This is a genomic window from Sphingomonadaceae bacterium OTU29LAMAA1, assembly GCA_024072375.1.
GTDB lineage: Bacteria > Pseudomonadota > Alphaproteobacteria > Sphingomonadales > Sphingomonadaceae > Sphingomonas.
Window position 1 is genome coordinate 1 of record CP099617.1, and the last position, 56,918, is coordinate 56,918.

The window sequence follows — 56,918 nt, forward strand, 5'->3', positions numbered from 1 at the left end:
TTGAACCATCAGCAGGCCATGGCGGTGACGGAGAGCGAGGCGCAGCGCGCCTGGGCCCGCGTCCGCAGCAACCTGCGTGAATCGGCCGGCGCGCGACTGTTCGAGCAATGGCTGAAGCCGATGGAACTGATCGAGGACGGCGATGCCGACACGATCCGCCTCGGCCTGCCGTCCGCGTTCATGACCAACTGGGTCCGCAATCACTACGCCGACCGGCTGATGCTGGAATTCCGGGCGCTGCTGCCGAACGTGCGCGGCGTGTCGATCGAGACGCGGGTCGCGGCACCGGTCGCGGTCAAGCTGGTGGCTGAGACGTCTGCTCCCGTGGCGCCTGCGCCGCCGCCATCGTTCCAGGCGGCACTGCCGCTCTCCGTCAGCGTTGCCGCCAAGCCCGCCGCCGAACGGCCCACCCTCGATGCGCGCTTCATCTTCGACCGGTTCGTCGTCGATGCCGCCAACCGCGTTGCGTTCAATGCCGCCCGGGCGCTCGCCGAACCCGGTGTGCCGCGGTTCAGCCCGCTGTTTCTCCATTCGGGAACGGGGCAGGGCAAGACGCATCTGATGCACGCGATCGGCCATGCCTTTCTGGCGCAGCACCCCGACGCCACCGTCATCTGCATGTCGGCGGAGCGCTTCATGTTCGATTTCGTCGCGGCGATGCGGGCACGCGACACGCACAGCTTCAAGCAGCGGCTGCGGGGTGCCGACCTGTTGCTGATCGATGACCTGCAATTCATCGCCGGCAAGGACGCGACGCAGGAAGAGTTCTTCCACACCGTCAACGAGATCATGAGCGCGGGCAAGCGGCTGGTGATCTCCGCCGATCGCTGCCCGCAGGCGCTGGACGGTGTCGAGGCACGGATCGTCAGCCGCATGTCGGTAGGGCTGGTGGCGGACATCAAGGCGCCCGACCTCACGTTGCGGCGCACGATACTGGACAGGAAGCTCGCAGACCTGCCGGAGGCGAAGGTCCCGGTGGAGGTGCTGGACCTGCTGGCGGCGCGTATCCACGCCAACATCCGCGAACTGGAAGGCGCGCTGAACCGGGTGGTCGCCTATGCGCAGTTGACCGGGGACAGCATCGATATGGATTTCGCGGTGGCGACACTGGGCGACGTCCTGCGCGGCGCTCAGCGGCGGGTGACGATCGACGAGATCCAGAAGCTGGTCAGCCAGCACTTCGAGCTGAAGCCGCTCGATCTGGTGTCTGCGCGACGGAGCCGTGCGGTGGCACGGCCGCGCCAGATCGCGATGTATCTGGCCAAGCGCCTGACGACGCGGTCGCTGCCCGAGATCGGGCGCAAGTTCGGCGGGCGGGATCATTCGACCGTAATTCACGCGGTGCGCAAGATCGAGGAATTGCGCGATCAGGATCGCGATATCGATGCGGCGGTGCGGACGTTGATGCGGGAGCTGGAGGCCTGACCTTCTAGCTCCCCTCCCTGAAAGGGAGGGGTTGGGGGTGGGTCGCCGCATGCGAGACGGCGTCAATGATCTCCCGATAGACGCCATCGAGATTCGCCATCACGTCGCTGTTCCAGAAGCGCAGGATCGTCCAGCCTTGCCATGCTAGATATGCGGTGCGGTCGGCATCCTTTTCCATCATGTCGCCGTGATGGCCGCCGTCGAGTTCTATGCCGATATTGAGCGAGCGGCAGGCGATATCCAGAATGTAATGGCTGACGACCAGTTGCCTCGTGAAGCGGGGCCTATGGTCGCGGAGGACGCTCCACAGGCGGCGTTCGGCTGGGGTTGCTTCATTGCGGAGGCGTCTTGCCGCTGACGTCAGTTCCGGGGGCGTGCGCTGCATGTCGTCACGCTACGCGGCGGTTTCCGCGGGGCTACCCACCCCCGGCCCCTCCCTTGCAGGGAGGGGAGCAGTTAGAGAACCAGTCCCATCGCTTGCTGTGCCTGACGCAAGACCGGAGCCGCCAAGTCGCGGGCCTTTTCCGCGCCCTTGTTCAGGATGGCGTCGATCGCGGCGCGATCGTCGAGCAGGCGAGTCATTTCGTTGCGGATCGGGCCGAGCTTCGTCACGGCGAGGTCGGCGAGATCGGGTTTGAACGCGCCGAAGCCCTTGCCGGCATAGTCCGCCAGCACGTCCGTCGGCGTGCGATCCGCCAGTGCGGCAAAGATCGTCAGCAGGTTCTTCGCTTCGGGGCGGTCGGCCAGCTCGTCGATCGAGTCGGGCAGCATGCCGGGGTCGGTCTTCGCCTTCTTGAACTTCTCGGCGATCGTTTCGTCCGAATCGATCAGCTTGACCACGGATTGTTCGGACGGGTTCGACTTGGACATCTTGGCCGAGGCATCGCGCAGGCTCATGATCCGCGGGGCGGCGGCGCTGACCAAAGGCTCTGGCAGGGTGAACAGCTCCGTCGCGTAATCGCCGTTGAACTTGGTCGCGATGTCGCGGGCGAGTTCGAGGTGCTGTTTCTGGTCGTCACCGACCGGTACGTGCGTCGCATTGTAGAGCAGGACGTCGGCCGCCATCAGGACGGGGTAGTCGTACAGGCCGACGCTGGCGCCTTCGCGGTTCTTGCCTGCCTTGTCCTTGAACTGCGTCATGCGGTTGAGCCATCCGACGCGGGCGACGTTGTTGAGCAGCCATGATAGCTCGCTGTGCGCCGGCACGCGCGCCTGGTTGAACAGGATCGAACTGTCGGGATCGATGCCGGCCGCGACCAGCGTCGCGGTCATCTCGATCGTCTGCGCGCGCAGGTCGGCGGGGGGGATGAATTCGGTCAGCCCGTGCAGGTCGGCGATGAAGTACAGCGTCTCGCCGCCCTCCGCCTGGATCGCGTCCTGCATCGCGACCCATTGCTTCACCGCGCCGAGGTAATTGCCGAGGTGGAGGTTACCGGTCGGTTTGATACCGGAGACGACGCGTTTAGCGGGCATGGACGGGCCTTCAGGACTTGGAACGGAGAAGCTGGCGGATGTCCGCCGGGCGTAATGCCCCGGTCACGAACACCGCAGCGGCATAGACGAGCATGCCGGTGCCGACCAGCACGACCATCGCGCCCCAGCGGGCGAGGTTCGCGCCGGTGGTGTAGGGCTGGAACAGGTCGTTGAGGAAGAACATGACGCCGCCCATCAGCAGTGCGGCGACCAACAGGCGCGGCGCGCGGCGCTTCAGTTGGGCGTCGGGGACGAACTGGCCGCGCTTGGCGAGCGTGCGGTAGAGGAGGGCGACGTTGACCGTGCTGGCGATCGCGGTGGCGAGTGGTGGCCCCATGTGCTTCAGGGGTACGATCAGCGCGAGGTTGAGCGCGAGGTTCACGCCCATCGATATGGTGGCGTAGCGGACCGGCGTCTTGGTGTCCGAGCGGGCATAATAGCCCGGCGTCAGCACCTTCACGAGGATGTACGACGGCAGGCCGATCGAGAAGGCGGCGAGCGCTTGGGCGGTGAACAACGTGTCGGTGGCGTCGAACTTGCCATGCTGGAACAGCGCGGCTGCGATCGGGGTGCCGCAGATCACCAGCGCGACCGTGGCGGGCAGGGTGAGCAGCAGTGCCAGCTCCATACCGCGGTTCTGTGTCGCCATGGCGGCGGCTTCCTCGCCGCGGCCGAGCAGGCGCGAGATGGTCGGCAGCAGGACGGTGCCGAGGCCGATGCCGATCAGCCCGAGCGGCAGCTGGTTGAGGCGATCGGCGGCGTAGATGTACGACACGGAGCCGGACGGCAGCAGGCGCGCAGCGAGCGCGGTCGATACGACGAGGTTGATCTGCACGGCACCCGCGCCCGCTGCGGCGGGGCCGATCAGTGCCAGTAGCCGCTTCACGTCCGGCCCGAGCCGCGGCAGCTTGAGCCGCAGCGTTACCCCGGCGCGGCGGCAGGCGTACCAGAGCCACAGCAACTGGAGCGCGCCCGAGACGGTGACGGCGATCGCCTGGTTGCGCGCGGTGAGCAGCGGCACGTCGTCGTGGAAGAACAGCAATGCCGCGATCAGCGTGGCGTTCAGCAGGATCGGCGCAGCTGCGTTGACCCAGAACTTGTGCAGCGAATTGAGGATGCCGCCGAGCAGCGAGACGAGGCTGATGAACAGCAGGTAGGGAAAGGTCAGCCGTGCAAGCTGGACCGCAAAGTCGAACTGCTTCGGATCGACGCCGTTGAACCCGCCCGACAAAGCGTAGGTGACGGGCCATGCGGCAAGTTCCATCACCGCGGTCATCACGATCAGGATCGGCAGCAGGATCGACAGCGCGTCTTCGGCAAAGGCGATGCCGTTCGCGATGCCGGTCCCTTCCGCCGCCTTGTCACCCTCTGCCACCTTGCGGTTGAACATCGGGATGAAGGCGGCGGAGAAGGCGCCCTCCGCGAACAAGGCGCGAAACAGGTTGGGCAGGCGGAACGCGATCATGAACGCGTCCGAGGCGAAGCCCGCTCCGACGAAGCGGAAGAACAGCGAATCGCGCAGTAAGCCCAGTATCCGGCTGGCGAGCGTCAGCCCGCCGACCGAGCCGAGCGCCTTCGTCAGGTTCACGCGTGTTCGCCCCCCGCCTTATGGATCAGGCGTGACCGATGTCGCCGACCTGAAACGCGCCACCGCCGCCGTTCTGGTCGGCCTGCTGCAGGTAGAGCTGCGCGAAGTCGATCGGCTCGAGCAGCAGCGGCGGGAAGCCGCCGTCGCGAACGCAATCGGCGAGGACACGGCGTGCGAAGGGGAACAGCAGGCGCGGCGCTTCGCCGAGCAGGAACGGCTGGATCGCGTCGGCGGGCACGTTGCGCAGGCCGAACAGACCCGCATAGGTCAGGTCAACGATGAAGGCGGTCTGGCCATCGGCCTCTGCCTTGACATCGATCTTCAGCAGGACCTCGTGCACCTCCTCGCCGACCTGCGCAGTGCCGATGTTGAACTGCACGTCGATCGCGGGCGGGTTCGGGTTCTGGAAGATCGCCGGTGCGTTCGGGTTCTCGAATGACAGGTCCTTGACGTATTGGGAGATCAGGCCGGCCGCCGGCGCGGTGTCTTCGCCGTTGGTCATCGGCTGCGTGTCGATCGTGGTGCCGTTGTCCTGGTCGGCCATGGTATGATCCTTGAGATGAAGCGGAAAGGTGGGGGAATGAAACGGAAAGATGGGGACCGAAGCAGCCCGTCGGGCGTTCGATGCCGATGGCGCCCGCGCCTAGCAGCGCCTGCCCGGAGTTTCAACGGCGGGTGAAACAGGTGTGGTTTGAATAAAAGGGGCATTCGGCCTATGTATCGGTCAGGATCGGAGGCACGGTGTTCTACGTAGTTCTTCTTGCGATGGTGGCGGCCTTTCTGGCGCTGCGTCTTTACAGCGTGCTCGGCAAGCGTACCGGCCACGAACAACAGCCGTTGCCGCGCGCGGCGGAGGATCGCCCCTCGGCCGTTCCGGTCGCCCCGCGTCCGATCGATGCGGCGCCCGAGGCACGCGATCCGGTCAGCCGCAACATCGAACCGCGCGCCGAAGCCGGCCTGCGCGCGATCATCGCGGGCGAGCAGGGCTTCGACGTCAGCCAGTTCATCGGCGGCGCACAGGCTGCATATCGCATGACTCTCGAGGCCTTCTGGGCAGGCGACGAGGCGGCGCTGGCCGATCTTGCCGAACCGGATGTCGTGCAGGCGTTCGGCGAAGCCATCGCGGCGCGCCGCGAGGCGGGCGAGACGCTCGAGAACCGGCTGGTGTCGATCGAGCGCGCGGTGATATCGGATGCTTCGCTCGACGGACGCGAGGCCCGGATCACGATGCGGTTCGACGCCGACATCGCTGCGGTGACGCGGGACGCCGAGGGGAACGTGATCGCCGGGTCGCTGACCGATGCGGTCGAGACGCACGACGTATGGACGTTCGCCCGGACGCTGAAGAGTCGCGATCCGAACTGGAAGCTGGCAGACACCGACGAGGAGTAGGCTGAGGTCGTTCCTCCTTCGCGTTAGCGCAGGAGGGGCACCTTGCCGAAGGGGCGGTTCAGACGGCGTCTTCCCAGGCGACCAATTTTAAAGCTTACCTTTTCCCGGTTGCCGCATTGCGGTGCCGCTCTGCCCGCGAGGGGAGACGAGTGGCAAACAAGTCCTTGTCCCCACGGGCATGCTTGGGCAGAGCCTTGTACGAGGCCATCCGCCGTTCGGTGGACACACGGGGACTTCGATGACCGGTAATCGCATATTCGCCAGCATCGCGCTGGCCCTTGTCCTCAGCGCTTGCGGCGGGCGCGTCGTGCCACTCGCCACCGGCAACGCATCCATCGGGCAGCCGTCTCGCGATGCTGCCACTCCGCCGGGCCGTCCGGCCCCTCGCCCCAGCGCCCCCGGTCAGCAGATTGCCAGCGGGCGCGGGTTCGATGGGCGGATCCAAGCTGCGGTGCCGATGCTGGCGGCGCCCGTGATCGCACATGCAGGTGCGACCACCGCAGCGAGTGCCGGCATCGTTCCCGGCCCGTCGGTCGATGCGCTGCCGATCACCGATGCGCAGGCGGAATCGGCACGACTGGCGTTCCTGTCGAGCTGCCCCGGCCTGATGCGACGCACCGATGCCTCCGGCCTGACGCGCGGTGCCGACTGGCAGCAAGCCTGCGCCGCGGCGGCGAGCGTGCCGCGCGGCAGTGCGCGCGACTTCTTCATCCGCTATTTCGAGGCGGTGCAGGTCGGCGATGGCAAGGCCTTCGCCACCGGCTATTACGAACCCGAAATCGCCGCCTCGCGGGAGCGTCGTGCAGGATACGAGGTGCCGATCTACGCACGACCCAACGATCTGGTCGACGTCGATCTCGGCCAGTTCAGCGACGCGCTGAAAGGCAAGAAGATCCGCGGACGCGTATCGGGCACCAACCTCGTCCCTTATTACGATCGCGCGGCGATCGACACCGGTGTGCTGGATGGCAAGGCACCTGTGCTTGCCTGGGGCGCGGACGAGGCGGCGGTGTTCTTCCTCCAGATCCAGGGATCGGGGCGCCTGCGGCTGCCGAACGGCGAGATCATGCGCGTCGGTTACGACACGCAGAACGGCCGCGATTATACCGGGATCGGTGCGCTGATGAAGGCGCGCGGACTGTTGCAGCCCGGCCAGACGTCGATGCAGGGGATCGTCGCCTGGCTGCATGCGCATCCGGCCGAGGGGCGGGCGATCATGCAGGAGAACAAGAGCTTCGTGTTCTTCCGCGAGCTGAACACGCCCCCGGTGGGTGCGATGGGCTATGTCGTCAACGGCGGGGTGAGCGCGGCCGCGGACGTGAAATACGTGCCGCTCGGTGCGCCGGTGTTCCTGTCGATGGACCGGCAGGACGCCAGCGGATTGTGGGTGGCGCAGGATACCGGCGGTGCGATCAAGGGCAGCAACCGGTTCGATACCTTCTGGGGCGCCGGCGCCACCGCGGAGGCCACGGCAGGCGGCATGGCGGCGCGGGGCACGGCATTCCTGCTGCTGCCGACGGGAACGCTCGCCCGCACGCAGGGCGTTCAATATGGCGCGGGGCAATATGGAGCGGGGGCCGGTGCGCCAGCTCAACGCTGACGAGGCCGACCTGTGGGCGCGGGTGATGGCGACGGTGAAGCCGTTGCGACCGGTGCCGGTCGTGCGGCCCAAGCCCGTTGCCGCTCCGACCGTGCCGGTAAAAGCGACCAAACCATCGAAGGCGCTTACTCGCGCAATCGCGGCGGCGCGACCGGTCCCATCGAAGCCGGTCGCGGCCGTGCCCTCAGCGCGACAGAATACGCTCGATGGCAGTTGGGACAAGAAGCTGACACGCGGGATCGTCAGCCCGGATAGCTCGATCGATCTGCACGGGCATAACCTGTCATCGGCGCATGCCTTGCTGGACGAGGGATTGTCACGGGCGATCGCGCGAGGGGATCGCGTGTTGCTGCTGGTGACGGGCAAGCCGCCGCGGCCGGAGAGCGAACGGCCGCACGCGCGTGGTGCGATCCGCGCTGCAATCGCCGACTGGCTGGCAGCGTCACGGCATGCCGATGCGATCGCCGCGGTGCGCGGTGCGCATCCGCGGCATGGCGGGCAGGGAGCCTTGTACATCGTGCTGCGGCGCGGGCGGTGACCCTCCCCGATCTCCGCGAGAGGAGGAAGACCGCTCGGTGCGGCCGAATGGTGGAGGGGGAGGAATGCCCTGATAACGAGGTTCGAAGCCAACCTCCCCGTCCGTCGCGCGTTCGACGTGCCTCCTCCGGGCGGTGGAGGGCCGTTCAGGTCGTCAGTCGCGCGATGACATCGGCGTAGATCGCCGTCAGCGTTTCCAGATCGGCGACGGCGACCGCCTCGTCCACCTGATGCATCGTCGCGTTGATCAGGCCGAATTCCACCGTCGGGCAGAGCTTCGACAGGAACCGCGCATCGGAGGTGCCGCCCGAGGTGGACAGTTCGGGCACCAGCCCGGTCTGCGCCTCGATCGCTGCGCTCATCAGCGCGGTGAATGCGCCGGGTTCGGTCAGGAACGCCTCACCCGAAACCTTACCCTCGACGACTGCGGCGGGGGCGTGTTCGTGGACGATCGCACGGACCCGGTCGATCAGGTCCGCGCCGCGCTGTTCGTCGTTGAAGCGGATGTTGAGGCGGGCGCTGGCACGTGCCGGAATAACGTTGTGCGCGGGATTGCCGACGGTGATGTCGGTAATCTCCAGGTTCGAAGGCTGGAACCACGCATTGCCGTGATCGAGACCCATAGCCTGCAATGCCGCCAGCGCCTGCGCCAGCTTGCCCGCCGGATTGTCGGCGAGGTGCGGGTAGGCGACATGACCTTGCCGGCCGGGTACGTCGATCCAGACGTTCACCGATCCGCGCCGGCCGATCTTCGCCATGTCGCCGAGACGTGCCACCGACGTGGGTTCGCCGACGAGGCACAGGTCGGGCGCGATGCCGCGCGCCGCCATCCGTTCGATCAATACCGGCGTGCCATAGGTCGCCGGACCCTCTTCGTCGCCGGTGATGAGCATACTGAGCGTCGGGCCCGTCGCACGCGAGGCGGCTGCGGCAAAAGCGGCGACGGCGCCTTTCATATCGACCGCGCCGCGCCCGTGGAGCAGGCCGCCGTGCACGTCGCCGGACCAGGGCGAACCGGTCCAGCCATCGCCGGGGGGCACGACGTCGACATGACCGGCAAAGGCCAGATGCCGGTCCCCGCCCGGGCGCAGCGCGATCATGTTCTCGACAGGGCCATCGGGCGCTTCGCCGACGACGAAGCGATCCACCGTAAAGCCGATCGGCACCAGTGCGGATTCGAGCACGTCGAATACGCGCCCGCGGGCCGGTGTCACACTGTCCGCCCGCAGCAGGGCCTGCGTCAGCGCGAGAACGTCGATCAACGGGACGACCTCATGCCGACGGCGGCTCGTATTGCTGGATCACCCAATCCTCCTCCTGCGCGCCGGCGACCCAGTCCTGCATCCACGGGTGCTGGATGACGGCGTCGATATAGGCCGCAGCGAAGCGGGCGATCGGCAATTGATAGGAGATGATGCGGGTGCACACCGGCGCGAACATGATGTCCGCCGCGCCGAACTGGCCGAACAGGAATGCTCCGTCTCCACCCCAGCGCGCGCGCGCCTGTGCCCAGAGCTCCATGATCCGGCCGAGGTCGGCGAGCACATCGTCGTCGGGGCGGCTGGCCGGAAACACCTGCCGGATGTTCATGGCGTGCTTTCGACGGAGCGCCGTGAAGCTGGAGTGCATTTCCGCTGCCATCGATCGCGCCATCGCACGTGCGGGTTCGTCCTTCGGCCAGAAGCGGTCGCGCCCGACCTTGTCGGCAAGGTAGTCGACGATCGCGAGACTGTCCCACACCACTGCCTCGCCGTCCCACAGGATCGGCACCTTGCCCGACGAGGGTGCGAATTCCGCGCCCTCGCGACGGCGATCCCATTCGGCATCGTAGAGCGGAACGACGACCTCGTCGAACGGCAGGCCGGATTGCTTGCAGGCCAGCCAGCCACGCAGCGACCAGGAGGAATAGGCCTTGTTACCGATGATCAGCTTCATGCCGCGGGTCTAGTGGATCGTCCCGCGGCACGTAAGTCATCTTCGTAACGATCAGCCTTGCCGCTGCCCGAATTCAGCCCAGCGCAGCGCCGATTCCGCAAGGTAGGCCCGTACGAAGCTGGTGCCTGCGGTCGGCGGAAACGCTCCGGACGTCGAACAGCCGGGTGCGGAGGCGACAAGCGTCTTCACCGCCTGCCGCTCGGCCGTCGATCCGTGATCGCTGAGCAGGACGGAGCGGGCGGCGCCGGGGGCCCGTACGACGAGGCAGTTCGCGATCGCGGTATAGGCACGGTCGTCGGGCAGGCGTGCCTTGCTTCGCGCCCATTCCGATGCCTGAAACGCGTCCAGGTCCGACTGGGTGGTGCCGGCGCTGTGCAACGCCCGGCCGACCGGCTGTCGCTTGTACATCGCCTCCGCCAGGCTACCCCGCAGGAACACGACCGGCGGACGATAGGCGTAGGGCAGGCATCCCTTCGAAACACCGACGAGCTGGCGCAATTCGGTCAGCTCGGTCCGGGTGTTGGGCGATGTTTGCAACAGCGAACGGACCCGCGTCGGACTGACGTTCGTCGCGCATCGGCCATATTGCTGCGCGAGTTCGTAGGTCTGCTGGTAATATTTGCTTTGCGCGAACGTACCCGAGCCGGGAAAGCCGTTCAGCGGCAGGAACGTGCGCGGCACGATCGGCGAACGCATCGGTACCGTGCCGGGGAAGATGTTCGGGGTCGCAGGAACGGCGGATGGCGGCGCGGTCGGTGCCGTCTGCGCAAGGGCTACAGGTATGCCGGCGGCCAATGCCCCGACAGAGGCGAGACAGAGCAATGCCGTGTTCATCGACGTTCTCCCGGTATCCGCCGCCCGTACGCGGCGAGATGATCATCCACGCAGCGGATGTACGATGACTGAACCGGAAGGTTGCGCGGGTTAGCCGATCGCTTCGAGCACCGCTGCGCGGAGTTCCGGAATGCCCATGCCGCCTTCGCTCGACGTCGCGAGGATGTCGGGGTGGGCGGCGGGGCGCTTGCGCGCCTCGGCAGCGACGCTTTCCATGACGTCGGCGAGTTCGGTCGCCTTCACCTTGTCCGCCTTGGTCAGGACGAGGCGATAGCTGACCGCTGCCTTGTCGAGCATTTCGAGGATATCGCGATCGACCTCCTTGATGCCGTGGCGTGAATCGATCAGCACCAGCGCGCGCTTCAGCGTGTCGCGACCGCGCAGGAAGTCGTTGACTAGGAACCGCCACTTCTTGACGACGTCCTTGGGGGCCTTGGCGAAGCCGTAGCCGGGCATGTCGACCAGCCGGAACGACAGCGGCAGGCCGACGTCGAAGAAGTTCAGCTCCTGCGTCCGGCCTGGCGTGTTCGACGTGCGCGCCAGCCCGTTGCGCCCGGTCAGCGCGTTGAGCAGCGACGATTTGCCGACGTTGGAACGCCCGGCGAACGCAACCTCCGGCACGATCGGCGCGGGCAGATGCTCCAGCGCCGGTGCCGACTTCAGGAAGCTGATCGGCCCAGCGAACGTCTTGCGCGCGTGTTCGATCAACTCCGGCGTGAAGCCTTCGTCATCCGGGGTGACGATGTCCTCGCTCACTTCGCGGGCGCCGTCTTGAGGTCGGGGTGGCGGGCGTACAGCACCCGCTGTTGCAGGATCGCGAGGAAGTTCGACGCGATCCAGTAGACCTGCAGGCCGACCGGGTAGCTCGCCATGACGAACATCAGCACCCACGGGATGATCGCGAACACCTGCTTCTGGGTGTCGTCCATCGGCGCCGGGTTCATCTTGAACTGGAAGTACATCGAGATGCCGAGGATGATCGGCACGACGCCGATCGCGATCATGTGCGGCGGGGTGAAGTGCAGATAGCCGAACAGGTTGAGCGGCGTCAGCGGATCGGGCGCGGACAGATCCTTGATCCACGCGACGAACGGCTGGTGCCGCATTTCGATCGTCAGCATCAGCACCTTGTACAGCGCATAGAAGATCGGGATCTGAAGCAGGGTGGGCAGACAGCCGGCGACGGGATTGACCTTTTCGGTCTTGTAGAGGCCCATCACCTCCTGCTGCATGCGCGGCTTGTCGTCCTTGAAGCGCTCCTGGATCGCCTTCATCTTCGGCTGGATCGCCCGCATCTTGGCCATGCTGGCGAACTGGCGCTGTGCGATCGGGAACATGAGGCCTCGGATCGTCACCGTCAGCAGGATGATCGCGACGCCGAAGTTGCCGACCATGCGGAACAGCCAGTCGAGATAGGTGAAGATCGGCTTTTCGACGATTTCGAACCAGCCCCAGTCGATCGCCTTGTCGAGCTTGGCGACGCCGGCGTCGTTCTCATAATGCTGAAGCGCCTTCACTTCCTTCGCGCCCGCGAAGAAGCGACTGGTCTGGGTCAATGCCCGACCGGCCGGCAGCAGCTTTGGAGCGAAGGCATAATCGGCCTGATACGCCTTGTTGGCGCCGCTGCGGAACTGGCCGTCGAACTGCGCCGACTGGTCGGGGACGAGTGCGGTCAGCCAGTATTTGTCGGTGAAGCCGAGCCAGCCTGCCGTCGTCGTGAACTTGACGGGCGCCTCGTCCAGCTCGTCGAACTTGACGCCGTAATCGGCACCGCCGCCATGGACCGACATCGGGCCGGTGTGGATCTGCCACGTGCCGGGGTCCTTCGACACGCCGACGCGATTGACGTAGCCATAGGGTGCGACCGGCACCGGTGCGCCGCCGCCGTTCTGCACCGTCTGCTTGACGGTGAACATATACTGGTCGTCGACCGTCAGTTCGATCGCGAACCGCTGTCCGGTCGCGTTGGCGGCGGTCAGCGTCATCGGGCGACCGGGGGCGAGCAGCTGCGACGAGGCGGTCCAGACGGCATCGGCGGCGGGCGGCTTCAGGCCGTCGTCGCGCCAGCCGAACCCCGCGAAATACGCCTCGGGCGCGCCGGCCGGCGACAGCAGGCGTATCGGCGGCGAATCCTTGGCGATCGTTTCCTTGTACTTGACCAGCACGAGGTCGTCGATGCGCGCGCCCTTGAGGTTGATCGAGCCTTGCAGCGTCGGCGTGCTGATGCGGACACGTGGCGATTCACCGAGCACGACCTGACGGTTGCGTACCGCACCCGGCGCGTCGGCGGTCGGATCGGCGGAAGTCCGCGCCGGAATCGGCTGCGACTTGCCGTTGACGATCTTCGTCACCGGCGGGTTCGCGACGGGGAAGAACTTGCCCTGGATCAGCGGCCACGCGAACAGGATCAGCGCGGCGATGACCGCGAACAGGACGAAATTCTGGCGTTCTTTGTTCAAGGTCTTGCCCCGTCGTAGCTCAAGGGACGGGATCGGGTCCGTACCCGCCCCAGGGATGACAGCGCGCAATCCGCTTCGCCGCCAACCATCCGCCCTTTGCCGCGCCATAGCGGCGAAGGGCGGTGATTGCATAGGCGGAACAGGATGGCTGATAGCGGCAGGTGGGCGGCATCACCGCCGATGGCCCCAATTGCCAGCCGCGCGCGATCAGGATCAGCAGCTTCGCGATCACCGTTTCGGCTTTCGCGGTGGACGCGGACGGGCGGGAGCGCTTTCGCCGCGGGTGATCTTGGCCAACGCCTTGCCGAGTTCGGCCTTCAGCGCCGCATGATCGCGCTCGATGCCACCGTCGCGGCCGATCAGCACGTGATCCGCACCGCGAATGCCGCCGACCGGCAACAGCTCACGCGCCAACGCCCGCAACCGCCGTTTCATGCGGTTCCGGACGACGGCGTTGCCCACTTTCTTGGTGACGGTGAAACCGACGCGCATCGCGGGGTCACCATCGTCGCGGTCGCGCACCAGCAGGACGAATCCCGGCATCGGCGCCCGCTTGCCCGCATTCGCCGCGAGGAAATCGCGACGAAGCGAGAGCGTCGAGACGGTTACGCCGACAGCTTCTTGCGGCCGCGGGCGCGACGAGCGCGGATCACCGCACGGCCGCCGACCGTCGCCATCCGCGAGCGGAAGCCGTGGCGACGTGCACGCACCAGGTTGCTCGGCTGAAAGGTCCGCTTCATGATTCATTCCCTGATCGTCTAAATAGCAAATGGCCGCCACGCAGGACGGCCTTGATGGGGCGCGCATACCGGGAGGCGGCACGCAAGTCAACGCGAGCCGATCCGTTCTGCAGGGGGACCAGATCGGCCATGTCCTGACGTGCTGTCCATCATGATGGCTGTTTGCATCATCCCGTGGAAGTGGGACGGGTGTATTACATCTGCAAGACGGTTGCAGAAAGATGTTTTGGTCCATTCCAGACCTACGTAAAGCCGCTATGGGTCGTGCCAGCGGAGGAAAGACATGGCGGCGATCGTCCAGACGGTGGCGTATCTGGGACTGGAGGCGCGGGGTGTCGAGGTGCAGGTGCAGCTCATCCCCGGTCTGCCGGCATTTCACGTCGTCGGCCTCGGCGACAAGGCGGTTGCGGAAAGTCGCGAACGCGTTCGCAGCGCCGTGTCCGCGATGGGACTGGCGCTGCCACCCAAGCGAATCGTTGTCAATCTGTCGCCCGCCGACCTGCCCAAGGAGGGATCGCATTTCGACCTGCCGATCGCGCTGGCCTTGCTGGGCGCGATGGGCGTGATCGATGTCGAGGCGCTGGCGGACTATGTCGTTGTCGGTGAACTGGGGCTCGATGGCCGGATCGCATCGTCACCCGGCGTGTTGCTTGCCGCCTTGCACGCAGGCGCGGGGGGCAGGGGGTTGATCTGTCCTGCGGCGCAAGGGTCGGAAGCGGCCTGGGCGGGGTCGGTAGAAGTGCTTGCCGCGCCGGACCTCCTCGCGCTCATCAACCATTTCAAGGGGCATGGCCTGCTCTCCGCGCCGATCGCGGGCAAGGTCGAGAATGTCGTGCAGGGCCCGGACCTGCGTCAGGTGAAAGGACAGGAGGTCGCCAAGCGTGCCCTCGAGATTGCGGCGGCGGGCGGTCACAACCTGCTGATGATCGGCCCGCCCGGCGCGGGTAAATCGCTGATGGCGTCGTGCCTGCCGGGCATCCTGCCGCCGCTCGATCCGGCCGAGGCGCTGGAGGTCTCGATGGTCCAGTCGGTCGCAGGCACGCTGGCGAACGGCCGCATGACACGCAGCCGTCCATTCCGCAGCCCGCATCACAGCGCGTCGATGGCGGCGCTGACGGGTGGCGGTGTGAAGGGTGAGCGTTTAATTGCATCGGGGATCGTTGCATTGCACCGGCGGTGAGGGCTGCGCGATGAGCCAGTCTGTCGATCACCACCGTTGCGACAAGGTGCGTCATTCTTCCTCTGGAGCAATCCGATCCCTGGGGGCTCTACCCAAGCGGTGGTCCATTATGACGCGATAGATCGTTGGTTGGCTAGTTCCAAACCGCTGACTGATCTCGGCCACTGGGGTACCATTTTCCAGATATAGCTCTGCGGCTTCCTGCGCTTGTTGAACAGTTAAAGCCCGTTTGCGACCTTTCCGAAATGTGCGAAAGTCTTGCTTACGTCGACGACTCTCGATCAGCAGATCCTCCTCTTCACCAGACTCTTTTTCAAGGTCGGTTTCCAAGTTATCGTATATAGTAGAAGCTATCCTTAGTAGAGATAGATTATGACCGTTTGACAATAAAATATCTTCTTTTGAAAACTCTAAGTGTATATCACGAGAAAGGCATCTTTCAAAAAGATCTGATAAATCATTTGCTGAGTAAGCGAGCGTAGAAAGATCGTAAAATACAAAAGTTGTTCCAGGTTCTGCACGAAATATCTCAGCTCGAGCTAGTTCGCGCTGAATGTTATTGTATTTTCTTGGCTTGGGCGGACGCAGGATTACGCGCTCGCATTCATCTAGGTTGATCGATTCTAGCATCAAAGATATTTTGCGATGAGAAGTCCCCCATACGTACCCCACCCGTACTCTCTTGGGTCCGCCTACAGCATTTGATTGATCAGATCGCTGCGAGTCGCCGAGCTGTTCGAGTGCTTGCATTGAAAGACCGGTCAGAGTTGAAAGACGCCGAAGTAAATCCGGGGGGCATGAGAAATCTAGTATCAAAGAGCTTACGGGCGTAAGGCCGAATGCACGTAGCAATGATTGCGCGCTAGGTAGCCCGAACTCAAATGCGATCTGGCGAAGCCAGCCGGAAAGCTTTTCATCAGGCCGGGGCTTGGATATATATGGCAAGCGCATCATGGCTTATTTACATTCCGCTGAAGAGCGAATGGTAGTCTTCACCCGTTAGTGAAAATGCACATCTCTCGCTCGCTTCGACTGATTTCAAGCGTAAATTGGTATCGTGTCCGCAGGGTATACTCTGAATGGGCATAGGCTTTGGTACGCAAAACCCGTTCAAACAGTCGGTAGCAGCGAAATCGGACACCTCATTATGAGGGTTTAGAGTCTGCCTGAACACATTAGGGTTGCGCGTTTGACATTGCTGCATCAGCCTCTGCCTGTCGACGGCGATCACGAGCAATCTTGGCGAGCAGCGTTCGACTGCACCCAGTCGCATCCATTATATCGCGCCAGCTTCGGCCATCGCGAAGAAGGCTCGAGATCGCAGCGTTGCGGGTCTTGTTCTCGGGACGCCCCTTATAAAGGCCCGCTGCCTTGGCTTTTGCAGTGCCTTCGGCTTGTCGACGACGGCGATCCTCATAGTCCTTACGGGCAACCGCGGCGAGTACGTCCAACATCATGGCGTTGACCGCTGCGAACATTCGGCCGGTGAACTCATCCGTCGGTGCCGTCAGGATCCACGACGTCGGCAGGTCGAGTGCAACAACCCGGACCTGCTTGGCGTCGATTAGATTACGCAGCTTGATCCAGTCGGGTGAGGTGAGGCGGGAAAGCCGATCAACCTGCTCGACCAGGAGCACGTCTCCCGGCTCGCAATCTGACAGCAGGCGGAACAGCTCTGGCCGGTGAAGCTTGGCTCCACTTTCGTTTTCGACATAGCGGGCCGCAATCCGAAGCCCGTGCTTGGCCGCAAACACGTCGAGGGCGCTCTTCGCGCGCGACGCATCCTGTTCGGAGGTAGAAGCGCGCAGATAGGCTCGAATGAACATCCCGTAGTCTTCTATATGTGGTGCTTATTAGTCTAGTCCTTTTTACGTCGTCAGGACGATATTAAAATACCAGCTATTGAAAGGTCTGCGAAAGGCATACGTTAAAAGCACCGGAGATTATGCACGTGGGGCAGCTTCACGTCGATGAGCCATAATCCAAACGGTGTGGTACAAACGAGGCTCGCTGGCATACCGTGGGGACGGTTGCTGCTAAGCCGGGATATCCCTAGAAGATGATGACGATGCTGATCAGAGGTACAGAGGCCGTCATGACGCTACAGATCAACATAACGCCAAACGGGCGCATGAGCCTGCCCGCTGACGTTCGCAAGCGGTTGGGCCTGACGGGTGGCGGTGCGGTATATCTCGACGAAACCGAAGATGGCGTTGTTCTGCGAACCGCCAGCCAAGCGGTGGCAAGGGCGCAGGCGCTGGCCGAGCAATATACCGGCGGTAATCCCGACGCCTCTGTTGACGCATTCCTCAATCGGCGTCGCGAAGATAGCGGCGAATGAGCGTGGTTCTCGACGCCTCGGCTCTCATCGCAATGATCAAGGGTGAAAAGGGATCTACCAAGGTTGCAGCCGGTATCGCCGGTGCGCGAGTGAGCAGCGTGAACTACGCTGAGGTGGTGACCCACTTCATTCATACCGGAATGCCCGAGCGAGAAGTTGATGCCATGCTTGATCCGCTGCCACTGACGGTAGTGCCGGCCGACAAGGCCTTGGCGAAAATCGCCGGGCGGCTGCGCGCCGCGACGGCCGAGGCGGGCCTTAGCCTTGGAGATCGCTTTTGTCTGGCTCTAGCCCGACGGGATGGATTGCCCGCTTGGACAAGCGACCAGAACTGGAAGAAGATCGCGGATGCAGTCGAGGTCAAGGTCGTGACGATCCGCTAGAACTTGGCGGGAAGGGCAGGGGGCAACCACCTGTCGATCCTCTGGAAGCGGAAGGTCTGCATCCTGGTGGAAAACCGCCTGTCCGCTGTTGGGCGGCGTTTCGGCGAAAGCTGCCGGGCGACTTCCGACCCATAGTAAGTCATTCAGGACAACTTTTCTGCTCCCTGAAAGCCGCCGTCCGGCCGCGCGGTTGGCTGCGGCTCAGCTGAACGAGCCGGGCACCGGCTCCTGCGTAGCGACACCGTTAACGCACAGGTTAGCGTGTCGCAGATGTGCGTTGAAAGTCGCGTAATTCCGCGACTGACATTCGCGACAGCTACGCCGTCAGCCGACCACGCTTGAGCTGGTGTAGCGAAACTCAGGATATTCGCGACAATCCTCCCACTAACCCATGACGATCATCTCGGTCGCGATCAGCGCGAGCAGGACCATGACGAGCTGGCGGAAGCGCTCAACGGGCAGACGCTTGATGAGCAAGCACCCCGCCCAGGTGCCAACGATCATCGCCAGCCCCATCGCGATCGCCAGCGGCCAGAAGGTTGGTCCAAGGTCGATCGTCGCGCCGTAAACAATTGTCTTGGAACTGTGCATCACGATCGAGGCGACCGCGTCACTCGCGACATAGGCAAGCGGTGGCAAACCGAGGCTCAGGAACACCGCTGCGCCGAGCGGCCCGGCGCTCCCGACTAGCCCGGACAACAGGCCGGTCACACCGCCCCCGATCACCAGCACGCGGCGCGAGGGTTTAAACGCGATCATGCCCGTGGCCTTCAGGATGACGAACAGCAGGATCGCCACGCCCACGATCCGCGCAACGAGCGCCGTCGGTAGCGACGCGAACGACAATGCGCCCAGCATCGAGAACGGTATGGCAGCGGAGAGGAACAGCAACACGGGCCGCCAACGGATTGGCGCCAGCCCAGCCCATCCCGGCCGGCGCACCGTTGCCGATGATCTGGACGATCGTCAGCAGCGTCACAGCTTCGGTCACGCCGACGACTTAAATCAGCAGCGGCAGCAACAGCAGTGCCCCGCCAAACCCGGCCGAACCCGAGATTGCAGCAGCCGCAAATGCACCGACGATCAGCAGCCCATATTCGATCATTGGTGTCATCGGTCGAACCGCGGCATGACCGACCAGTGTTCCAGCTGCTTGTAGACGATCACCTTGTCGCCGAGCAGGTCGCCATGTCGCCGGCAGAACCGGTCGAGCTGGTCGCGTTCGCCGACGAGTTCGACGCAGATCGTCAGATGGGGATCGGCCGCCTCCGATCCGTTCTCGCGGATCTGGCCGTGGTTGCTGAACCCATAGTGCGTGTGTTGCGCGACGGCATTGATGATGCCGTCTGGATTAGCTCGCGATAGAGCGGCTTGGCAGCCCACAGCGTACGCAGGCTGCGCTCACCAATTCGGTCGGACGGTTTCATGTAGATACGCAGCATGCCGATTTCGCGATGCTGGACGGTGAAACGATTGGGCATGGACAAACCCTCGATTGGTGGGGGGATCAGGAGCGTGGGCTTCGCGAGGCGCGGTGTGCCCGCGCCTCGCGAAGCGTCGCGTTCGGGGTGAGGCCGGTCGCCGGCACCTTCGGCACCGCGACGCGCTGCGACAGGTAGATGCCGTTATGACCGGAGCAGAGGTAGGCGACGAAGCAGGCCACCGCGATCGGCACCGCATAGGCAGCGCCGAACAGTTCGATGCCCATGAAGGTGCAGGCGAGCGGGGTGTTGGCCGCGCCCGCGAACAGCGCGACGAAGCCGAGCGCGGCGAATACGCTGGTGGGCACGCCGAACATGGGGGCGAGTGCGTTGCCGAGCGCCGCGCCGATGAAGAACAGCGGTGTCACCTCGCCACCCTTGAAGCCGGCGCTGAGCGTGACGACGGTGAACAGCAGCTTGATCGCCCAGCTCCACGGATGCGTGTCCGGTCCGAAGAAGCTGGCGATGGTGAGGCTGTCGGGCGTCGCTGCCAACGTGCCGAGTCCGAGATAGTCGCGCGTTCCGAACAGGTAGACGAGCGCGATGACCGCGATGCCGCCAATGGCGGGGCGTAACGGGCCATAGGAGACGATGCGCTTGAGCCACCCGCCGAGCGTGTGATTGGCTTCGGCGAAGGCGAGACCGACCAGCCCGAACGCAACCCCGGCGACGCCCGCCTTGGTGACGAGCAGCGCATCGACCGGCACCAGCGCATCGATCCGGTAGACGCCGTGATGGATGCCCCAGGCAAGGCACGTCCAGTCGCCGACCAGTGCCGCGACCAGGCACGGCACCAGCGCGCGATATTCGACACGCCCGATCGCCAACACCTCCAGTGCGAACACCGCCCCTGCGATGGGCGTGCCGAACACCGCGCCGAACCCGGCCGCAATGCCCCCCATCAGCAGGATGCGGGTGCCGTCAGCATCGAGCTTGAGCGCGCGACCGAAACCGCTGGCGAGACTGCCGCCCAACTGGACGGCGGTGCCTTCGCGCCCGGCCGAACCGCCAAACAGATGGGTCACCACCGTGCCGAAGAAGATCAGCGGTGCCATCCGCAGTGGCACCCCCCCGCCCGGTTCGTGGATCTGCTCGACAATAAGGTTGTTGCCGCCCTCCACCGAGCGGCCGGTCAGATGGTAAAGCAGTCCGACCACGAACCCGCCGATCGGCAGCAGGTAGAGCAGCCAGGGAAAGGCAAAGCGAAGCCGGGTCACGGCATCGAGGCTCCACAAGAAAGCCGCGCAGAGCGTTCCCACCATTGCGGCCATCGGGACCAGGATCAAGGCCCATCGCAGCACCGACATGGCATGGGTGCGGCGATCGCGAATGAACGCTGCCATGTTGAACTGGTCGTAGAGATTGCGAAATGTCGCGCGCACGATTCCTCCTTGCTGCCTTGCGGCGCCTGGTAGGAATCATCGACCCTTGCGAGGGCGGTTCGGCCGAATGGCCCGGCGGAAATCCATCGCCGTGCCGAGCATATGCTGTCCGACGGCGACCTGGTCAACCATCGGCAGGGTCACGATGAGACCATTGTTTTGCTGAGGATCAATAATTGGCTCAACCATGGAATAAATCTCGACGGGCGTCGTCTACGCTTTCGAGACTGATGCGCCGGAGGCTTATGCGTAGACGAAATTGGATGCTGGGTCTGACTGCTTCGGCCATGCTCACCGGCGCAGTCGCGGCCGCCCCCGCCGATGGCTACGCCAGCATGGTATCTGCCGCGATGGACCGGATGATGGCGGGCATGATGGTCAAGCCGTCCGGCGACGTCGACCGCGACTTCGTCGCAATGATGCTTCCGCATCACCAGGGCGCCATTGATATGGCGGTGGCAGAGCTGCGCTACGGTCATAACGAGCAGCTCAAGCGCATTGCGCAGGAGATCATCATCGATCAGCAGCAGGAGATCGCCGCCATGAAGTTGGCGATTGGTCAGCCGCTACCCCCTTCGACGCCAGCCCCGACGCAGGGCGGCGACTACCACAGCCATATGGAGCACTGACATGATCCGGACCTTCCTGCGCTCGGCCGCCTTGCTGATGAGCGCCGCACCGGGCATTGCCATGGCCCAGCAGGCGCCGTGGAACGCCAAGGACGTGCCTGTCAGCCACCGCGACCGCGTCTATGCATCCGAACAATTCTCCAACACGGTGTCGGTGACGGACCCGGCCGACAACAGGTTGCTCGGCGTCATCAAGCTCGGCGATCCGCAGCCGATGAATTTTTCCCCGCTCTACAAGGGGCAGGTGCTGGTTCACGGCCTCGGCTTCTCGCCGGACGGGAAAACACTGGCGGTCGTGTCGATCGGATCCAACGCCGTGTCGTGGATCGACACCGCCACCAACACCGTCAAGCACACGACCTATGTCGGGCGCAGCCCGCATGAGGCGTTCTTCACGCCGGACGGCAAGGAGGTGTGGGTTACGGTACGCGGCGAGGATTACATCGCCGTGCTCGACCCCAAGACGTACAAGGAGACCGGTCGCATCAAGACGCCCGGTGGTCCGGGCATGACGATCTTCTCTCCCGATGGCCGATACGGCTATGTCTGTTCCTCGTTCAATCCGGTGCTGGCCGTGTTCGATGTCTCGACCCACGCGCAGGTCGGACAGGTGGCGCAGCCGAGTCCGTTCTGTCCCAACATCGCCGCGACGCCGGACGGCAAGCAGGTGTGGTTCACGCTGAAGGACATCGGCAAGACGGTCGCATTCGATGCCAAGCCGCCTTTCGCGATCCTCAAGGTGCTGGATACCGGACCGATCACCAATCACGTCAACTTCGCCCGCACGGTCAGGGGACAGTTCGCCTATGTCACGGTAGGCGGGGAAAACGCGGTGAAGGTGTTCCGCACGTCCGACTTCGCGCTTGTCGCCACCATCCCGGTCGGCAAGATGCCGCACGGTGTCTGGCCATCGGGCGACGGCCGGCGCATCTATGTCGGGCTGGAGAATGCTGATGAACTTGCCGCGATCGACACCGCCGGCAACAAGGTCGTTGCCACCGTGCCGGTCGGACAGGCACCGCAGGCGATCGCCTATGTGCCGAACGCTATTCCGACAGGCCTCGGCACCGACAATCTTCAACCGCTCGGTACGGCAGGCAAGGCGGTGCATCTGAACATGGGGCCGGTTCGCGGCAATGGTGCTGCAAGCAGCATTACCCTCTTCGACCAGGGCATCATTCAGGTCGTGCAGAGTGCCGTTACCGGTTTGCAGCCCAAGAAGCCTTACATGCTCGTGCTCACCGCCAACGCGGACGGCAGCGGTGCGGTAGAGCCGCTTGCGAACTTCATGAGCAATCCGGCAGGTGCGGCGATCGTCAACGCGTCGGGTCCGATCCGGCAGATCGTTCAAGGCAGCACCGCGGCACCCCGGCGTTTTCTGGCGGTCGCCGAGGTGGTGAACGGCGCTCCGGGCCGCATCGTGCAGGTGCAGCGCGACTGAGATGGACCCGCTTGCCGCCGCGATCGAGCCACTGATCCCCGGTCTGCGCCGCTATGCCCGGTCGTGGTTGCGCGATCCGGCGATGGCGGATGACGTGGTGCAGGATTGCCTTGAGCGCGCGGTCGGGCGCTGGCGCCAGCGACGGGGTGCGGAGGTTCGCCCATGGGTCTACGCGATCCTGCACAATCTGTTGGTCGACCATCAGCGGCAGCACAGTCGGCGAGGTACGGCGGTTCCGCTCCACCTCGTCGACGACGCTGCGCTCGGCCGCCCGGCCGATCAGGACGTAGGCCTGCACCACCGAGACCTGTTGCGCGCACTTGATGCGTTGCCCGAGGAGCAGCGGACGGTGCTGCTCCTCATTTCCGTCGAAGGTCTGTCATATGGGGAAGTCGCTGCCGTCGTCGGCGTGCCGCTGGGAACGGTGATGTCGCGCATATCGCGGGCGCGCGACCGTCTGGCGACGCTCCTCCGCGAGGGTGAACGGCCACGATTAAGGAGTATTCGATGACCAGCCCGATCGGAGAGGACGATCTGGCCGCGTGGATCGATGGAAGGCTGTCGCCCGAGCGGCAGCGTCTGGTCGACGCTTACCTTGAAGGCCAGCCGGACGTGCATGCCCGTTTGCGGGAGCAGGCGGAGCAGGCGCGAGCCCTTGCGTCCCTGTTCGCTCCCATCGCGGAGGAACCGATCCCGGCGACGATGCGCGTCGCAGCCATCAGGGGACGGCAACGCCAACCGCCTTGGCAACTCGCCATCGCCGCGTCGCTTCTGCTGGCGGTCGGATTTGGCGGTGGTTGGTCGAGCGCGCGGTGGAGCGGCGAACCCCACGCGGGCATCGCGGCGCTGGCCAATGAGGCGAGCGACAATTTCCGTGTCTATGCCGCCGACCGGATTCGACCGGCGGAAATCGGCCCCGACCAGCGCGCCATGCTGATCCGATGGACCTCCAGCCGATTGGGTGAGCGCGTGACCATCCCGGACCTCAGCACAGCGGGTTACCGCTATGGCGGGGGGCGATTGGTCGCGACGCCCCACGGCCCTGCAGCGCTGCTCCTCTATGATGGACCGCAAGCGTCGAAGCTTGCGGTGCTGACGAGGCCCATGCAAATCGACAAGAGCGCAAGCATGACCAGCACGTCCAGCGGGACCATGGGCCGGGTCACATGGGCGGTCGACGGGATCGGCTATAGTGTGGTGGGGGAGCGCCCCGCTGCCGAGCTGCATCCGATCGCCAACGAGGTCCAGCGCCAGGCCGATGCGGCGCTTGTGTCCTGATAGCACCTGGCCAGTTCTCAGCGCCGACAGGCACTGGGCGGACCAGCGGGATCACGGCTTGCGCGCGGCATCGTTCCGGTCGGCCTCTGCCGGAGTCAGCCTGGCCCGTTCGCGAATGCGACGTTCGAGTGGAGCGCCGACGAACAGTACGAGCATCGCAAGGCTCAACCCGCCGATGATGAGCGGCCACACCGCCAACCCTGCTGCCGCGCCGATCGTGGCTGTTACCCAGATGCATGCGGCAGTCGCCAATCCATGCACTTCCTGACCCTGGCCGACCCGCAGCACAGCGCCGGCACCGATGAAGCCGACGCCGGACAGAATGCCCTGCATCGCCCGTCCTGCGGCATCGGCGTTCACATTCGGCAAGCCACTGTGTACGATCGCCTGCACGGCGATGCAGCTCGCCAGACCGACGAGGCCCAGCGTCCGCAAGCCCATGATCTGCCGGTTCTCGCGCGAGCGTTCCCAGCCGAGCACCATCCCAGCCGCGGTCGCCACCACCAGCCGCCCGATCGCATCGATCCAAAAGCCGAGATCCGGTGCCGCTGACGCTTCGATCATTCGACCAGCACGTGCACATGATGCCAGGCGGTGCACAGATAGCCAGCGAAGTTCCACATCGTATCCGGCCGCTCGGGCTGACCCTGTCCAGTGTCGTCGAAGGCGCGCACGACAAGGTGCTGGCGCCCCTTGTCGAGCGTGGCGTCGAGGGTCCAGCGCCGCCAACCCCAGTGCGCCTCCGGATCATCGGTGAACGTCGCCTGTTGCCAGTCGCGACCACCGTTTACCGACACTTCGACCCGAGAGACGCGGCGATCATAGGCGATGGCATAGCCCTCGATCCGCACCTCCCCGGCCGGCAAGCTTTCGCCAGAGCCGGGCACGCAGATCGCGGCGTTGAGCGGCATGGCATTGATGGTCAGACCCTGGCTCCAGTCGACGGTGTCGCTCGTCACATCGGCAGGAAAGAGCTTGTAGTCGTGCGCCTGGATCGGTGCGTCGGATGGCGTCTCGCGCACCTCGATCCGTGTCAGCCATTTGGCGCTCCGCACCCCGGCATAGCCCGGCACCACCATGCGGATCGGTGCGCCGTGTTCGGGCGTCAGCGGCTCGCCGTTCATCGCCCAGGCAATGAGGACGTCGGGTTGCCGCGCCTTATCCATGGCGATCGAGACCCCGAACAATGCTTCCTCGCCTTCGACGTCCACCTCGTCCGCTCCGGTGAACGCCACGAACAGGTCGGACGCATCCGGCGCACCGACGGCATCCAGTACGTCGGACAGTCGTACGCCGGTCCACTCCGCATTGCCGATCGCGCCCACGTCCCACGGGTCGCCGGACGTTTTTGCGAACTGCTGAAGATCCGTGCGCCGGTTGCCGGCGCACTGGAGAACTGCCGTCACCGTCCGCGTGGCCAACGCGCTCTTCAACTCCTCCACCGAGAAGGAGCGTCTTTCCATGCTCATCCCGCTGACCTCGATCCGGTGATCGGCAGGCAGATCAGGCACCGCACCATGGCTGCGCACGTAGAACAGCGCCTGCGGCGTCAGGAACCGCTCGATCAGCGCGCCGGGCGTCGGCTCGGCGTTGTAGGGCTCGGATTTGCGCTCGATCATATCAGTCATGGACGAACCAACGCCGCAAGCGCGCGGATCGCTTCAAATCTTCAAGACTATCGCAGACGAAGGATTACCGATCGTTCCGATATCCAGATTGAAATAAACGGATCAAACGGTTGGTCGTATCGATAAGATTGCGCGATATAAGCTGCATGACCCTGGAGCAACTCAGAATATTCGTCGGTGTCGCCGAGCGCGAACACGTCACCAAGGCAGCGGAGGTGCTGAACGTCACGCAGTCCGCTGCCTCCGGCGCGGTCGCGGCCCTCGAAGCGCGCTACGGGGTTCCTCTGTTTCACCGTGTCGGGCGTGGCATCCAGCTGACCGAAGCAGGCCGCGGCTTTCTGGAGGAAGCGCGCGCAGTGCTGGGGCGGGCAGCGCATGCCGAGACGATGCTGGCGGACTATGCCGGGCTTGCCCGTGGTTCGTTGCGGATCGTCGCAAGCCAGACGATCGCGAGCTACTGGTTGCCGGCAAAGCTCGCCTCCTTCTACGAACGCCACCCGCAGATCGCGGTCGAACTGGCGATCGACAACACCGAAGGTGCAGCAGCGCAGATCCTGAGCGGCGCGGCGGAGCTCGGTTTCGTCGAGGGCGAGGTGGACGAACCGGCGCTCGCCCTCTGGAATGTCGGGCGTGACCCGATGGTGCTGGTCGGCCATGAGGACGCCGGGCGCGTCGACGAGGACTGGCTTCGCGCTGCACGCTGGATCGTCCGCGAGCAGGGTTCGGGCACGCGCTCGACCTTCGAGGACGTGCTGCGAACGCGCGGGTTTGATCCGGCCCAGCTGACAGTAGCGATGACGCTGCCGTCCAACGAGGCGGTGCGTACCGCGGTCGAGGCCGGTGCCGGCGTCGCTGTGTTGTCGCGATTGGTCGTCGCACGCGCGCTCAAGGCCGGCGATCTGGTCGAGTTGCCGCTTGGGTTACCCGATCGCGCCTTCCACGCGCTGCGCCACAAGGAACGCTATCGCACCCGCGCGGCCGACGCGCTGACGGACCTCATCAAGGAGCAGGTCGCATGACTGCCGACGCACCTTCGGCCCTGACCGGCCTCAAGCCGCTAAGCAGGCTCGATCACCCGCGCGAGATGATCCGCCAGTTCACACCCAACTGGTTCGCCGCGACGATGGGCACCGGCATCCTCGCTCTCGCGCTGCCGCAGGTGCCCAATATCGGCCCCGCGCTCAAACCGATTGGCGAGGTGTTGTGGTTCTTCAACATCGCGCTCTTCATCCTGTTCGCCGGTCTCTATGGCGCGCGCTGGGCGATGTTCGGGCATGAGGCACGGCGCATCTTCGGCCACAACACCGTGTCAATGTTCATCGGGACCATTCCGATGGGCTTGGCGACGATCATCAACGGATGCCTCGCCTTCGGGATCGCGCGGTTCGGTAACGGCATCGTGCCGGTCGCACACGTCCTGTGGTGGATCGACGTCGCCATGTCGCTCGCCTGCGGCGTGTTGATCCCCTACCTGATGTTTACCCGCCACGAGCACAGCCTGGACGGCATGACTGCGGTATGGCTGCTGCCGGTCGTCGCAGCGGAAGTGGCGGGTGCCAGCGGCGGGCTGCTCGCGCCGCATCTGACCGATCCTCACGCGCAGATCGTGACGCTCGCCACTTCCTACGTGCTGTGGGCCTATTCGGTGCCGGTCGCGTTTGGCATCCTCGCTATCCTGATCCTGCGCATGGCGCTCCACAAGCTCCCGCACGAGAGCATGGCGGCATCCTCTTGGCTTGCGCTGGGGCCGATCGGCACCGGGGCGCTGGGTATGCTGGTGCTTGGGGCGGATGCGCCGGCGATCCTCGCGGCGCATGGGCTGGTCGGTGTCGGTACCGTCGCGCAAGGGATCGGCGTCGTCGCCGGGCTCTGTCTGTGGGGTTTCGGCCTGTGGTGGCTGGCGCTCGCGACGCTCATCACCATCCGCTACTGGCGCGCCGGCGTCCCATTCAACCTTGGCTGGTGGGGCTATACCTTCCCGCTCGGCGTCTACACCGTCGCCACCTTCCGCCTCGGTACGACGCTGAACCTAGGCTTCTTCGGTATTGTCGGCACAGTGCTGACGGTCGCGCTCGCGGCGATGTGGCTGCTGGTCGGTGCCAAGACACTCGCCGGAGCATGGCGCGGCAACCTGTTCGTCTCGCCCTGCATCGCTACCCCGAACTGATCCACCCTGATGATCGGATCAATCGGTCCGATCACTTGCAGAACGCCGCTTCGAACCGCCAGCGTGGCTGGCCACAGGAGAGCCTTGTCATGGACAATTTTGACGCCGCGCTGGCGAGTGAAACCAGCCGTCGCCGCTTTCTCAGGCGTACGGCGCTCGGCACCGCCGGCCTTGCCGCAGCACCTGCGCTGGCGCAGCAGCTCGTCGACCTGAAGCTGCCTGGCGGCAATGCCGAGCGGCCGATGACCAACGCCTTTCCTGGCAAGGGCAGCATGATCCTCCAACGCATCCATCCTCCGCTGTTGGAGACGCCGATGGACGTGTTCGACAAGTCGGTGTTCACGCCCAACGACCAGTTCTTCGTTCGCTGGCACTGGGCCGACATTCCAACCTCGATCGACGTCGAGAGCTTCCGCCTCAACGTCTTCGGCCACGTCAACCGACCGCTGTCGATTAGCCTCGCCCAACTGCTGCGCCTGCCGCGGGTCGAGATGGCGGCGGTCAACCAGTGTTCGGGCAACAGCCGTGGGCTGTTCCAGCCCCGGGTCGCCGGCGCGCAATGGGGCAACGGCGCGATGGGCAATGCCAAATGGCTCGGCGTGCGCCTGCGCGACGTGCTGGACCTCGCGGGGGTCAAGGCAGGCGCGGTACAGGTGCGCTTTGGCGCGCTCGATCAGCCGGTTGTGGCGGACGCCCCTGACTTCGAGAAGGCGCTCGACATCGACCATGCCCGCGACGGCGAAGTGATGATCGCCTTCGGCATGAACGGCGAGCAGCTGCCGCTCCTCAACGGCTTTCCCTGCCGGCTGATCGTCCCGGGCTGGTATTCGACCTACTGGGTCAAGATGCTGAACGCGATCGAGGTACTGCCCGGCCTTGACGACCAGTATTGGATGGCCAAGGCCTACAAGATACCGGCGACACCCGGCGCGAATGTCGCGCCCGGTGCCAAGGACTTCCCGACCGTGCCGATCAATCGCATGATCCCGCGCAGCTGGATGACCAGCCTGCCCGATGGCCAGGCGATCGCCTATGAGGCGTCGATCCCGGTCGGCGGCATCGCGATGGGCGGCGATTGCGGCGTCGCCAAGGTCGATGTCTCGCCGGATGGTGGGCGCACTTGGTACAAGACGACGCTCGGAGTGGACGAGGGCAGGTACAGCTTCCGTCGGTGGGATGGTCGCGTGCCGCTGAGACGCGGTCCCAACCCGATCATGGTGCGCTGCTGGAACACCAATGGGGTCGCCCAGCCGATGAAGCCGATCTGGAACCCGGGCGGGTTCATGCGCGGCAACATCGAAACCACCACCATCATCGCGGCCTGAGGAGCGAGTAGCATGAAGACCCCGTCTACCGGCATCATGGCCGCTGGCCTGATCGGCCTGACCGGTATTATCCTCGTCTCGATCGGGGCGCCGAGCAGCCGCAAGGCGCCTGCCCCGATCTCCGAGACATCCGAGCCGGCACCGCCCACCAGCGTCTCAGCCCGCGGCTTTTCGCTCGCCTCGACCAGCGTCGACCTGCCGGTCGATGACGTTACCTACCCCGATGGTCCGCACGCCGACGTCATCAACGCCAACTGCACTTCGTGCCACTCGGCCAGCATGGCGCTGACCCAGCCTGCGCTATCGGCGGATCAGTGGAAGGCGACCGTCACCAAGATGCGCGAAGTGTACAAGGCTCCGGTGGCCGAGAAGGACGTCAACGCGATCGTCGCCTATCTCATCGCTATGCCGAGCCACAAGGCGGCACCCGCGACAGGCAAGGCACAGGATCCCGACCCCAAGGCGGCTCCCGATGCCTCAGGTGGAACAGGCTAACCGATCTCCTTCCATAATCCCGAAATACCATCGTTTGTGGGACGGTCGCCAGCAGTGAACTGCAACGCGCCGACACTGCCTTGCGAGCGGACAGAAGGAAGAGCTTCAACCCTCAATGAAGCTTCATCGGTGCCGTTTGGTAGGGTGCAGTTTGGTCCTCCTTGGTTAGGACTCCAGGCGGACCAAAGGGCCAATCCGAGCTAAATTCTTAATGTCCCTTTTTGGCGGAAATCGGACCGGCCAGAGTAGGAACGCAGAGGGTATACCTAAAAAGCACTAGCAAAAATTCGATCAATGTTGCGGGAAAGCAGGGGAGGGGAGCCAAGTGTCTCACCCGGCTCTAGCTTAATTCACTATATCGTCTATGCTGGATATATGGAAAATAACACCGCGATCGCCGCGCTTAGCGCACTAGCGCAAGGAACACGGCTCGATGTGTTCCGCCTACTGGTTCAGCACGAGCCAGACGGCGTGGCTGCAGGCGATATTGCTCGGCAGCTCAATGTGCCGCAAAACACGATGTCGGCGCACCTTGGCATCCTCGCGCGTGCGGGCCTGGTCCGCTTTGAACGGCATAGCCGCTCCATCGTCTACCGCGCAGATCTGGACGGACTGCGCGCACTAACCCTGTTCCTCGTCAAAGACTGCTGCGCCGGCTCGCCCGAACTGTGCGCGCCACTCTTAGCCGAACTCACCCCCTGCTGCTGAAAGGACGCCCCGTGGCCGTCGATATCGTGATCTATCACAACCCCGAGTGCGGCACGTCGCGCAACGCGCTGGCGATGATCCGGAATGCCGGCATCGAGCCGCATATAGTCGAATATCTGAAGACGCCGCCCTCGCGCGCGCTGCTGGTCGAGCTGATCGATCGCGCCGGGATCACGCCCCGCGATCTGCTGCGTGAGAAAGGCACGCCCTATGCAGAGCTAGGCTTGGGCGACACGTCGCTGTCCGACGACGCGCTGGTGGACGCTATGATGGCACATCCGGTCCTCATCAATCGGCCGCTGGTTGTCTCTCCGGTCGGCGTGAAGCTCTGCCGACCGTCCGAAGCGGTCCTTGATCTGCTGTCCGAGCCGCAACAGGGGGCGTTTGCCAAGGAAGACGGCGAAAAGGTCGTGGACGCCTCGGGTCAGCGCATCGCCTGATGCTGCTTGCGCTCGCTATCTTCGTCGCCACGATCGCGCTCGTCATCTGGCAGCCCAAGGGCCTCGGCATCGGATGGAGCGCATTGGGCGGAGCGGCGATCGCGTTGCTCGTCGGGGTCGTCTCGCTCTCCGACGTGCCGGTTGTGTGGGGTATCGTCTGGAATGCGACCGCGACGTTCGTCGCGATCATCATCGTCAGCCTGTTGCTGGATGAAGCCGGGTTCTTCGAATGGGCGGCGCTCCATGTCGCGCGCTGGGGCGGGGGGCATGGTCGCCGGCTGTTCGTGCTGATCGTGCTGCTCGGTGCGGCAGTGTCGGCACTGTTCGCCAACGATGGCGCGGCCCTGATCCTAACGCCGATCGTAATCGCGATGCTGCGCGCGCTGGGATACAAGGACAAGGCAACGCTGGCGTTCGTTATGGCGGCGGGGTTCATCGCCGATACCGCCAGCCTGCCGCTGATCGTATCCAACCTCGTCAACATCGTGTCGGCCGACTTCTTCCAGATCGGCTTTGCCGATTATGCCTCGGTGATGGTGCCGGTCGATCTGGCGTCGATCTCCGCGACGCTGGTCGCGCTGCTCCTGTTCTTCCGTCGCGACATACCGGGCAGCTATGATGTGGCGCAGCTCCGCACGCCAGCTGACGCGATCCGCGATCCTGCCACGTTCAAGGCGGGCTGGGTCGTCCTCGCTCTACTGCTCGCCGGCTTCTTCCTGCTTGAACCCCTCGGCGTGCCGGTCAGCGCCGTTGCCGCTGCCGGCGCGGTCCTCCTGCTCGTCATCGCCACGCGCGGCCATGTCATCCAGACGCGCAAGGTGCTGGCCGGTGCGCCGTGGCAGGTCGTGATCTTCTCGCTCGGCATGTACTTGGTCGTCTACGGCTTGCGAAATGCTGGCTTAACCGACCATCTCGCGGGCCTGCTCGATCGCACCGCGCAAGGCGGTGTGTGGGGTGCCGCGTTCGGGACCGGAATCATCGCGGCGCTGCTGTCGTCGGTGATGAACAACATGCCGACTGTGCTGGTGGGTGCGCTGTCGATCGACGCGACGCACGCCACAGGCGCGATCAAGGAAGCGATGATCTATGCCAACGTGATCGGGTGCGACCTTGGCCCGAAGATCACGCCGATCGGGTCGCTCGCGACGCTGCTCTGGCTGCATGTCCTCGGGCAAAAGGGCATCCGGATCGGCTGGGGCTATTACTTCCAGGTCGGTGCGACACTAACAATTCCGGTGCTGCTAGTAACGCTCGCGGCACTGGCGATTAGGATCAGCGTCGCATGACTGCACTCGTATATCCGGCTGCTGCGCTTGCGGAGATCGCAGGCTGCTTTGCCTTTTGGGCATGGTTGCGGCTGGGCAAATCGCCCCTGTGGCTGGCTCCAGGCGTGGTCTCGCTTATACTGTTCGCCTGGCTGCTGACACGCGTAGATAGCGATGCAGCAGGGCGGGCCTATGCTGCCTATGGCGGCGTCTACATCTGTGCATCGTTGATCTGGCTGTGGGCTGTAGAAGGGGTAAGGCCCGATCGCTGGGACGCGGGTGGGGCCGCACTTTGCCTGATTGGCACCTGTATCATTCTGCTTGGCCCAAGGACCGCCTGATGCCGCTCCGCACTCTCTCCGATCCCGATAATCTGCCCGCGCTCGATCGGCGCTATGCGCTCGATCGTCCTGCTCTTGGGCTGGGCGCTGGTGATCCGCCTCCGCGCATCCTGTTGCTCTACGGCTCCCTGCGGGAGCGGTCCTTCTCGCGGCTTTGCGTCGAGGAAGCCGCCCGCCTGCTGCAATTCTTCGGCTGCGAAACGCGGATCTTCGATCCTTCGACCCTGCCGCTACCCGATCAGGTGACTGGGGACGATCACCCTGCCGTCCACGAACTGCGCGAACTGTCGATGTGGTCGGAGGGGCATGTGTGGTGCAGCCCTGAGCGGCACGGCCAGATTACCGGCATCATGAAGCTGCAAGTCGATCACCTGCCGCTGTCCATGGGTGGGATGCGCCCGACGCAGGGCCGCACGCTCGCCGTCATGCAGGTGTCGGCCGGATCTCAGTCGTTCAACAGTGTAAACACCCTGCGCGTCCTCGGCCGCTGGATGCGAATGGTGACGATCCCCAACCAGTCCAGCGTAGCCAAAGCGTTTGCGGAATTTGACGACGCCGACCGGATGAAGCCGTCCAGCTATTACGACCGGATCGTAGATGTGATGGAAGAGCTGGTGCGCTTCACGATCCTGCTGCGACCGCACACGGCGCAACTCGTCGATCGTTACTCGGAACGGAAAGAAGCTGGCGTGCCGCTCAATACGCCCACGGACTTGTCGAGTATCGCCATTGCACCCCAAGCGCCGCGCAAATGACTAGTGCCGTAATCGTCCGGTCGGCAGTCATCACAGACGCGGGTGCGATCCAGGCAATCTACGCACCTGTGGTGGAGGAAACAGCAATTTCATTCGAGGAGGTGCCGCCCTCTGTCGCCGATATGGCCGCTCGCATCGAGGCAACCTTAAAGGACTACCCGTATCTCGTGGCGGAACGGCGTGGTCGGGTTATTGGATATGCTTATGCCAGCCAGCATCGCAGTCGTGCTGCCTATCGCTGGTCTGTCGATATGACGGTCTATATCGCGCCTGAGGCGCAGCGGTCGGGGGTTGGCCGCAGCTTAAATACAAAGCTGATTGCTGACCTTGCCCACCGCGGTTTTCATACGGCTTTTGCGGGGATCGCCCTGCCGAACCCCGGCAGCATCGCATTGCACGAAAATATGGGGTTCATTCCTCTAGGCATCTACCGAGAGGTTGGGCGAAAGTTTGATAGCTGGCACGATGTAGGGTGGTGGCAGCGTCTACTCAACGACGACACCATTCTTGGCTGATCGCATGGCGTATCAGACGTTGTGCATCATCCTATGTGCATCTAGTTAGACCGGATGAAACGCTGGGGTCGCCCACTCTCCAAGATATTGCATTCCATGGCGTTTTTCGTCCTGGCAGTAATGTTGCTGGTCCGGCTTGGCCCGCTCTGCGAGACGATGGCGATGGCCGCGCCTCCGGCTGCGTCCGCGATGATGGACTGCGCCAGCAAATCAGCAGGCGCTCCCGTCAAAAAGGCGCCTGCGTCGGCCTGCGCCATACCGTGCGTTGCGGTTGCTGGCGAAACCGTCGAGCATATCGAGCTGGTTCCTTCCTCCCGTCTATCGCCTTGGCCGGCTCCACAGACGGGCCTTTTAGGCATGGCATACGCTCCGGCCACACCCCCTCCGCAAACCGTGTGACGTCGAACACCATCACACGTGCATTTCGGAGAATATCATGACCAAGTTCAAGCTCATCAGCGCTGCCTTCGCCCTCACCCTGTCGACTGGCGCATTCGCCGCTGTCGCCAATTGCTGCGCCGACATGGCGTGCTGCAAGGACGGTGCGGACTGCTGCAAGGATGGCGCAAAAGCCAAGGCCGCGGACTGCTGCGATCATGCCAAGGGCGGCATGAAGCACGGCTAAAAGCTGGATAGGGGCGGGCAACCGCCCCTGTTTTCCTAGTCTACATCTACTCGGCGCGGCACGCCGTCGCGCCATGGTCGCTGTGACGAGCGGAGAGTTACCCGTAGGGTTGAGGCTCTTCCCCGAACTGCATCCATCGTTCGGCCCATCTCGCGTGCGATTACCGCCAGAGTCTGCTTGGCCTCGATACGCCGACGAAGCTCGGCGTCATCATCATCGGTCCACGCCGTTCCACGTCGAGCGGTCAGCCCAATACCTCCTCAATCAGGAGCAATCCCAGAAACCCGATGAAGAACATCGCGCTGATAAGCGGGGTGTCAGGCTTCTCGTGCGCCTCGACCAATAGCTCCTCCGTCACGAGGTAGAGCAGCGCCATCAAACCGAAACTGAGAAACCCAGCGATGACGACGGGCGGAAACGTTGCAACGGGAGTCGCTATCGCCGCACCGATCGGCAGCAACGACGCGATCCCCATCGTAATCGCGATGATCCGCGCCTTGGACTTGATCGTCTCGCCCAACTCGGTCGTCACGGTCAGTCCGAGAAACAGCACCTCCAACGTCAACGCGATCGTCAGCAACACCCCGGCCTTCCCGCCAGCGACGAACGCCAACCCGAGAACAAGCCCGTCGATCAGGATATCCACTGCGACCGCGCCCAACATAGCGATCGGTCCACTGGCGCGACCCTCAAGGGCTTTGAGTGACAGCATCACGACTATGCCTAGCGCGCCGCCTGTGAATGTCGCGATCGGCGAGCCTTCGTGCATCACCTGCGGCAGGATCTCGGCAGCCGCTGCGGCGAACACGACGCCTGCCGCCAAGTGCTGCATGGCGCTTACGAAGGCATCACTTGGCCGTCTCGATACCGCGAATAGCGAGCCGATCAGTACGGCAACGACGGGAATGAGCGTGAAGGCAACGGCCTGCATAGCTTAGGCCCTCACGCTGTCATGAGCCAAAGGCGGCAGTTCGATGTGTCCCCCTGATGGGGCTGGCAGCTCGCGCCGTCCGAAACGAGCATAAAGGGTCGGCAGCACGAACAAGGTGAGCAGGGTTGCGGATATGAGGCCACCGATGACGACGGTCGCCAGCGGCTTTTGCACCTCGGCTCCGGCACCATGACCAAGCGCCATCGGCACGAAGCCAAGCGACGCAACGAGAGCCGTCATCGCAACCGGCCGGAGCCGCGCCAGAGCGCCTTGATGCGCCGCTACCGCACGATCCATGCCTTGCCGCATCAGATCATGGATGGACGACACCATGACCAGCCCGTTGAGAACCGCGACACCTGATAGCGCGATGAAGCCGACTGCCGCTGAAATGGAGAACGGCATGCCCCTTAGCACCAGCGCAAGGATGCCTCCGACCAGCGCCAGCGGAACGCCGGTAAACACGATCAACGCATCCCTGACGGAGCCAAGCGCGCCGTAGAGCAGGAACATGATGACCACGAAGCAGATCGGCACCACAACGCTGAGCCGATCTCGGGCGGATGCCAGGTTCTCGAACTGACCGCCCCATTCGAGATACGTTCCGGGCGGCAATTTCACCTGAGCGTCGATGGCTGACCGGGCATCGGCCACGACACCGGCCACGTCCCGATCGCGCACGTTGGCCTGCACCACGACACGGCGCTTGCCGTTCTCGCGGCTGATCTGATTGGGACCATCGACCACCGCGATATCCGCTACAGTCGATAGCGGTACGAAGCCGCCACTGCCGGTCGGTACCGGCACCTGGGCAACCGCCGTCAGATCGGATCGTGAGCTTTCCGCCATCCGGATCACGACGGGAAAGCGACGATCGCCTTCAAAGATCACGCCAGCCTGTCGGCCGCCAATGGCTGCGGCAACCGTGTCCTGCACGTCACCGGCCGTTACCCCGACGCGGGACATGGCGATACGGTTCGGCCGTATATCGAGCATCGGCAAACCTTCGGTTTGTTCAACCCGCACGTCTGCTGCACCCCGCGTCTTTCGAAGGATGCCGGCGATCCGGTCTGCGGTCGCGTTCATCTCGCCAAAGTCATCGCCAAAGACCTTGATCGCGATATCGCCGCGCACGCCTGCAATCAGCTCGTTGAATCGCATCTGGATTGGCTGGGTGATCTCATAGGCGTTGCCCGGCAGGGTGGAGAGGCGCTTTTCCAGCCGCTCCACCAGCTCTTCCTTGGACAGGCCGGGGTCGGGCCACTCCTTCTTCGGCTTCAGGATGACGAACGTGTCAGTCGCGTTAGGCGGCATTGGGTCCGACGCGATTTCAGACGTGCCGGTGCGGGAGAAGGCGAAACGGACCTCAGGGGCCTCGGCGAGTGCCTTTTCCACCTGGAATTGCATTGCCTGGCTCTGATCGACCGATGTGCCCGGGATGCGGACCGCCTGCACGAGGATGTTGCCCTCATCGAGCTGCGGCAAGAACTCCTGCCCCAATGTCGTGAAAGCGGCACCGGCAAGCGCCAGCGCGCCGATCGCGATGCCGATGGTGAGGGTGGGCCGGCGCATTGCCGCATCGAGTCCCGGCTCATAGCGCTGCCGGAGGAACGTGACGACGCGGCTTTCCTTTTCCTCAACCCGCTTGCTGAGCCAGATCGCAATCGCTGCCGGTATAAATGTCAGCGACAGGATGAAGGCGAACACCAGAGCGATGATGACTGTCAGCGCCATCGGCTCGAACATCTTACCTTCGACACCCGTGAAGGTGAGCAACGGCGCATAGACCAGGATGATGATAGCCTGCCCGTACACCGATGGCCGGATCATCTCGCGCGCCGATGCCGCGACAATCCCGAGACGTTGCTCGATCGTCAGCACGTCATCGCGACCATGCTGCGCCTCGCCCAAACGCCGTAATGCGTTCTCCACGATGATGACCGCGCCATCCACGATCAGACCAAAGTCGAGCGCGCCAAGGCTCATAAGATTGGCCGAAACGCCCGCCTTCAACATGCCGATGCTGGTCAGCAGCATCGTGATCGGAATGACGCAGGCAGCGATCAGCGCCGCGCGGAAATTGCCAAGCAGCGCAAACAGAACGACGATCACCAGCACCGCACCTTCGGCAAGGTTGCGGGCAACCGTCGAAATCGTGGAGTTCACCAGCTCCGTCCGGTTCATGACCGGCTTCACAACGACATCGACCGGCAACGAGCGGCCGATCTGTGTCAGCCGTTCGGCAACGCCAGTCGATACCGTGCGGCTATTCTCCCCGATCCGCATAACCGCCGTGCCGACGACAACCTCATGGCCGTTTTCCGACGCTGATCCCATGCGTAGCGCCTGCCCGGTTCGAACGGTCGCGATCTGGTTGAGCAGGATCGGAACGCTCTCGCGAGTGGCAACGACGGTTCGAGCCAGCTCGTCGGCGTTGCGGACACGCCCATCTGATCGAACCGCCAACCCTTCGCCGTTGCGGTTGACCACGCCAGCACCCGCGCTGGTATTGCTGCGCTGAAGAGCGGTGGTGAGATCCCGAAGCGTCAGCCGCATTGCCGCCATGCGCTGTATGTCCGGAACGACGAGATATTCCTTGGTGTAGCCACCAAGGGAGTCGACACCAGCAAGCCCGGCCGTGCTTTTCAGCTGCGGCGTGACGATCCAATCCTGCACCGTGCGCAGGTAGGTCGCCTTGTCGGCGTCGCTGACGAGGTGATCCCCCTCGGGGGTGATATAGCTGGCATCGCGTTGCAGGCCGGGTTCGCCGTTGCGATGATGGACCTGATCCAGCTCGCGGTATTCGACGGTCCACATGAAGATATCGCCCAAGCCCGTGGCGATCGGCCCCATCTCCGGGTTCACGCCTTCGGGAAGGTCTTCCTCTGCGGTTCGCAGGCGTTCCGCGACCTGCGCCCGCGCAAAATATATATCGGTCTTCTCACCGAAAACCGCTGTGATCTGGGCAAAGCCATTGCGGCTTAGCGAGCGGGTATATTCAAGGCCGGGAATGCCCGCGAGCGCGGTTTCGACCGTGAACGCAACCTGCTTCTCGATCTGATCGGGAGAGAGGGCAGGAGCAACGACGTTGATCTGCACCTGGTTGTTGGTGATGTCGGGAACGGCGTCGATCGGAAGCTGACGCAGCGCGCCGATCCCGAGCAATGCAGCCGCGATGGTGAGAAGCAGGACAAGCCAACGCTTCTCGACGGAGAGGGTGACGATGCGACCGATCATGGCTCAGTCCTCATCCCCGCCTGCGCCCTTGCCGAGTTCGGCCTTGAGCGTGAAGCTGTTGGTGGAAGCAATGCGCTCCGAGCCGGTAAGGCCTGCCGTTACCGTGACCTGTCCGCCATTGGTGCGACCAAGCGTCACCGGAATTGCCCGGAAACCCGTCGCGGTCCGGACGAACACAAACGACTTGTCCTCGATCATCTGCACTGCGGCCGATGGTACAGCGACGGTGCGGTCCCCGGTCGCAGGAACGAGGATCGATACGTTGACCGTCTCACCAACGCGCCATGTGCTGCCGGCGTTGTCGAGGGTGGCGATCACCGGCACCAATCGGGTCGTCTCGTCCAGAATGGGGGACACGAACGTGACGCGCCCCTCCTGACGCCGCCCCGGTGCCGTCACTTCGACACGCACGCCGGGTTTCACCCGACCGGCATCCGTGGGAACGAGTGATGTGGTGACCGTGACCTTCGACAGGTTGGCGACACGGAACAGCTCTGCATCGGCCGCGACTGCCTGCCCGAGGGTCGCCGATCGCGCGATCACTTGGCCGGCGATCGGCGAGCGGACCGCGATGCGGTTGAGCGCGCCGCCTCCGCTGCCCGTCGCTGACAACTGCTGCTGCGCCAGGCGAAGGGCAATGCTGGCCTCCGTTGCGGCCGTTCGCGCCGCGACCAGATCCTGCTCCGGCGAAACGCGTTCGGCGAACAGGCGCTGTTCGCGGCGAAGGTTCGATTGGGCGAGTGCGGAACGCGCGCGCGCGGCCTCTACCTCCGCTTTCAGTGATGCCGCTTCCCGGCTTTCGATGATAGCCAGCGGGTCGCCCCGGCTAACTGACTGCCCGAGATTGCGGGTGAGGGAAACGAGCCGACCGCCTACGGAGGTGGACACGACCTGCACACCCTGAGGATCGCCCTCGATCGTCGCCGATAGCTCGATCGCTCCGGCCACGCCGCCTACTGTCGGACGCGTGACCTCTATCCCGGCATCCGCGATCTGCTGCGCGGACAGGGTGACGATATCCTTCGGACCCTCCTTAGCTTCGCCGGCCTCGGCACCTTCTGTCTTCTCGGCTCCGGCTTTCTCACCGGCCTCGCTATTGCCACCCCCGCCGCATCCGGCAAGGAGGATAGCCAGGGTCACAGGCGCGAGCGCCCTCATGATGGTCTTCGTCATTGATTGGTTTCCTCGGGCGAGGGCGCTGCGGCAACGAGCCGTTCGAGGCGTGCCTTGGCGTCGTGATAGGTGGCGAGCGCATCGATCGCGGCGGTTCGTGTTTCGGACAGGGTACGTTCGGCATCAAGCAAATCGAGTTGACCGAACTTACCCTCCCGGTAGCCAATCCGGGCGATCCGAGCGGCTTCGCTTGCCGATGCCAATGCTGGCCCGCTCGCGTTGCGAGCGGTCGTCGCGGCATTCGCGACGTTCGCCTGTGCGCTTGCGATGTCCTGCGCGGTATCCAGCTCGGCCGCGCGACGTAGCGCCTGCGCCTGATCGGTCTGCGCCCGCGCCTGCGCCACTGCCGCCTTGCCGTTGTTGAACAGCGGAAACGGGATCGACAGGCCGAACACCGCTGCCACGTCGTTCGTAGCCTCAAGCCGTCGTGCGCTGGCGCTGAGTGTCACGTCGGGAATGCGCTGCGACCTGGCAAGCCGCACCTGGGCCTCTGCCGTTGTCACGTCCGCACGTGTCGCCGCCAATGCCAGCGTCCCTGCGGTCTCGATCGGCCGTGCCGGACCAAAGCCCTCCACACGGCCGAACCACGCCAAGTCCAACGATCCTGTGAGAGGTTGGCCGATCCGTCGGGCGAGATTGCTCCGAGCGACCTCGGCAAGCCGCTCTGAGCGCTCCACAGCCGTCTCCGCGTTGATCCGCAATACATCGGCGCGCTGCTGTTCGAGCGGTGATGCTCGCCCCGCTTGAACGCGGACGCCGGCTGCGCGCGATGCTTCGCGGGCAATACCGGCTTGCTCGCGCGCGGTCACAAGTCGGCATTCCGCTGCGGTTGCCTCGATGTAGAGCTGCGTGATGGCAAGCCGTAGATCAGCCTCGGCCAGCGCCGTGCCTATCCGCGCTCGATTACCGATTGCATCCGCGACGGCGATCCGTGCCGATCGTTTGCCACCCAGCTCGATCGGTAGTGCCAATCCTGCTGTTGTCTCGGCGCTGCGAAGGCCGCGATATTGACCGCTGCCGGCAATGTTCTCGGTTTCGGCTATGATCGACGGGTTCGGCCGGTAGCCGGCAACCTTGCGGCCTGCTTCAGCTGCCCGGACGCCAGCCGTGGCGGCCTCAAGGCTGGGGGCGCTGGCTCCGGCAAGTGAAAGCGCCTGCTCAAGGGTGAGCGGGGGATTGGTCGATGCTGGATCGGCTGACTGCGCCTGTGCGATCGACGCGCACGACGCCACGGCCAATAAGGCCGCAATAAAACGGTGCATGGGTAACGGACTCCTGACGAACCTTGGGCGTCCGCACGGGCTTTCCCGGCGGAATTAAGGCGTTGGTCAGGCTTGGGGAGGACGTAGGGCTGGGTCCGACGCTACCGGGGCCTTGGGCGCATTGCGCCACACCGACGCAGTCATACGAACGCTGCTGGCTGGTCCGGTTGAATCGGACGCGATCGGCACGCCGACATGATGGCCGTGGCAACCGCCATGATGGTGAGGATACGCCTTGTCGGCGTCTGCCGGCACTTGGTCGGCGTCACCGTCGCAATGATCGAGGGAGCTGACCGCTGTGGTATCAACGCACGTCACGCCTTCGGTCGCATGCGCGACTGATCCAAGCCCGAGCATAAGCACTAGCATGAAACTGAGGAACAGGGCGGAAAGGCGGTGCATCGGCCCGCGCCTTAGCAGCTTACCGACTGCCATGTAACGACTGCTGGTAAGTAGCGAGGGCGGGTGAAGGCTCGCTACGCATTTCGGCGCGTGCCTGCCGCATGATCTGAACACCGCCCGATATTCCCAAAACAGCCATCAAGGTGGCGACGGCAAGATCAGGCCACGCACTGTTGAGGCCGAACACCCCGCCTGCGGCTAGCACGACGGCAATGTTCCCGATCGCGTCATTGCGCGAGCAAATCCATACCGACCTCATGTTCGCGTCACCGCTTCGGAAGCGGTACAGCATGACCGCGACGACAAGGTTCGCGATCAGCGCGGCGATGCCGACCACACCCATAATGTCGGCATGGGGCGTCGCGTCGTGGAGCGCACCCCATCCCGCCGCGAACAGGACATAGACGCCTAGCAAAGCAAGCGTCGCCCCCTTCAACATCGCAGCGCGTGCGCGCCAGGCTATCGCCATTCCGGCAACACCAAGACTGATTGCGTAGTTCGCGGTGTCACCAAAAAAGTCGAGCGCGTCGGCTTGGAGCGCCTTCGATCCGCCCGTGATGCCGGCTATGATCTCGATAACGAACATGCCGCCATTGACGGCAAGCGCGATCCATAGCGCCCGGCGCCACTTTGGATCGTTGAGAGTACCCGCCTTGTCGGACGCGCAGCTTGTGCAGGCCATGTTCGCCACCTCGATAGAATCGATCTGACAGCCTATATGCACCCTCTAGTCGCTAGAGGGTCAAGCGCTGTGTCTGAGAAACTGACAATCGGAAAATTGGCTGGTGCGACTGGCACGAAGGTCGAAACGATCCGCTACTATGAGCAGATTGGCTTGCTGCCGGCACCTGCGCGATCGGCGGGGAACTATCGGACCTATGAGGGTGCGCACCTGCGCCGCCTGTCCTTCATTCGTCGTGCCCGCGATCTTGGCTTCTCGATCGACCAAGTACGCGAGTTGATGGGGCTTGCCGATCGACGAGATCAGTCCTGCATCGCTGTTGATGTCGTTGCCAATCAACACCGCGACGCGATCAGGCGTAAGATTGCCGATCTCACCGCACTGGCTGGTGAACTCGATGCGCTGATAGATTCCTGTAGCCGGAACACCGTCGCCGACTGTCGGATCATCGAAGCCCTTGCGCCTCCTGAGTAGTCCCATAGGACTTAACGGCTTCGTGTGACGGATCCTTTGCCAGGCGTCGCCAGCAATCATCATATAAGTCGAGGGTTTTGCGATGCCCGCGACACTGCTACCGAGATCGTGATGCTAAGACAGAAACCCTGATACTTACCCCTGCAGTGAGAAATCGACGGTGTCGTTTGATTGGGTGCCGTATGGTCCTCCTTGGCTGGGACTTCAGCCGGACCAAGGCAACAAATAGCCCCGAATTCTATGGATCATCTATTGATCTAAAAAGGACCGGCCTGGAAGGATGCGCTGGGGGCATACCCAAAAAGCACCGACCGGGACGGCGGTGATCTCGCTTGAGGGCAATAGCGGTATGTAGATCGAGCTTGGGTCCGCGTGTCTGCCCGGCAGCCACTGTGCGGAACTCGTTGTCACATTGATGGAACGACGATAGAACGGCCAGTACTTGGGAGCAGTCGACCAAAGCGCGTCTTCCGAGCGTTGCCGCAACAGACAGCGCGAGATAAGGCATGATGGGGCATCGTACAGGCGAATTAGCGTGACAAAGGCGACTCATTTCGTCGCGCTGCTGCAGAGTCACATCGATGGCGATGACGAGCAGTTTCTCAGTGTCGCGATGCAGGCGGCCGCTAATGAAGCGCGCCTTGGCCATGGCAAGGTCGCTCAGCAGCTGCGCGAGATGGTGGATGATGCCCGAGCACGGGGCAAGACAAAAGCGCGGGCGCATGCCGTTCCCCTTGTTCAGCCTCGTGGCGAGTTGGCGAGTCTGGTCGCTGCCAAATATGTCGATACGCGGCTATCGAGTATGGTCCTCCCAGTTGAGTTGCGAGATCGTCTTCAAAGGGTAATCCTCGAGCAGCGGCAGGTGCATCGCTTGCGCCAGCATGGTTTGCAGCCGCGCCGCAAGCTTCTGCTCATAGGCCCGCCTGGAGCAGGTAAGACGATGACCGCGGCAGCCATCGCCGGCGAGCTTAAGCTTCCATTGTTTTCGGTCCTCTTGGACGGGCTGCTAACAAAGTTCATGGGCGAGACAGCCTCGAAGCTTCGCACGGTCTTTTCAGCGATGACCGAGACTAGAGGCGTTTATTTCTTTGACGAGTTCGATGCGATTGGAGCACGCCGTGGCGAACGCAACGATGTAGGAGAAATCCGGCGCGTTCTAAACTCCTTTCTGCAGTTCTTGGAAGAGGATGACAGCGAAGGATTGATCGTTGCTGCGACCAACCATCCCGAGCTCTTGGACCCAGCGCTCTTCCGGCGCTTCGACGACGTGATTGAATACACCCTGCCAGACGCGCAGGTAGCTCGGGCGATCCTTGAAGCTCGGCTATCGGCCTTCGACACGGCTTCCGTGTCTTGGGAAGACGCAACCGAAGGGGTTGATGGGCTAAGTCAGGCAGACCTTTCTCGTGTTGCGGACGAAGCAGCAAAAAGGACGTTGCTCGCAGGGCGTGACGGCGTGGAGACAGCGGATCTTTTCGCTGCGATCGCTGAGCGGAAGGCGGCGGCTCGTCGGTAAGAATGGCAGACGAACAAGCGCGGCCGCATCCGCATATCTATCTTCGGGATACAGGCACGCGGCGGGGTTACACAGCCTACCAGGCGGGCGGTGATGGCGGCGGTGGACTGCCGCAGCGCGATCGGGTTGGCCATGCAAATGCCCTAACCCAAGCCCTGACGGCGGTTGTGCAGCAAGGCGAGACGGTCCTCGCAAACCGGGACGCGAATATCGCTGCTGGAGAAAAAGGCTTCTATGTCGAGTTCACTCTGCCTTCGGGCCAGGCGGACATCGTCGACAAGCTGGAGAACCGACGGGGCCGCTTTCCGATTGAACTAGTGAACGTGCACCCGGCGGAGGAGGGGCAGGTTTCGGCAACCGTGTTCGTTCCCGAGGCGCAGAAGGACTATTACCTTAAAAAAGTTGCGGCCTATCGTGACGACGACAATGTCACCTACAAAACACACGACGACGGCTCCGTCGAAGAGCTTCGCAAGCCAAAAAATCAGCGCCTCATCGCGTCGATCGAAACCGCGCGTTTAGCGGTCGCTCGATCCTTCTACACCGACCAGGCTAACTTGTTTCCCGCGCCGGGGGGCGAGGCCTGGTGGGAGGTGTGGGTTCGCAAAGGAACAAAGGGGTCGTTCGACAAGGCCGCGCAGGCGCTTGGCATGGTCACACGCGAGCATACCCTCGAGTTCGCTGAACGTGATGTGGTTATCGCTAAAGGTACGCCTGAGCAGCTCGGACGAGTGATCGCCAACACTGACAGCGTTGCCGAGCTCCGTCTCGCGCGAGACACGCCCTCGCTTTTTATGGGCATGGATGGTGCTGAGCAACGAACGTGGAGCGCAGATCTAGCAAAGCGGCTCGTGCCGATCGATGACGAAGCCCCGGCCGTATGCCTGCTAGATTCCGGTACGACCATCAACCATCCTTTGATCAAACCTTACCTTCTACCTGTTGATCAGCAGGCATTCGACGCCGCTTGGAATGCTGAGGATGTCAGTGCACAAGGTCACGGAGGTCACGGTACGCAGATGTCGGGGACATCGCTGTACGGCGACCTTATGGAAGTACTTGATGGGACCGGGCCGATCGTCGTCCGGCACCGGTTGGAGTCAGTAAAGATCCTGCCGGATCACGGCGCCAATGCCCCGGATTTATATGGTGCAATCACTGCTCAGGCGATTGCGCGAGCAGAGATTGCTGCGCCAAATCGACCAAGAGCTATCTGTCTAGCGGTTACAAGCCTAGGCGATCACGGTCGCGGCCGACCATCGGCATGGTCGGCCAAGCTAGATGCGATCACCTTTGGTCGCGACGAGGTGCAACGCTTCATTGCGGTCGCTGCTGGCAATATCCGCGAGGCGATCGTTGCGGCAGACTATCCAGCACGCAACGATACAATGCCGATCGAAAATCCGGCTCAAGCATGGAATGCGTTGACTGTTGGAGCGTACACTGAGCGCACGCTCATTTCGGATCCGACTTATGCCGGCTGGAATGCGCTTGGTGCCGCCGGTGACATCATGCCGCGGAGCCGAACCTCCGTCAGCTGGATTCGAGAATGGCCTTTGAAGCCCGATGTTGTGTTCGAGGGCGGAAACATAGGCCATGATCCAGCGACGGGGCAGGGCGATCATGTTGATGACCTCGCCTTACTGACCACATATCGCACGATCGCCGAGCGACCTTTCACGACAACCGGTGACACCAGCGCGGCTACTGCGCTTGCCGCCCGAATGGCGGCACAGATCATGGCGGAAAAGCCAACATTGTGGCCGGAGACGGTACGCGGTCTCATCGTTCACTCCGCAGAGTGGACCGATGCTATGCGTGCCAATCAGAACACCATTGGCAAGCCTGCTCTTGTGCGTCGCTACGGCTTTGGCGTTCCTTCCTTAGCGCGTGCTCTCGGCAGCCTCGATCACGATCTAACTATTGTTACCGAAGACGAGATCGTGCCATTCAAGATGAAGGGTGGAGCAGCGATTACGGACGAGTTGGCAGTCCACCAGCTTCCGTGGCCGAGAGGCGCACTGCTCGCACTTGATCCTGCGACGCTTGTCCAACTGCGAATAACCTTGAGCTATTTCATAGAGCCTAACCCTGGTGAGCGGGGATTGTCACGACGTCACGTTTACGCAAGCCATGGATTACGCTTCGACCTAAAGCATGCGGATGACTCACTAGATACTTTTATTCGACGTAGAACGTCTGAGGCAGGTGCTCGACCTGCAAGGCGCGCGGCGTCGGATGCCGGCTGGACTATCGGTCCTCAGTTGCGAAATAGAGGATCGTTGCACGCCGATATTTGGGAAGGCACCGCGACGGAGCTTGCCGCTCGTGACGCGATCATCGTCTATCCAACAGGGGGGTGGTGGAGAGAAAATGTTGCGAAGGGCCATGCGGGGGAGGCGGTACGATATAGCCTGATCGCGAGCATCCGCGCGGCACCAGGAACAGAACTGTACACCGAGGTTACTGCCCAAGTCGCGCCTGAGGTCGCCATCGAGATCTAGCGGCGACGCTAGATGCAGCGGCGCGCAAACATAGCGGCCGCTCGCAATCAAGATTTCGTGCTTACATTATCCGTTGCGGGTGGATACCAACGGCGGGTTCCGCTTTTGCGTTTGGCTGTCCCATTTCTCCGTTTCCACAGGGCCATTTCGGGAAAGAGCAATCGGGAACACATTTCGGGAAACGGCTGCTTCCATGCCAACCAGCGGACCCTGCAAACGTCAGCCGTCCCAACCATCCTTCCTAATCGGGAATGTCGGATCGGCCGCTCCCGGCGCAGTCTCAGACGCTCATGCACCTAGTGCTGATGGTCCTCGTTGAGGCCAAACGAACGGAAGTGAGCCAAGCACAAACCCGAGAAATGTCGCCTGGAGCGGCACGGCCAAGCCGAATGCGGGAATCTTCAAAACGACCAAGGCATAGGTGTTAGCTATCACGTCAGTAAGCATGACTGCTGCCGCCAAAAGCAGGCCACACCGCCTAAGTCGCGATAAAAGCAATGTGATCGTAAGTAGGTCTAAAAGTACCAATCACGTCCAGAAAGCCTCAAGTAGTGGTGGTCCCCAACTATAAGGCCGCCAACCATATGCCATAAAATCGCGCGCATGGTTGAACGCGCCTATTCCGAAGCAGGCTGAATAAAGCCCAAGTACGATCCGAGAGCGGACGGCAGGGTACAGTTCCATGGGAAGCACGGTATATATTTAGTCGGCGGCTTGCCAAGCGGCGTGGATAAAATCGGCTGGTCAGCAGCCAAGACAGACCCGATCATTCCGATATTCGATCCTCGTGAGAACGCCTCGGCTGTCTCGCTGGCCGTTCCCAAGTGGCATTGTACGTCCCGTATCTACGGAAGTAGGGCTATCTTATGATCAAACGAACCGGCTGCACGTCGGCGGAGGCGCTGTCGATCGCCAAAGCTGTCTTTCACACCCGCTATGCCGGTGCGGCCTTCGCCTATGCGGCAGGGTCAATCATGCGCGGGGAAGGCACTTACCTCTCCGACATAGACTTGGTTGTCGTCTTCGATCACCTCGAGGCAGCGCGCCGCGAGTCCTTCACCGTCGATAGCGTGCCGATCGAGGCGTTTGTTCACGACCCTGAGACGCTGGCCTGGTTCGTCAACGAGGACGTGGCGCGGGGCCGCCCCAGCATCCTGAATATGTTCGTGGAGGGTAAGATAGTCGGTCCGGGTCAGGGGGCGGCTGAAGCCCTGCGCGATGAAGTGGCGGCTCGGTTGAGGAACGGACCGCTGCCGTTTTCGACCATCTCATTGAACGGGCTGCGTTATGAAATCACGGACGCGGTGGATGATCTACGCGGCGATCGAACTGCGGAAGAGGTGTTGGCGATAGGAGCCATGCTCCATCCAAAGCTCGTGGAACTCGCCCTGCGGGGTCGGGGTCACTGGAACGGGACAGGCAAATGGGCTCCGCGACTTCTGACGAACATCGATGCCGATCTAGCGGTCCGGTTCGACAGTGCCTTTCGCACCCTGTTCACTAGGGGCGAGGGTGGCCTTGTAATCGCGCTAGCAGAAGCAGAATTAGCTCCACATGGCGGCGCTCTCTTTGATGGCGATTGTCGGGATGCACCTGCATCATGGCGGGTCGCTTAAGAGAACCACTTTCCCAAAATTCGTTCCCAATTGAGAAGCCTGTGTCCTAGGTTCATGCCCGGTCACTCCCTCGGATGGCGCAGAGCTTTAACGAGAAGCGAAAATGCAGCCGTGGGCTGTCGCCGGCTTGGATAATAAAGATGGTAGCCTGCAAATGCAGGGCACCAATCTTTTAACACTGGAACGAGCTGTCCAGCAGCCAATGCCGGACGAACATAGTCTTCCATGACGAAGGCAAGGCAATACCCATCGATCGCAGCCTGAACGATGATATCTTCGTCGTTGAAGGCGAGTTGCCCATCGACGCGGACGCGCATGTCACGACCGTCCTTTTCGAATTCCCAAGCGTAAAAACCACCCACGGTCGTCGTGCGCTGGTTGATGCATCGGTGCTGCGCGAGGTCTTGTGGCACGGCAGGAGGCTGATGCCGATCGAGGTAGGACGGTGCGCCAACGACTACCATGCGCACGTCCGGACCAATCGGCACGGCGATCATGTCCTTGGCAACCGCTTCTCCTAGCCGGACGCCGGCATCGAAGCGGTCGGAAACGACGTCGGCTAAGCCGTTATCCAGACTAAGTTCGAGATGGACGTCGGGATAGTCACGCAGCATCGGGCGCAACTTCGGCCATAACAGGGTGGTGGCCGCATGCTTGGACGTCGTGATCCGGATCGTGCCGGTAGGTATCGCGCGCATCTCGGTCAGCGCGCTAATCTCGGCCTCCACCTCCGCCAGTGCCGGGGTAAGTTTCCCGACGGCACGCGGATCGTCAGCGTCGAGCGCATGTCGCGGGCGTTCACCAAATATCATCTCGATGACGGACGTGCGCTGCACCGGTTCAAGATGGAAGAGCCACACGCGACGCCGCATGACCACCCCTGGAGCTTCGACACCGAGATCCTTGATGGCGGGTATGTCGAAGAGGTGTTCAATCTGGATCCGAGCGGCGGTTGGCGCAGTGAATTGGTTCACCGGCCCCCTGGCGAAACCTACCACGTCGATGCCGCGCACATTCACCGCATCGTCGAGCTGTCAACCGGCGAGTGCTGGACTCTCGTTCGGGCTGGTCTCCACACTCGGGAAACCCGGTTCTGGCGGTTCGGAGATATGGTTCAGTCTCGGGCCTGGCATGAGCGACGGTGGACGCGCTTCGGATAAGCCGTCACGGGCCGTCGAACCGCAATGTTCAAGTCGGTATTCGTCGCGGAAGGACATCGCTTGCGCGCCGCGATTCTCGGATACGGCTCCCGGGAACGAAGCCGTTCTTCGGATTGGGCTTGTTTGAGCGCTGACGAATTTTAGCGGCTAAAAACTGAGTTCGGCGGAGTCCGCGGTCGCAACGGCATTAGCGGATTGTATCGGTTAGATAATCGATGCGAATTTACCGTTCATTCCATCCCTGTGATCCGAAATTAAACGAAAGTCTTTGTACGTTACTTATTGGGGGCGGAGCGCCCTTTTTCCAAAAAAATTCCATTTTCTGTTTGTCGTCCAAATGGTTGTCATTGATGACAGCGCGGACGGCTTGGATAAATTGACCATGACTAAAAACGTATACCAGCGCGTCGGGCGGTAAGGTCGAAAGCCTTCCAAGCGCCGTTTCGGCGCGGCGAAGCAGCGTTGCAAAACTTTCTGCACCTTCTCCATCGCAATACGTCGGGTCGGCGGCGCTCCAGAAGCGCTCCAAATAAGGCATCCTCGTAGAGCTGAGGGTTCCGTTCCATTGAGAAGGTTGAAGGTAAGTGAATTCTTCGATCGGCCAAACTTCAACTGGAACGCCGTGGAACCGCTCGATCGTAGGTGCTGCCGTCTGCTGAGTGCGAAGGTATGGCGAAGTGACTATCAGCGACGGTGTTTCATCCCACACCGCGGCAACATCACGGGCCTGCTGCCAACCAAGGTCGGTGAGCTCGATCAAGGAAAGGTCGTCGCTTGGCATTCCGGCATTTCCGGTGCTCTGACCATGCCGCACAAATGTCGCTCGCACGTGAAAATATGCCCTCTGCAGATGAAGTCATATTCATACAGGGCATCGGGCCGTTGCCCATAGTGTCTGTTTCTGCGATCTACGATGTGCGGCACGGTCAATCCCGTCCGTGGGGCGTCGTAACCCCGTTGAAGGCGTAGTCCGGTCGAGTTTCTCGGCCGGGTGGCTGCCGCGTATGTCCAAGGCTCCGCTCAAAGGCGGCAGCGCCTTGTGCTACGCGCGGGGTTACGAACACCCGGCTTCGGACCGGGGCCTCTGTATGTGCAGGAGGCGCGTTTGTTGAAATTGCCAAATAGCGAAGTTGACTTTGATGCTGTCGCGAGTCGCCTGTCGGCGATGCTTGGAGTGCTAGAAGTGGAGTTCGGCCTCAATCGATTTGAGGGCGCCATGGCTGCCATGCTCGTAGGCGCGAGCGACGTAGGACTCGCTGAGGTCAAGATCATGCAGAAGGTTCTTCGGGATTATGCGGCGATCGCTTCAGCCGCCGAACGAGATGCAAAAAAGCGAGGACGGGAGACCGTGTCTTGCGCCGCGTAAAGCTGGCTAAGGTAGGATCGGGGCAAGATAAGTAGCGACGGGATCGGCATATTTGAAAGGGATATGCCTTTGATCGCCGCGCATAGCCCAGCTTTTCCACATCCCGGCCTCGGCGCAAAGGCCTATGAAATTGAACGGCCATCCCTCTAACAAACACGCTCCGATCGCGATCATGCGATGCCTGTCGGACGTTGAAAGATTCTCGAATGCCGCGCTTTTCATCGAACGAGTCGGGGGCGAGGGGTCGCCGCCCGAGTGGCGGGTTACAGTTTCCCTCAGCTGCGCTGAGCGTGGATTCGATGACACGATACTGAAGACCTGCCTTAGCAGGTCGAAATACGCCAAGGGATGAAGGTCGCGAAGCGGCGGTGGTAGCGTTCCGGTGCCATAAGCCACGGCACGCATAGTGTGTTCGAGCTGGAGCGCTCTGGAATCTCCGAAAGTGACCGGCGATTTCCGGCGATCAAACCCGCACTGGTGGCACTCAGGATCAACGCCGCGATGGGGCACGGCAGGCTCCCCGCAACAAGTGCATCGATCGTGAAGCATTACCCCGTGTTTCGAACAAGAGGTTGAAAATGCTAGGCGCCAGTCTAACCGATAGTAGGGGTGGGTATCCTCCCTCAGGCAGACAGGGCACCATTGCTGACCGCCCAATCGCCGGGTTCGATGATATACCCCAAGTGGCAACACCCAACGGGTCGCGACCTTGACGCGCACGTGCTCAAACACGATGCCTTCGAATGCGCGAAGCGTCGTTTTTTCCAGAAGGGCTATATTCCGTCCTGTTCGCGAGGCGAGCGACAAGAGCACCTCGGCAGGGGCGATGGCATCGGTGTCTCTGTTCCAAAGTTGCCGACCCGGCCACAGCAAATGGCAAAATGTCTGAATCTTCCCGCTGTTTCCTAGCGCTAAGCGCCGTAACCACGACGAGAATAGCTCGTTTGGCTTCGGGCTTGGTCGCCAGGGGAGGAGCTCGGTTGCGGTCAACCGCGATGGCCTAAAACAGCTTCAGCCGCTCGCCGTCTGTTCTCGGGGGCAACCCATCCCAGACCATCCAACAGATTAGTGTCGATACGCTCCGCTCCTGACCGTATCGCTGTCTCAGCGGCTTCTCTAATTAGGCGAACGATCTCGCCGATCGTTCCCCCGGAAAGGCCTAAGATACGCTCTATCATCTCTGTTTCCGACAAGCTCGATTGTCGTCGTAGTGGTAATGTGGACTCGATCGTGTTCAGGAGCACTTTACAGGCTTTGTCGTTTTTCCATATCGGAAGTGGCCAGTGTTCAAAGCGGTTGGTGAGTTGCTCGTCGGATTGCAGTGCTCTCAATGCGGATGCTAGGCCACATCCTATAATGTGTATTTCAAGTTCGTTTGAGATATAGCGAAGAAGATTTAGGAAATATCTTTGCTGTTCAATCCTGCCGCCATGTATATTATGTAGCTCATCTATAATAAGGACTTTAAGTCCGACAATCTTGCATATTTTTAGTGTTTGGGCCTGAACGTGGCTAAGGACCGCTGTCCGCTGGATCGGGACATGAAGTTTCTCGAGAATGGCGAGGTAGAATTGTCGAGCGTCGGGGGTCGGCGGCATCTGAATGTAAATTACGGGGCAGATCACCGCATCCGCATCTTCGTCATGGACTGGCAAATTTGCGTCGGTGAACCGGCGCACGAGCATGGTTTTTCCATTGTTTGTAGCGCCCGCAATAAGCATACTTGCAGGCCGATGCGATCTAGGGCTGTGCAGAAGGGCATTCATGCGGATCAAGATGCGCTTCGCTGTCCCATAGGACACGAACGGCTCTCGAGAGAGCGAGCCGACCCGCTCATCGTCAGAACTGTTTAAAAGCTCCTTAGCGGTCGCAGTGAGTTCGCGGGCCCGATCGATCATTCATCGACCTCGTAAAATTCGTCGCCTTTTAGATCATCGTCAATGATGCGACGCCAAGGGGATGCCGAAGCAGGCTCATGACTGTCGAGATGGGTTTCCGAGTATTTTTGACTGATTCTCGCGCCTATCTGGCGCTCTTTCGCCAGCCGGTTTTTTCGCGAGGCTTTGCGAGCCTCTAAAGATTTTGCAACGATTTCTCGTTGAAGCTCTGCGGCTTGGAACAACGCTGTTTCGTCATAACCGCGTTGGCCGCTAGCGCGCAGGTGCTTGCGAGCATTTTCCAATTCCCATGCCGAAATACTCGGGCGGGATATATCGCGCGAGCGTACCGGATAATAAATATTATCGTCGGGACAAAGAAACCAGATACGCGAGACATCACGGGGATCACGCCGAACAACAAATTTGGTCTGGCTTTGATCGTCCAGATAAGGCCTAAGGATATCATCCATATAGTGGATGCCACCCCACCGGATGCCCCGGCGGTTCACTGACCGGCGCTCTATCGGCAGGAAGTCTATCAATAGCCTTGCGGGATCGTTGATTGGCGTTGGGATGCCTCTACCGGCTCGCTGCTGATCTCCAAAAATACCAGCCTGCCAACGCGCGTTCGGCGTCATTCCGTGATGGCTATGGATTTTGCAATGATAATGACCCGCGATGAAGGTCGCGAGCAGTAGCTCCAACTCTTGCATCGTCAGCGATGCGCCTTTGGCGGGATCAACGTCACCGCGTTCAGCTATCGAGCCGCCGGTCGCACCGGGCAAGGTTCTCAGCGATCGCATTGCTGTACCGATCACTCGCTCTACGATCCCGCCAAAGTGGGGCATCCCGCCGGGACGAAAGTTGATCACCATGCCCCAAGATCGACAACCCAGCTCCACGGCTTCGGATCGAAAATCCGATCCATTGTCAGTGTAGATTTCGTCGGGCCGGCCATACGGAAGCCATTTGGGGACGAGCCCGATCCGTGCTGCCCACCCATCTTTCGGTAGAATGCTATGGACTAGGCACAGCCCGACCGACGTAGACGATGGCGCTTCTAGTGAAAGATAAAAGCCCAGCACGGCTCGGGAATATTCGTCAATCGCAACTGTCACCCAAGGCCGCTCAAGAGGCTGACGCAGCGCTTCATCCACGACAATAAGATCGACGCGTGTGTGATCGATTTGGATTCGTTGCAGGGGGAACTCGGTTTCGGGCGTTGAGCCTGACACCAAACCAAACTGTTCGCGCGCTCGCTTCGCACCTTCACGCGATCGTACAATTTGCACCGCTGGGATGGCTGCTATGCGCTTTCGCACAGTCTTTTGATCGGGCAGCGCAAGGCCGAGTTGTTGAGCGCGCCGACGTATTTCCAGAATCGTCTGAGTGATAGTGGGTCTCATACGACTGAGGTGATAAGAAGCGATCACCTCGGCCATAATAGCCTCGACACGTGCATCGACCATGCTCCTGCCGAGCAATGAGGAGCGTCTACGCGGAGCCAAGTCTGCGAGCCGCCGCGACGCACCGTATCTTTTCAGTAAGGTAAATACGGTTCGAATTGAACAGTTTAGCTCTTCAGCCGCAATGCGTACCTCCCGATTCGTCCGCTTGGGGAGTGCGAGCAGCCGATCCAACACTGGTTTTCTAAGCGTCGCGATCCTGAGCCGTTCGGGCGATGCCATAATGTCGTCGCCGTCTACGGTTCCAGAGATCATCGCTTGTCCCAGCGGTATTACCTGTTTCGGCAAGTCTGTCACGGTACTGGCTCCGATGACGTCTGGAGAGGGCAGAAGCAGCGCCAGTGCAAGCTATCGTTCCCCATAGTGTAGTCAATCGGCGGTAAGATCCGGTCAGAAACTTGCGCACAGTGCATCGAACCGATGGCGATCCACAGGCGGGTTGAAGGTGAAGCCGGGCGAAGTCAGCCTCGCGCACCTCGGCGTGCTGTTCCTCGACGAGCTGCCCGAATTCCAGCGCGGCGTCCTCGACTCGTTGCGTCAGCCGCTGGAAGCCGGCGTGATCAGTGTCGCGCGGGCCAATGCGCACGTCACCTTTCCCGCGCGCGTGCAGTTGATCGCCGCCATGAATCCATGTCGTTGCGGCCATCTGGGCGACGCCAGCCTTGCCTGTGCCCGCGCGCCACGCTGCGCGGCGGACTATCAGGCGAAAGTATCCGGCCCCTTGCTCGACCGCATCGACCTGCATGTCGAGGTCGGCGCCGTCAGCGCCGCCGACCTCGTCCTGCCGCCGCCCGCCGAGGGTTCGGCCGAGGTATCGGCCCGTGTCGCCGCCGCGCGCGCGATCCAGACGATCCGCTATGCCGGAGAAACGGCGCGGACCAATGCGGACGCGGACGGTGCGCTGCTCGACCGGGTCGCGACGCCGGACGAGCCGGGCCGCAGGCTGCTGGCGCAGGCGGCAGAGGCGATGCGGATGTCGGCACGGGGCTATACCCGGGTGCTGCGGGTCGCGCGCACCATTGCCGATCTGGGCGGGGCCGGGACCATCGGCCGCATTCATATCGCGGAGGCACTCAGCTATCGTCGCAAAAGCCCGACAAACTGAGGCGGGACGTCTAGTGCGTGGCGGCCTCTCGCTCCTTGATCAGCGCCAGGCACTGGCTCAGCAAGGCTGCGATCAGAAAATCGCCGCTCGCATCGGCATGTTCCAGCGCACGCACCAACTGCTCCTGCAGTGATTCACGTTCGCCCATCTTATCTGCCGTCATTGTTCCGGAAACCCGTATCGAGCTTTCCGCGCTAAACACGGACCGGTTCATCGGCGCAACGACATGGATCAAGCCGGACCGTTTCGTATATTTTGCGGCTTTGCATGCTTGCGATGCCGTCGGCGAACGGCTACCCGGCAAGCCTTCGCTGCCCCTGTGGCGAAATTGGTAGACGCATTCGACTCAAAATCGAACGCCGTAAGGCATGCTGGTTCAAGTCCGGCCAGGGGCACCATTCCATCATCGATGAACGATATCGTGGGCCGGCGCCGCCGACCCGGAGCGATCGGGCCGGCGATGGCGATGCCACCGCTCCACGACGGCGGCGGCCTGACCCAAACTTGCCGTACCGATCAGCGGCGCTTGCGCAGCCGCCCCCGGAACAGGCCGCGGTGGGTCGTCGCCTCGAACATCTCGCCCGGACCTTCGGGGTCCAGTACCTCGTTGTCCGCCAGCCATTTCTCGATGCCGTCCAAATCCGGGACCTCGTACGGCCGCAGCGATCGGCCGGGTCCACGCAGCCGCTCGATCGTCTCGATCAGCGATCCCGTCTGCTCCATCAACTGCGCGACGCGCTCCGCCGCGACGTCGAGGTGTTCGGCCATCAGGTCGTGGCGGGTCGCCGCAATCTTCGCTTCCAGCCCGGCGCCGGGGTGGCGTTCGGTATCCAGCACCACGTCGCATTCTGTGTCGAGCCGCAGCGAGCGGTTGTTGATATTGGCCGATCCGATGCGCAGCTGCGTATCGTCGATGATGGTGATCTTGGCATGGCAATAGATCGCGGTGCCGCCGCGAGTGAACGGATGGTACAGCCGGAACCGGTCATGCTTGTCGCGCCGGTGCAGCGTCTCGACCAGACGCGCGCGCGCGGTGTCCATCGCCAGCGGCTCCAGCCAGCCCTGCGCGGTCAGCGGATTGACGATGACGATTTCCGGCCCGTCAGGCTCGTCCAGTCGTGCAGCGATCGCCTCGGCGATCCGGCGCGATGCGAAATACTGGCTCTCGCAATAGATGTGGCGCTCGGCTGCCCTGATCTGGTCGATGAACAGCGCCTCGACCTCGGTGACCGCCGCTTCGCCCGGCATTTCGGGCTGGCTGCGCGCGATCCCCAGCTCGACGTCCTCGAACGTCGTCTCCAGCGACGCCGGCCAGCAGGTGCCGCCGCCCTCGACCGGGTGCAAGGTATGACCCGCGGCCAGATGCCAGCGATCACGGCACAGTTCGCCCAGCGCCGCGGCGGCCGGGCCGGTAATCGCGGTCGTCGCATCGTGCCAGGGCTTGTACGGCTTGCCGCCGGGTAGCTTGCGGCCGGGGTCGTCGTCGCGATGCGCCCGTGTGTCCCATCGCTCCGCGGTCATGTCGATGCCGCCGCAAAAGGCGAGGCAATCGTCGATCGAGACGATCTTCTGATGATGCGACGATGCGGTCGGGTGATGCCCGTCCAGCTTCACGTGGATGCGCGGGTGCCGCATCCACTTCAGCACCGTGAACACCGTGCTGCCACGGAACGCCGCCTTCATCGCGCCAACGTCCCAGCGCAGCAGGTACAGCTCCAGCTCCGGATTGCGTTCGATCAGCCAGTACAGGAAGTCGCCGACCGTTTCGGGCCCCTCGGTCGT

At 62.8% G+C, this 56,918-nt stretch carries 57 protein-coding genes, 1 tRNA gene, 2 pseudogenes and 1 riboswitch (1 of these 61 running past the window's edge); of the genes and pseudogenes, 29 read left to right on the forward strand and 31 right to left on the reverse strand.

What is annotated here, in order from left to right; translation table 11 throughout:
- Positions 1–18: 18 nt before the first annotated feature.
- Positions 19–1,425, forward strand: coding sequence for a chromosomal replication initiator protein DnaA (gene dnaA, locus NF699_00345; protein ID USU07159.1), 1,407 nt, complete (start codon positions 19–21; stop codon positions 1,423–1,425).
- Between the two features lie 4 nt (positions 1,426–1,429).
- Here dnaA and NF699_00350 read toward each other — a convergent pair whose 3' ends face one another.
- The 4 genes from NF699_00350 to secB form a co-directional block, all read right to left on the reverse strand.
- Positions 1,430–1,810 carry a DUF559 domain-containing protein gene (locus tag NF699_00350; protein USU05203.1) on the reverse strand — a complete coding sequence of 127 codons (381 nt, stop codon included), beginning with the start codon at positions 1,808–1,810 and terminating at the stop codon, positions 1,430–1,432.
- 71 nt (positions 1,811–1,881) lie between these two features.
- Positions 1,882–2,898, reverse strand: a complete 1,017-nt coding sequence (trpS, locus tag NF699_00355; GenBank protein ID USU05204.1) for a tryptophan--tRNA ligase — start codon at positions 2,896–2,898, stop codon at positions 1,882–1,884.
- A gap of 10 nt (positions 2,899–2,908) precedes the next feature.
- Positions 2,909–4,486 carry a murein biosynthesis integral membrane protein MurJ gene (gene murJ / locus NF699_00360; GenBank protein USU05205.1) on the reverse strand — a complete coding sequence of 526 codons (1,578 nt, stop codon included), beginning with the start codon at positions 4,484–4,486 and terminating at the stop codon, positions 2,909–2,911.
- Positions 4,487–4,511: 25 nt separating this feature from the next.
- Complete coding sequence (secB, locus tag NF699_00365) at positions 4,512–5,030, reverse strand: protein-export chaperone SecB (protein ID USU05206.1); 519 nt, start codon at positions 5,028–5,030, stop codon at positions 4,512–4,514.
- A gap of 197 nt (positions 5,031–5,227) precedes the next feature.
- On the opposite strand from secB, the gene NF699_00370 reads away from it, so the two are divergent.
- From NF699_00370 to NF699_00380, 3 genes are all read left to right on the forward strand, one after another.
- Positions 5,228–5,878: a Tim44/TimA family putative adaptor protein gene (locus NF699_00370; protein ID USU05207.1), complete on the forward strand. Its 651-nt coding sequence runs from the start codon at positions 5,228–5,230 to the stop codon at positions 5,876–5,878.
- Between the two features lie 238 nt (positions 5,879–6,116).
- The gene (locus NF699_00375) at positions 6,117–7,478 is read left to right on the forward strand and encodes an MltA domain-containing protein (protein USU05208.1); all 1,362 of its coding nucleotides are present in this window, start codon (positions 6,117–6,119) and stop codon (positions 7,476–7,478) included.
- Between the two features lie 25 nt (positions 7,479–7,503).
- Positions 7,504–8,016: a Smr/MutS family protein gene (locus tag NF699_00380; protein ID USU07160.1), complete on the forward strand. Its 513-nt coding sequence runs from the start codon at positions 7,504–7,506 to the stop codon at positions 8,014–8,016.
- A gap of 145 nt (positions 8,017–8,161) precedes the next feature.
- Here the strand turns inward: NF699_00380 and dapE are convergent, their stop codons facing one another.
- The 8 genes from dapE to rpmH all read right to left on the reverse strand — a co-directional run bounded on the left by dapE (position 8,162) and on the right by rpmH (position 13,983).
- Positions 8,162–9,277, reverse strand: a complete 1,116-nt coding sequence (gene dapE, locus NF699_00385) for a succinyl-diaminopimelate desuccinylase (GenBank protein USU05209.1) — start codon at positions 9,275–9,277, stop codon at positions 8,162–8,164.
- Between the two features lie 10 nt (positions 9,278–9,287).
- Entirely contained in the window at positions 9,288–9,950 is a 663-nt protein-coding gene (locus NF699_00390) for a glutathione S-transferase family protein (protein ID USU05210.1), read from the reverse strand.
- A 51-nt stretch (positions 9,951–10,001) separates the two neighbouring features.
- Positions 10,002–10,784 (reverse strand): hypothetical protein, encoded by a 783-nt coding sequence (locus NF699_00395; protein ID USU05211.1) that lies wholly within the window; start codon positions 10,782–10,784, stop codon positions 10,002–10,004.
- 90 nt (positions 10,785–10,874) lie between these two features.
- On the reverse strand, positions 10,875–11,540 hold the full coding sequence (yihA, locus tag NF699_00400) for a ribosome biogenesis GTP-binding protein YihA/YsxC (GenBank protein USU05212.1): 666 nt from the start codon (positions 11,538–11,540) through the stop codon (positions 10,875–10,877).
- Positions 11,537–13,243: a membrane protein insertase YidC gene (gene yidC, locus NF699_00405; protein ID USU05213.1), complete on the reverse strand. Its 1,707-nt coding sequence runs from the start codon at positions 13,241–13,243 to the stop codon at positions 11,537–11,539. The genes yihA and yidC overlap by 4 nt, the downstream gene beginning before the upstream one ends.
- A 19-nt stretch (positions 13,244–13,262) precedes the next feature.
- Entirely contained in the window at positions 13,263–13,475 is a 213-nt protein-coding gene (gene yidD, locus NF699_00410) for a membrane protein insertion efficiency factor YidD (GenBank protein ID USU05214.1), read from the reverse strand.
- Complete coding sequence (gene rnpA, locus NF699_00415; GenBank protein USU05215.1) at positions 13,472–13,786, reverse strand: ribonuclease P protein component; 315 nt, start codon at positions 13,784–13,786, stop codon at positions 13,472–13,474. The genes yidD and rnpA overlap by 4 nt, the downstream gene beginning before the upstream one ends.
- Positions 13,787–13,848: 62 nt before the next feature.
- Positions 13,849–13,983 (reverse strand): 50S ribosomal protein L34, encoded by a 135-nt coding sequence (gene rpmH / locus NF699_00420; GenBank protein ID USU05216.1) that lies wholly within the window; start codon positions 13,981–13,983, stop codon positions 13,849–13,851.
- Between the two features lie 283 nt (positions 13,984–14,266).
- On the opposite strand from rpmH, the pseudogene NF699_00425 reads away from it, so the two are divergent.
- Positions 14,267–15,151 (forward strand): annotated as a pseudogene (locus NF699_00425) (ATP-binding protein).
- Positions 15,152–15,214: 63 nt separating this feature from the next.
- Here the strand turns inward: NF699_00425 and NF699_00430 are convergent.
- Both NF699_00430 and NF699_00435 read right to left on the reverse strand, forming a co-directional pair.
- Positions 15,215–15,793, reverse strand: coding sequence for a helix-turn-helix domain-containing protein (locus NF699_00430; GenBank protein ID USU05217.1), 579 nt, complete (start codon positions 15,791–15,793; stop codon positions 15,215–15,217).
- A 545-nt stretch (positions 15,794–16,338) separates the two neighbouring features.
- Positions 16,339–16,989, reverse strand: coding sequence for a recombinase family protein (locus tag NF699_00435; GenBank protein USU05218.1), 651 nt, complete (start codon positions 16,987–16,989; stop codon positions 16,339–16,341).
- 269 nt (positions 16,990–17,258) lie between these two features.
- On the opposite strand from NF699_00435, the gene NF699_00440 reads away from it, so the two are divergent.
- Both NF699_00440 and NF699_00445 read left to right on the forward strand, forming a co-directional pair.
- On the forward strand, positions 17,259–17,504 hold the full coding sequence (locus NF699_00440; protein USU07161.1) for an AbrB/MazE/SpoVT family DNA-binding domain-containing protein: 246 nt from the start codon (positions 17,259–17,261) through the stop codon (positions 17,502–17,504).
- Entirely contained in the window at positions 17,501–17,887 is a 387-nt protein-coding gene (locus tag NF699_00445; GenBank protein ID USU05219.1) for a type II toxin-antitoxin system VapC family toxin, read from the forward strand. The genes NF699_00440 and NF699_00445 overlap by 4 nt, the downstream gene beginning before the upstream one ends.
- A gap of 384 nt (positions 17,888–18,271) precedes the next feature.
- Here the strand turns inward: NF699_00445 and NF699_00450 are convergent, their stop codons facing one another.
- From NF699_00450 to NF699_00460, 3 genes are all read right to left on the reverse strand, one after another.
- Positions 18,272–18,781: a sulfite exporter TauE/SafE family protein gene (locus NF699_00450; GenBank protein USU05220.1), complete on the reverse strand. Its 510-nt coding sequence runs from the start codon at positions 18,779–18,781 to the stop codon at positions 18,272–18,274.
- Between the two features lie 216 nt (positions 18,782–18,997).
- Positions 18,998–19,270 (reverse strand): enhanced serine sensitivity protein SseB C-terminal domain-containing protein, encoded by a 273-nt coding sequence (locus NF699_00455; protein USU05221.1) that lies wholly within the window; start codon positions 19,268–19,270, stop codon positions 18,998–19,000.
- Between the two features lie 124 nt (positions 19,271–19,394).
- Positions 19,395–20,750 (reverse strand): voltage-gated chloride channel family protein, encoded by a 1,356-nt coding sequence (locus tag NF699_00460; GenBank protein ID USU05222.1) that lies wholly within the window; start codon positions 20,748–20,750, stop codon positions 19,395–19,397.
- Between the two features lie 23 nt (positions 20,751–20,773).
- A riboswitch (Fluoride riboswitch) is annotated at positions 20,774–20,850 on the reverse strand.
- A 163-nt stretch (positions 20,851–21,013) separates the two neighbouring features.
- On the opposite strand from NF699_00460, the gene NF699_00465 reads away from it, so the two are divergent.
- From NF699_00465 to NF699_00480, 4 genes are read left to right on the forward strand one after another with little or no spacing between them, the layout of a single operon-like run.
- Positions 21,014–21,379 carry a DUF305 domain-containing protein gene (locus NF699_00465; GenBank protein USU05223.1) on the forward strand — a complete coding sequence of 122 codons (366 nt, stop codon included), beginning with the start codon at positions 21,014–21,016 and terminating at the stop codon, positions 21,377–21,379.
- Position 21,380: 1 nt separating this feature from the next.
- Complete coding sequence (locus NF699_00470) at positions 21,381–22,820, forward strand: YncE family protein (protein USU05224.1); 1,440 nt, start codon at positions 21,381–21,383, stop codon at positions 22,818–22,820.
- A 1-nt stretch (position 22,821) separates the two neighbouring features.
- Complete coding sequence (locus tag NF699_00475) at positions 22,822–23,331, forward strand: RNA polymerase sigma factor (protein ID USU05225.1); 510 nt, start codon at positions 22,822–22,824, stop codon at positions 23,329–23,331.
- On the forward strand, positions 23,328–24,098 hold the full coding sequence (locus NF699_00480) for an anti-sigma factor (protein USU05226.1): 771 nt from the start codon (positions 23,328–23,330) through the stop codon (positions 24,096–24,098). The genes NF699_00475 and NF699_00480 overlap by 4 nt, the downstream gene beginning before the upstream one ends.
- A 51-nt stretch (positions 24,099–24,149) precedes the next feature.
- Here the strand turns inward: NF699_00480 and NF699_00485 are convergent, their stop codons facing one another.
- Positions 24,150–24,662, reverse strand: a complete 513-nt coding sequence (locus NF699_00485; protein USU05227.1) for an MgtC/SapB family protein — start codon at positions 24,660–24,662, stop codon at positions 24,150–24,152.
- Positions 24,659–25,726 (reverse strand): sulfite oxidase, encoded by a 1,068-nt coding sequence (locus tag NF699_00490; protein USU05228.1) that lies wholly within the window; start codon positions 25,724–25,726, stop codon positions 24,659–24,661. The genes NF699_00485 and NF699_00490 overlap by 4 nt, the downstream gene beginning before the upstream one ends.
- Positions 25,727–25,872: 146 nt before the next feature.
- Here NF699_00490 and NF699_00495 point away from each other — a divergent pair, with 146 nt between their 5' ends.
- The 11 genes from NF699_00495 to NF699_00545 all read left to right on the forward strand — a co-directional run bounded on the left by NF699_00495 (position 25,873) and on the right by NF699_00545 (position 34,362).
- Positions 25,873–26,745, forward strand: coding sequence for a LysR substrate-binding domain-containing protein (locus NF699_00495; protein USU05229.1), 873 nt, complete (start codon positions 25,873–25,875; stop codon positions 26,743–26,745).
- The gene (locus NF699_00500) at positions 26,742–27,893 is read left to right on the forward strand and encodes a TDT family transporter (GenBank protein USU05230.1); all 1,152 of its coding nucleotides are present in this window, start codon (positions 26,742–26,744) and stop codon (positions 27,891–27,893) included. The genes NF699_00495 and NF699_00500 overlap by 4 nt, the downstream gene beginning before the upstream one ends.
- 89 nt (positions 27,894–27,982) lie before the next feature.
- Complete coding sequence (locus NF699_00505; GenBank protein USU05231.1) at positions 27,983–29,218, forward strand: molybdopterin-dependent oxidoreductase; 1,236 nt, start codon at positions 27,983–27,985, stop codon at positions 29,216–29,218.
- Positions 29,219–29,230: 12 nt separating this feature from the next.
- Entirely contained in the window at positions 29,231–29,713 is a 483-nt protein-coding gene (locus NF699_00510) for a cytochrome c (protein ID USU05232.1), read from the forward strand.
- Positions 29,714–30,088: 375 nt separating this feature from the next.
- A complete protein-coding gene (locus NF699_00515) occupies positions 30,089–30,421 on the forward strand; it encodes a metalloregulator ArsR/SmtB family transcription factor (GenBank protein ID USU05233.1) in 333 nt (110 codons plus the stop codon).
- A gap of 11 nt (positions 30,422–30,432) precedes the next feature.
- The gene (gene arsC, locus NF699_00520) at positions 30,433–30,861 is read left to right on the forward strand and encodes an arsenate reductase (glutaredoxin) (GenBank protein ID USU05234.1); all 429 of its coding nucleotides are present in this window, start codon (positions 30,433–30,435) and stop codon (positions 30,859–30,861) included.
- Positions 30,861–32,147 carry an arsenic transporter gene (locus tag NF699_00525; protein ID USU05235.1) on the forward strand — a complete coding sequence of 429 codons (1,287 nt, stop codon included), beginning with the start codon at positions 30,861–30,863 and terminating at the stop codon, positions 32,145–32,147. The genes arsC and NF699_00525 overlap by 1 nt, the downstream gene beginning before the upstream one ends.
- Positions 32,144–32,467, forward strand: a complete 324-nt coding sequence (locus NF699_00530) for a YnfA family protein (GenBank protein ID USU05236.1) — start codon at positions 32,144–32,146, stop codon at positions 32,465–32,467. The genes NF699_00525 and NF699_00530 overlap by 4 nt, the downstream gene beginning before the upstream one ends.
- Complete coding sequence (gene arsH, locus NF699_00535; protein ID USU05237.1) at positions 32,467–33,222, forward strand: arsenical resistance protein ArsH; 756 nt, start codon at positions 32,467–32,469, stop codon at positions 33,220–33,222. Before NF699_00530 ends, arsH begins: the two co-directional genes overlap by 1 nt.
- A complete protein-coding gene (locus tag NF699_00540; GenBank protein ID USU05238.1) occupies positions 33,219–33,737 on the forward strand; it encodes a GNAT family N-acetyltransferase in 519 nt (172 codons plus the stop codon). Before arsH ends, NF699_00540 begins: the two co-directional genes overlap by 4 nt.
- A gap of 436 nt (positions 33,738–34,173) precedes the next feature.
- Positions 34,174–34,362, forward strand: a complete 189-nt coding sequence (locus NF699_00545) for a hypothetical protein (protein USU05239.1) — start codon at positions 34,174–34,176, stop codon at positions 34,360–34,362.
- 244 nt (positions 34,363–34,606) lie between these two features.
- Here NF699_00545 and NF699_00550 read toward each other — a convergent pair whose 3' ends face one another.
- From NF699_00550 to NF699_00570, 5 genes are all read right to left on the reverse strand, one after another.
- Positions 34,607–35,293: a transporter gene (locus NF699_00550; GenBank protein USU05240.1), complete on the reverse strand. Its 687-nt coding sequence runs from the start codon at positions 35,291–35,293 to the stop codon at positions 34,607–34,609.
- A 3-nt stretch (positions 35,294–35,296) separates the two neighbouring features.
- On the reverse strand, positions 35,297–38,530 hold the full coding sequence (locus NF699_00555; GenBank protein USU05241.1) for a CusA/CzcA family heavy metal efflux RND transporter: 3,234 nt from the start codon (positions 38,528–38,530) through the stop codon (positions 35,297–35,299).
- 3 nt (positions 38,531–38,533) lie between these two features.
- Complete coding sequence (locus NF699_00560; GenBank protein ID USU05242.1) at positions 38,534–39,703, reverse strand: efflux RND transporter periplasmic adaptor subunit; 1,170 nt, start codon at positions 39,701–39,703, stop codon at positions 38,534–38,536.
- Positions 39,700–40,965 (reverse strand): TolC family protein, encoded by a 1,266-nt coding sequence (locus NF699_00565; GenBank protein USU05243.1) that lies wholly within the window; start codon positions 40,963–40,965, stop codon positions 39,700–39,702. Before NF699_00565 ends, NF699_00560 begins: the two co-directional genes overlap by 4 nt.
- A gap of 421 nt (positions 40,966–41,386) precedes the next feature.
- Positions 41,387–42,049: a cation transporter gene (locus NF699_00570; GenBank protein USU05244.1), complete on the reverse strand. Its 663-nt coding sequence runs from the start codon at positions 42,047–42,049 to the stop codon at positions 41,387–41,389.
- A 69-nt stretch (positions 42,050–42,118) separates the two neighbouring features.
- On the opposite strand from NF699_00570, the gene NF699_00575 reads away from it, so the two are divergent.
- The 4 genes from NF699_00575 to NF699_00590 all read left to right on the forward strand — a co-directional run bounded on the left by NF699_00575 (position 42,119) and on the right by NF699_00590 (position 48,159).
- Complete coding sequence (locus NF699_00575) at positions 42,119–42,523, forward strand: helix-turn-helix domain-containing protein (protein USU05245.1); 405 nt, start codon at positions 42,119–42,121, stop codon at positions 42,521–42,523.
- A gap of 535 nt (positions 42,524–43,058) precedes the next feature.
- On the forward strand, positions 43,059–44,039 hold the full coding sequence (locus tag NF699_00580; protein ID USU05246.1) for an ATP-binding protein: 981 nt from the start codon (positions 43,059–43,061) through the stop codon (positions 44,037–44,039).
- A 2-nt stretch (positions 44,040–44,041) separates the two neighbouring features.
- A complete protein-coding gene (locus NF699_00585; GenBank protein USU05247.1) occupies positions 44,042–46,543 on the forward strand; it encodes a S8 family peptidase in 2,502 nt (833 codons plus the stop codon).
- Positions 46,544–47,409: 866 nt separating this feature from the next.
- Positions 47,410–48,159 carry a nucleotidyltransferase domain-containing protein gene (locus NF699_00590; protein USU05248.1) on the forward strand — a complete coding sequence of 250 codons (750 nt, stop codon included), beginning with the start codon at positions 47,410–47,412 and terminating at the stop codon, positions 48,157–48,159.
- A 62-nt stretch (positions 48,160–48,221) separates the two neighbouring features.
- On the opposite strand, the gene NF699_00595 is transcribed toward NF699_00590, so the two are convergent.
- Together NF699_00595 and NF699_00600 are read right to left on the reverse strand one after the other, a co-directional pair.
- On the reverse strand, positions 48,222–49,172 hold the full coding sequence (locus tag NF699_00595) for a LysR substrate-binding domain-containing protein (protein USU05249.1): 951 nt from the start codon (positions 49,170–49,172) through the stop codon (positions 48,222–48,224).
- 370 nt (positions 49,173–49,542) lie between these two features.
- Positions 49,543–50,148 (reverse strand): phosphoglycerate mutase family protein, encoded by a 606-nt coding sequence (locus tag NF699_00600; GenBank protein ID USU05250.1) that lies wholly within the window; start codon positions 50,146–50,148, stop codon positions 49,543–49,545.
- A 276-nt stretch (positions 50,149–50,424) separates the two neighbouring features.
- Between NF699_00600 and NF699_00605 the strand changes: the two genes are divergently transcribed.
- Positions 50,425–50,685 carry a hypothetical protein gene (locus NF699_00605; GenBank protein ID USU05251.1) on the forward strand — a complete coding sequence of 87 codons (261 nt, stop codon included), beginning with the start codon at positions 50,425–50,427 and terminating at the stop codon, positions 50,683–50,685.
- 6 nt (positions 50,686–50,691) lie between these two features.
- Here the strand turns inward: NF699_00605 and NF699_00610 are convergent, their stop codons facing one another.
- Genes NF699_00610 through NF699_00620 form a run of 3 tightly spaced genes read right to left on the reverse strand, consistent with a single transcriptional unit; the run spans position 50,692 to position 54,328 of the window.
- Positions 50,692–51,675 (reverse strand): TniQ family protein, encoded by a 984-nt coding sequence (locus tag NF699_00610; GenBank protein USU05252.1) that lies wholly within the window; start codon positions 51,673–51,675, stop codon positions 50,692–50,694.
- Positions 51,672–52,583, reverse strand: a complete 912-nt coding sequence (locus tag NF699_00615; GenBank protein USU05253.1) for a TniB family NTP-binding protein — start codon at positions 52,581–52,583, stop codon at positions 51,672–51,674. Before NF699_00615 ends, NF699_00610 begins: the two co-directional genes overlap by 4 nt.
- Positions 52,580–54,328: a DDE-type integrase/transposase/recombinase gene (locus NF699_00620; protein ID USU05254.1), complete on the reverse strand. Its 1,749-nt coding sequence runs from the start codon at positions 54,326–54,328 to the stop codon at positions 52,580–52,582. The genes NF699_00615 and NF699_00620 overlap by 4 nt, the downstream gene beginning before the upstream one ends.
- Before the next feature lie 136 nt (positions 54,329–54,464).
- Here NF699_00620 and NF699_00625 point away from each other — a divergent pair.
- Positions 54,465–55,136: pseudogene (locus tag NF699_00625) on the forward strand (ATP-binding protein).
- 10 nt (positions 55,137–55,146) lie between these two features.
- Here the strand turns inward: NF699_00625 and NF699_00630 are convergent.
- A complete protein-coding gene (locus tag NF699_00630) occupies positions 55,147–55,371 on the reverse strand; it encodes a hypothetical protein (protein ID USU05255.1) in 225 nt (74 codons plus the stop codon).
- A gap of 78 nt (positions 55,372–55,449) precedes the next feature.
- Between NF699_00630 and NF699_00635 the strand changes: the two genes are divergently transcribed.
- Positions 55,450–55,534 (forward strand) — tRNA-Leu (locus NF699_00635).
- 118 nt (positions 55,535–55,652) lie between these two features.
- Here the strand turns inward: NF699_00635 and NF699_00640 are convergent.
- A protein-coding gene (locus NF699_00640; GenBank protein USU05256.1) for a phospholipase D-like domain-containing protein crosses the window boundary here: on the reverse strand, positions 55,653–56,918 show its 3' portion. The gene runs 177 nt beyond the window's last position; the window shows 1,266 of its 1,443 coding nt (coding positions 178–1,443); its start codon lies off the right edge, out of view — the gene reads right to left on this strand; the stop codon is at positions 55,653–55,655.

Coding starts and splice junctions, on each gene's coding strand:
- NF699_00500 (USU05230.1), top strand. CDS start 26,742: ATGACTGCCGACGCACCTTCGGCCCTGACCGGCCTCAAGCCGCTAAGC.
- NF699_00525 (USU05235.1), top strand. CDS start 30,861: ATGCTGCTTGCGCTCGCTATCTTCGTCGCCACGATCGCGCTCGTCATC.
- NF699_00475 (USU05225.1), top strand. CDS start 22,822: ATGGACCCGCTTGCCGCCGCGATCGAGCCACTGATCCCCGGTCTGCGC.
- NF699_00470 (USU05224.1), top strand. CDS start 21,381: ATGATCCGGACCTTCCTGCGCTCGGCCGCCTTGCTGATGAGCGCCGCA.
- NF699_00540 (USU05238.1), top strand. CDS start 33,219: ATGACTAGTGCCGTAATCGTCCGGTCGGCAGTCATCACAGACGCGGGT.
- NF699_00435 (USU05218.1), bottom strand. CDS start 16,989: ATGTTCATTCGAGCCTATCTGCGCGCTTCTACCTCCGAACAGGATGCG.
- rpmH (USU05216.1), bottom strand. CDS start 13,983: ATGAAGCGGACCTTTCAGCCGAGCAACCTGGTGCGTGCACGTCGCCAC.
- NF699_00550 (USU05240.1), bottom strand. CDS start 35,293: ATGCAGGCCGTTGCCTTCACGCTCATTCCCGTCGTTGCCGTACTGATC.
- NF699_00495 (USU05229.1), top strand. CDS start 25,873: ATGACCCTGGAGCAACTCAGAATATTCGTCGGTGTCGCCGAGCGCGAA.
- NF699_00380 (USU07160.1), top strand. CDS start 7,504: ATGGCGACGGTGAAGCCGTTGCGACCGGTGCCGGTCGTGCGGCCCAAG.
- NF699_00430 (USU05217.1), bottom strand. CDS start 15,793: ATGCTAGAATCGATCAACCTAGATGAATGCGAGCGCGTAATCCTGCGT.
- NF699_00395 (USU05211.1), bottom strand. CDS start 10,784: ATGAACACGGCATTGCTCTGTCTCGCCTCTGTCGGGGCATTGGCCGCC.
- NF699_00390 (USU05210.1), bottom strand. CDS start 9,950: ATGAAGCTGATCATCGGTAACAAGGCCTATTCCTCCTGGTCGCTGCGT.
- dnaA (USU07159.1), top strand. CDS start 19: ATGGCGGTGACGGAGAGCGAGGCGCAGCGCGCCTGGGCCCGCGTCCGC.
- NF699_00570 (USU05244.1), bottom strand. CDS start 42,049: ATGGCCTGCACAAGCTGCGCGTCCGACAAGGCGGGTACTCTCAACGAT.
- NF699_00480 (USU05226.1), top strand. CDS start 23,328: ATGACCAGCCCGATCGGAGAGGACGATCTGGCCGCGTGGATCGATGGA.
- NF699_00545 (USU05239.1), top strand. CDS start 34,174: ATGACCAAGTTCAAGCTCATCAGCGCTGCCTTCGCCCTCACCCTGTCG.
- NF699_00585 (USU05247.1), top strand. CDS start 44,042: ATGGCAGACGAACAAGCGCGGCCGCATCCGCATATCTATCTTCGGGAT.
- NF699_00515 (USU05233.1), top strand. CDS start 30,089: ATGGAAAATAACACCGCGATCGCCGCGCTTAGCGCACTAGCGCAAGGA.
- NF699_00590 (USU05248.1), top strand. CDS start 47,410: ATGATCAAACGAACCGGCTGCACGTCGGCGGAGGCGCTGTCGATCGCC.
- trpS (USU05204.1), bottom strand. CDS start 2,898: ATGCCCGCTAAACGCGTCGTCTCCGGTATCAAACCGACCGGTAACCTC.
- NF699_00465 (USU05223.1), top strand. CDS start 21,014: ATGCTGGGTCTGACTGCTTCGGCCATGCTCACCGGCGCAGTCGCGGCC.
- NF699_00490 (USU05228.1), bottom strand. CDS start 25,726: ATGACTGATATGATCGAGCGCAAATCCGAGCCCTACAACGCCGAGCCG.
- NF699_00560 (USU05242.1), bottom strand. CDS start 39,703: ATGACGAAGACCATCATGAGGGCGCTCGCGCCTGTGACCCTGGCTATC.
- NF699_00530 (USU05236.1), top strand. CDS start 32,144: ATGACTGCACTCGTATATCCGGCTGCTGCGCTTGCGGAGATCGCAGGC.
- NF699_00440 (USU07161.1), top strand. CDS start 17,259: ATGACGCTACAGATCAACATAACGCCAAACGGGCGCATGAGCCTGCCC.
- NF699_00505 (USU05231.1), top strand. CDS start 27,983: ATGGACAATTTTGACGCCGCGCTGGCGAGTGAAACCAGCCGTCGCCGC.
- NF699_00350 (USU05203.1), bottom strand. CDS start 1,810: ATGCAGCGCACGCCCCCGGAACTGACGTCAGCGGCAAGACGCCTCCGC.
- NF699_00485 (USU05227.1), bottom strand. CDS start 24,662: ATGATCGAAGCGTCAGCGGCACCGGATCTCGGCTTTTGGATCGATGCG.
- NF699_00510 (USU05232.1), top strand. CDS start 29,231: ATGAAGACCCCGTCTACCGGCATCATGGCCGCTGGCCTGATCGGCCTG.
- rnpA (USU05215.1), bottom strand. CDS start 13,786: ATGCCGGGATTCGTCCTGCTGGTGCGCGACCGCGACGATGGTGACCCC.
- NF699_00555 (USU05241.1), bottom strand. CDS start 38,530: ATGATCGGTCGCATCGTCACCCTCTCCGTCGAGAAGCGTTGGCTTGTC.
- NF699_00375 (USU05208.1), top strand. CDS start 6,117: ATGACCGGTAATCGCATATTCGCCAGCATCGCGCTGGCCCTTGTCCTC.
- NF699_00565 (USU05243.1), bottom strand. CDS start 40,965: ATGCACCGTTTTATTGCGGCCTTATTGGCCGTGGCGTCGTGCGCGTCG.
- NF699_00445 (USU05219.1), top strand. CDS start 17,501: ATGAGCGTGGTTCTCGACGCCTCGGCTCTCATCGCAATGATCAAGGGT.
- secB (USU05206.1), bottom strand. CDS start 5,030: ATGGCCGACCAGGACAACGGCACCACGATCGACACGCAGCCGATGACC.
- arsH (USU05237.1), top strand. CDS start 32,467: ATGCCGCTCCGCACTCTCTCCGATCCCGATAATCTGCCCGCGCTCGAT.
- NF699_00615 (USU05253.1), bottom strand. CDS start 52,583: ATGATCGATCGGGCCCGCGAACTCACTGCGACCGCTAAGGAGCTTTTA.